The organism is Streptomyces sp. NBC_01549, from assembly GCF_026339955.1.
GTDB lineage: Bacteria > Actinomycetota > Actinomycetes > Streptomycetales > Streptomycetaceae > Streptomyces.
The window spans coordinates 1,495,110-1,552,780 of the sequence record NZ_JAPEPW010000001.1 but is presented as its reverse complement, the minus strand read 5'-3'; the positions used below and the strand labels follow the sequence as shown (position 1 = coordinate 1,552,780).

47 protein-coding genes and 1 pseudogene (1 of these 48 only partly in view) are annotated in these 57,671 nt (G+C 71.1%); 32 read left to right on the top strand and 16 right to left on the bottom strand.

Going from position 1 to position 57,671, the window contains the following annotated elements; all coding sequences use genetic code 11:
- A protein-coding gene (locus OG819_RS06585) for an MFS transporter (protein ID WP_266648431.1) crosses the window boundary here: on the bottom strand, positions 1-753 show its 5' portion. The gene continues 501 nt to the left of window position 1, outside the view; 753 of the gene's 1,254 nt are visible here — the first part of the coding sequence; its start codon is at positions 751-753; the stop codon falls past the left edge of the window.
- 191 nt (positions 754-944) lie between these two features.
- Here OG819_RS06585 and OG819_RS06580 point away from each other — a divergent pair, with 191 nt between their 5' ends.
- The 3 genes from OG819_RS06580 to OG819_RS06570 all read left to right on the top strand — a co-directional run bounded on the left by OG819_RS06580 (position 945) and on the right by OG819_RS06570 (position 3,449).
- On the top strand, positions 945-1,586 hold the full coding sequence (locus OG819_RS06580; protein ID WP_266628338.1) for a DUF6758 family protein: 642 nt from the start codon (positions 945-947) through the stop codon (positions 1,584-1,586).
- A gap of 254 nt (positions 1,587-1,840) precedes the next feature.
- Positions 1,841-2,698, top strand: coding sequence for a PHP domain-containing protein (locus OG819_RS06575; protein ID WP_266628340.1), 858 nt, complete (start codon positions 1,841-1,843; stop codon positions 2,696-2,698).
- A 145-nt stretch (positions 2,699-2,843) separates the two neighbouring features.
- Positions 2,844-3,449, top strand: a complete 606-nt coding sequence (locus tag OG819_RS06570; RefSeq protein ID WP_266628342.1) for a MarC family protein — start codon at positions 2,844-2,846, stop codon at positions 3,447-3,449.
- 121 nt (positions 3,450-3,570) lie between these two features.
- Here OG819_RS06570 and OG819_RS06565 read toward each other — a convergent pair whose 3' ends face one another.
- A complete protein-coding gene (locus OG819_RS06565) occupies positions 3,571-3,723 on the bottom strand; it encodes a hypothetical protein (RefSeq protein WP_266648429.1) in 153 nt (50 codons plus the stop codon).
- Positions 3,724-3,947: 224 nt separating this feature from the next.
- Here OG819_RS06565 and OG819_RS06560 point away from each other — a divergent pair, with 224 nt between their 5' ends.
- Positions 3,948-4,844 (top strand): NYN domain-containing protein, encoded by an 897-nt coding sequence (locus OG819_RS06560; RefSeq protein ID WP_266628344.1) that lies wholly within the window; start codon positions 3,948-3,950, stop codon positions 4,842-4,844.
- A 53-nt stretch (positions 4,845-4,897) separates the two neighbouring features.
- Here the strand turns inward: OG819_RS06560 and OG819_RS06555 are convergent, their stop codons facing one another.
- Positions 4,898-5,767, bottom strand: coding sequence for an alpha/beta fold hydrolase (locus OG819_RS06555; RefSeq protein WP_266628346.1), 870 nt, complete (start codon positions 5,765-5,767; stop codon positions 4,898-4,900).
- Positions 5,768-5,906: 139 nt separating this feature from the next.
- Positions 5,907-8,351 (bottom strand): DEAD/DEAH box helicase, encoded by a 2,445-nt coding sequence (locus tag OG819_RS06550; RefSeq protein WP_266648427.1) that lies wholly within the window; start codon positions 8,349-8,351, stop codon positions 5,907-5,909.
- A 472-nt stretch (positions 8,352-8,823) separates the two neighbouring features.
- On the opposite strand from OG819_RS06550, the gene OG819_RS06545 reads away from it, so the two are divergent.
- Positions 8,824-9,585: a ferritin-like fold-containing protein gene (locus OG819_RS06545; protein WP_266585573.1), complete on the top strand. Its 762-nt coding sequence runs from the start codon at positions 8,824-8,826 to the stop codon at positions 9,583-9,585.
- 109 nt (positions 9,586-9,694) lie between these two features.
- Here the strand turns inward: OG819_RS06545 and OG819_RS06540 are convergent, their stop codons facing one another.
- From OG819_RS06540 to OG819_RS06525, 4 genes are all read right to left on the bottom strand, one after another.
- Entirely contained in the window at positions 9,695-9,964 is a 270-nt protein-coding gene (locus tag OG819_RS06540) for a hypothetical protein (protein ID WP_266648425.1), read from the bottom strand.
- A gap of 232 nt (positions 9,965-10,196) precedes the next feature.
- Positions 10,197-10,424 carry a DUF3107 domain-containing protein gene (locus OG819_RS06535; RefSeq protein ID WP_266438040.1) on the bottom strand — a complete coding sequence of 76 codons (228 nt, stop codon included), beginning with the start codon at positions 10,422-10,424 and terminating at the stop codon, positions 10,197-10,199.
- Positions 10,425-10,570: 146 nt separating this feature from the next.
- Positions 10,571-11,212, bottom strand: a complete 642-nt coding sequence (locus tag OG819_RS06530) for a TetR/AcrR family transcriptional regulator (protein WP_148010337.1) — start codon at positions 11,210-11,212, stop codon at positions 10,571-10,573.
- A gap of 198 nt (positions 11,213-11,410) precedes the next feature.
- On the bottom strand, positions 11,411-11,632 hold the full coding sequence (locus tag OG819_RS06525; protein WP_266436216.1) for a hypothetical protein: 222 nt from the start codon (positions 11,630-11,632) through the stop codon (positions 11,411-11,413).
- 173 nt (positions 11,633-11,805) lie between these two features.
- Here OG819_RS06525 and OG819_RS06520 point away from each other — a divergent pair, with 173 nt between their 5' ends.
- The 12 genes and pseudogenes from OG819_RS06520 to moeZ all read left to right on the top strand — a co-directional run bounded on the left by OG819_RS06520 (position 11,806) and on the right by moeZ (position 26,534).
- Entirely contained in the window at positions 11,806-12,795 is a 990-nt protein-coding gene (locus tag OG819_RS06520) for an alpha/beta fold hydrolase (RefSeq protein ID WP_266648423.1), read from the top strand.
- A gap of 293 nt (positions 12,796-13,088) precedes the next feature.
- Positions 13,089-14,522 carry a DUF3152 domain-containing protein gene (locus OG819_RS06515; protein ID WP_266648422.1) on the top strand — a complete coding sequence of 478 codons (1,434 nt, stop codon included), beginning with the start codon at positions 13,089-13,091 and terminating at the stop codon, positions 14,520-14,522.
- A 67-nt stretch (positions 14,523-14,589) separates the two neighbouring features.
- Positions 14,590-14,682, top strand: coding sequence for an Ms4533A family Cys-rich leader peptide (locus OG819_RS58540; protein ID WP_312639156.1), 93 nt, complete (start codon positions 14,590-14,592; stop codon positions 14,680-14,682).
- Between the two features lie 178 nt (positions 14,683-14,860).
- Positions 14,861-16,579: an ABC transporter substrate-binding protein gene (locus OG819_RS06510; protein WP_266628357.1), complete on the top strand. Its 1,719-nt coding sequence runs from the start codon at positions 14,861-14,863 to the stop codon at positions 16,577-16,579.
- 4 nt (positions 16,580-16,583) lie between these two features.
- Complete coding sequence (locus OG819_RS06505; protein ID WP_266648421.1) at positions 16,584-17,690, top strand: ABC transporter permease; 1,107 nt, start codon at positions 16,584-16,586, stop codon at positions 17,688-17,690.
- Positions 17,687-18,685: an ABC transporter permease gene (locus tag OG819_RS06500; protein WP_266628361.1), complete on the top strand. Its 999-nt coding sequence runs from the start codon at positions 17,687-17,689 to the stop codon at positions 18,683-18,685. The genes OG819_RS06505 and OG819_RS06500 overlap by 4 nt, the downstream gene beginning before the upstream one ends.
- Entirely contained in the window at positions 18,682-20,322 is a 1,641-nt protein-coding gene (locus OG819_RS06495; protein ID WP_266628363.1) for an ABC transporter ATP-binding protein, read from the top strand. Before OG819_RS06500 ends, OG819_RS06495 begins: the two co-directional genes overlap by 4 nt.
- Positions 20,323-20,543: 221 nt before the next feature.
- Positions 20,544-22,259, top strand: a complete 1,716-nt coding sequence (locus tag OG819_RS06485; RefSeq protein WP_266648419.1) for a DUF3492 domain-containing protein — start codon at positions 20,544-20,546, stop codon at positions 22,257-22,259.
- Positions 22,259-23,439: pseudogene (locus OG819_RS06480) on the top strand (hypothetical protein). The gene OG819_RS06485 and the pseudogene OG819_RS06480 overlap by 1 nt, the downstream one beginning before the upstream one ends.
- Positions 23,440-23,595: 156 nt before the next feature.
- Entirely contained in the window at positions 23,596-24,555 is a 960-nt protein-coding gene (locus OG819_RS06475; protein ID WP_266436199.1) for an NAD(P)-dependent oxidoreductase, read from the top strand.
- A complete protein-coding gene (locus tag OG819_RS06470) occupies positions 24,543-25,292 on the top strand; it encodes a spherulation-specific family 4 protein (RefSeq protein ID WP_266648417.1) in 750 nt (249 codons plus the stop codon). The genes OG819_RS06475 and OG819_RS06470 overlap by 13 nt, the downstream gene beginning before the upstream one ends.
- A gap of 63 nt (positions 25,293-25,355) precedes the next feature.
- Complete coding sequence (gene moeZ, locus OG819_RS06465) at positions 25,356-26,534, top strand: adenylyltransferase/sulfurtransferase MoeZ (RefSeq protein WP_266628371.1); 1,179 nt, start codon at positions 25,356-25,358, stop codon at positions 26,532-26,534.
- Between the two features lie 209 nt (positions 26,535-26,743).
- Here the strand turns inward: moeZ and OG819_RS06460 are convergent, their stop codons facing one another.
- From OG819_RS06460 to OG819_RS06450, 3 genes are all read right to left on the bottom strand, one after another.
- Positions 26,744-28,288 (bottom strand): alpha/beta hydrolase, encoded by a 1,545-nt coding sequence (locus OG819_RS06460; RefSeq protein ID WP_266648415.1) that lies wholly within the window; start codon positions 28,286-28,288, stop codon positions 26,744-26,746.
- Between the two features lie 138 nt (positions 28,289-28,426).
- A complete protein-coding gene (locus tag OG819_RS06455) occupies positions 28,427-29,971 on the bottom strand; it encodes an alpha/beta hydrolase (protein WP_266648413.1) in 1,545 nt (514 codons plus the stop codon).
- A 97-nt stretch (positions 29,972-30,068) separates the two neighbouring features.
- Positions 30,069-32,867 carry a lysylphosphatidylglycerol synthase domain-containing protein gene (locus OG819_RS06450; protein WP_266648412.1) on the bottom strand — a complete coding sequence of 933 codons (2,799 nt, stop codon included), beginning with the start codon at positions 32,865-32,867 and terminating at the stop codon, positions 30,069-30,071.
- Between the two features lie 186 nt (positions 32,868-33,053).
- Between OG819_RS06450 and OG819_RS06445 the strand changes: the two genes are divergently transcribed.
- From OG819_RS06445 to nudC, 5 genes are all read left to right on the top strand, one after another.
- Positions 33,054-33,419, top strand: coding sequence for an MGMT family protein (locus OG819_RS06445; RefSeq protein ID WP_266648410.1), 366 nt, complete (start codon positions 33,054-33,056; stop codon positions 33,417-33,419).
- A 245-nt stretch (positions 33,420-33,664) separates the two neighbouring features.
- Entirely contained in the window at positions 33,665-37,006 is a 3,342-nt protein-coding gene (locus OG819_RS06440; RefSeq protein ID WP_266648408.1) for an ATP-dependent DNA helicase, read from the top strand.
- A 123-nt stretch (positions 37,007-37,129) separates the two neighbouring features.
- Positions 37,130-40,690, top strand: coding sequence for a UvrD-helicase domain-containing protein (locus OG819_RS06435; RefSeq protein ID WP_266648407.1), 3,561 nt, complete (start codon positions 37,130-37,132; stop codon positions 40,688-40,690).
- Positions 40,691-40,700: 10 nt separating this feature from the next.
- On the top strand, positions 40,701-42,113 hold the full coding sequence (locus OG819_RS06430) for a dipeptidase (protein WP_266648406.1): 1,413 nt from the start codon (positions 40,701-40,703) through the stop codon (positions 42,111-42,113).
- Between the two features lie 119 nt (positions 42,114-42,232).
- On the top strand, positions 42,233-43,183 hold the full coding sequence (gene nudC / locus OG819_RS06425; protein ID WP_266431671.1) for an NAD(+) diphosphatase: 951 nt from the start codon (positions 42,233-42,235) through the stop codon (positions 43,181-43,183).
- Between the two features lie 129 nt (positions 43,184-43,312).
- On the opposite strand, the gene OG819_RS06420 is transcribed toward nudC, so the two are convergent.
- Positions 43,313-43,555, bottom strand: a complete 243-nt coding sequence (locus OG819_RS06420) for a mycoredoxin (protein ID WP_054228181.1) — start codon at positions 43,553-43,555, stop codon at positions 43,313-43,315.
- 226 nt (positions 43,556-43,781) lie between these two features.
- On the opposite strand from OG819_RS06420, the gene OG819_RS06415 reads away from it, so the two are divergent.
- From OG819_RS06415 to OG819_RS06395, 5 genes are all read left to right on the top strand, one after another.
- Positions 43,782-45,977, top strand: coding sequence for an ATP-dependent DNA helicase UvrD2 (locus OG819_RS06415; RefSeq protein ID WP_266648405.1), 2,196 nt, complete (start codon positions 43,782-43,784; stop codon positions 45,975-45,977).
- A gap of 164 nt (positions 45,978-46,141) precedes the next feature.
- Complete coding sequence (locus OG819_RS06410; RefSeq protein WP_266628390.1) at positions 46,142-46,465, top strand: hypothetical protein; 324 nt, start codon at positions 46,142-46,144, stop codon at positions 46,463-46,465.
- A gap of 175 nt (positions 46,466-46,640) precedes the next feature.
- Positions 46,641-47,009: a WhiB family transcriptional regulator gene (locus OG819_RS06405; RefSeq protein ID WP_095852703.1), complete on the top strand. Its 369-nt coding sequence runs from the start codon at positions 46,641-46,643 to the stop codon at positions 47,007-47,009.
- Positions 47,006-47,329: a hypothetical protein gene (locus OG819_RS06400; RefSeq protein WP_266431668.1), complete on the top strand. Its 324-nt coding sequence runs from the start codon at positions 47,006-47,008 to the stop codon at positions 47,327-47,329. The genes OG819_RS06405 and OG819_RS06400 overlap by 4 nt, the downstream gene beginning before the upstream one ends.
- A 157-nt stretch (positions 47,330-47,486) precedes the next feature.
- Entirely contained in the window at positions 47,487-47,672 is a 186-nt protein-coding gene (locus OG819_RS06395) for a hypothetical protein (protein WP_266634651.1), read from the top strand.
- Between the two features lie 41 nt (positions 47,673-47,713).
- On the opposite strand, the gene OG819_RS06390 is transcribed toward OG819_RS06395, so the two are convergent.
- Positions 47,714-49,090: an AarF/ABC1/UbiB kinase family protein gene (locus OG819_RS06390; RefSeq protein WP_266628393.1), complete on the bottom strand. Its 1,377-nt coding sequence runs from the start codon at positions 49,088-49,090 to the stop codon at positions 47,714-47,716.
- Positions 49,083-50,264 (bottom strand): TOMM precursor leader peptide-binding protein, encoded by a 1,182-nt coding sequence (locus OG819_RS06385; protein ID WP_266648403.1) that lies wholly within the window; start codon positions 50,262-50,264, stop codon positions 49,083-49,085. The genes OG819_RS06390 and OG819_RS06385 overlap by 8 nt, the downstream gene beginning before the upstream one ends.
- Before the next feature lie 217 nt (positions 50,265-50,481).
- Between OG819_RS06385 and OG819_RS06380 the strand changes: the two genes are divergently transcribed.
- From OG819_RS06380 to OG819_RS06365, 4 genes are all read left to right on the top strand, one after another.
- The gene (locus tag OG819_RS06380; protein ID WP_266431665.1) at positions 50,482-51,078 is read left to right on the top strand and encodes a M48 family metallopeptidase; all 597 of its coding nucleotides are present in this window, start codon (positions 50,482-50,484) and stop codon (positions 51,076-51,078) included.
- Between the two features lie 135 nt (positions 51,079-51,213).
- The gene (locus OG819_RS06375) at positions 51,214-52,812 is read left to right on the top strand and encodes a TerD family protein (protein ID WP_266648401.1); all 1,599 of its coding nucleotides are present in this window, start codon (positions 51,214-51,216) and stop codon (positions 52,810-52,812) included.
- An 11-nt stretch (positions 52,813-52,823) separates the two neighbouring features.
- Complete coding sequence (locus OG819_RS06370; RefSeq protein WP_266431663.1) at positions 52,824-53,504, top strand: AIM24 family protein; 681 nt, start codon at positions 52,824-52,826, stop codon at positions 53,502-53,504.
- 16 nt (positions 53,505-53,520) lie between these two features.
- A complete protein-coding gene (locus OG819_RS06365; protein ID WP_060900241.1) occupies positions 53,521-54,276 on the top strand; it encodes an AIM24 family protein in 756 nt (251 codons plus the stop codon).
- Between the two features lie 104 nt (positions 54,277-54,380).
- Here OG819_RS06365 and OG819_RS06360 read toward each other — a convergent pair whose 3' ends face one another.
- Together OG819_RS06360 and OG819_RS06355 are read right to left on the bottom strand one after the other, a co-directional pair.
- Positions 54,381-54,908 (bottom strand): NUDIX hydrolase, encoded by a 528-nt coding sequence (locus tag OG819_RS06360; protein WP_266628401.1) that lies wholly within the window; start codon positions 54,906-54,908, stop codon positions 54,381-54,383.
- Complete coding sequence (locus OG819_RS06355; RefSeq protein ID WP_266648399.1) at positions 54,905-56,335, bottom strand: zinc-dependent metalloprotease; 1,431 nt, start codon at positions 56,333-56,335, stop codon at positions 54,905-54,907. The genes OG819_RS06360 and OG819_RS06355 overlap by 4 nt, the downstream gene beginning before the upstream one ends.
- A 191-nt stretch (positions 56,336-56,526) precedes the next feature.
- Between OG819_RS06355 and OG819_RS06350 the strand changes: the two genes are divergently transcribed.
- Complete coding sequence (locus OG819_RS06350) at positions 56,527-57,642, top strand: SDR family oxidoreductase (RefSeq protein WP_266628403.1); 1,116 nt, start codon at positions 56,527-56,529, stop codon at positions 57,640-57,642.
- Positions 57,643-57,671 lie beyond the last annotated feature (29 nt).

Below are 57,671 nucleotides of genomic sequence, written 5' to 3'. Positions count from 1 at the left end.
GGTCATGTTCAGCACGAACGGGGTGAAGGCCAGCAGGGTGAAGAACGTGTAGTTGTAGAAGAACGCCGACACGGCCGCCGAGGCGAGGCCGGGGTGGCCGAGCGCCTTGAGCGGGTCGAGCAGTGAGGTCTTCTTCGCGGGCTTCGGCTGCTCCTTCAGGAACGCCGTGATGCACAGGAAGCCGACCGCCATCAGGAACGCGGTGCCGAAGAACGGGTAGCGCCAGCTGGCGTTGCCGAGCAGCGCGCCCAGCAGCGGTCCGCACGCCATGCCGAGGCCGAGCGCGGACTCGTAGAGCAGGATCGCCGCGGCGCTGCCGCCCGCCGCCGCGCCGACGATGACGGCGAGGGCGGTGGACACGAACAGTGCGTTGCCCAGGCCCCAGCCGGCCCGGAAGCCGACGAGTTCGCCGACCGAGCCGGACGTGCCGGCGAGCCCCGCGAAGACCACGACGAGCGCCAGGCCGAGCAGAAGGGTCTTCTTGCCGCCGATGCGGCTGGAGACGAAGCCGGTCACCAGCATCGCGACCGCGGTGATCAGGAAGTACGAGGTGAAGAGCAGCGAGACCTGGCTCGGGGTGGCGTCCAGGCCCTTGGCGATGGACGGCAGGATCGGGTCGACGAGCCCGATGCCCATGAAGGCGACGACGGATGCGCCGGCGGTCGCCCAGACGGCCTTCGGCTGTCGCAGGATGCTGCCCGCACCGGCGTCGAATGTGTCCCCTTCGCCGGGGCCTCCCGTGCTGTTGATCATGCTCGCTCCTCGACTGCGTGTGGAGAGATCGGTGGCCGTGGATTGATGGCCAGATCGTTGGTGTATACACACATAATAAGTTAGAAGGGCTAATTAATGCAAGCTGCATCTAGTTCCATCGGGTGACCGGCACACTCCGGACGGGTGATCGTCCTTGACGCGGCGAAAGACGGGGAGGACCGTGGGGCTCTATGAGGGGCGAACCCAGTTGCCCGAAGTGTGGTGGCCGGGTCAGGGCTCCCGGCCTTTTTGCCGACTCCTGGCAGTGCGATGTGCACGGAACCGTGCATCCGCTGCAGCCCGTGATCCCGCCCAGCGTCGAGGCCCTCGGTGTGGTGGTGCACCGTGCCCAGGTGCCGGTGTGGATGCCGTGGCCGCTGCCGGTCGGCTGGCTGTTCACCGGCGCGGCATTCGCCGGTGACGATCGCAGCGGGGGGCGTGCGACGGCCGTGGCCTGCTCGGGCCCCGGACCGCTCGGCGGCATCGGGGAGCTGATCATCGTCGCCGAGGAGCTCGGCGTCGGCCTCGGCGCGCGCTACGCGGGCATCGAAGGACCCGACCCGGGGCCGTACATGAGCGTCGAGAAACCGCCGCAGGTGAAGGTCCTCGCCGCCGGCCGTCCGACCCCGCTCTGGCATGTGGCCGGCAGCCCCGACGACCGTGCCGTCTTCGCGGGCGAGGCGCTGGGGCTGTGGGTGTGGGCGGTGGTGTGGCCCGAGCAGTCGGGGCTGCTGATGTACGACGAGCTGGTGCTGACGGATCTGCGGGATGCGGGGGCGGAGATGGATCTGCTGCCGTGCGGGGCGTTGTCGCCGCGCATTTTGGAGCCGTAGCGCTCAGCCGTGGTGCGGGGTGCCTCGGATGGGTGGTTGTGTGCGGGTCGTTCTGGGCTGAGCGCGCAGTTCCCCGCGCCCCTGACGGAGTGCTCGCGTAGTTCTCCGCGCCCCTGACGGAGTGCTGGCATCACGGCGTGCTCACGGGGTGCGCGTAGGGGGTGCTCGCTAGGTGCGGGTGTGACGGCGGTGCTCCGGAATCCCGTTATCCTTGAGCGGTCCCGTCCACCCCGTCACCGCCTGGAGTCCGCGTCGTGCGTATCGATCTGCACACCCACTCCACCGCGTCCGACGGTACGGACACCCCCGCCGAACTGGTGCGCAACGCCGGCATCGCCGGTCTCGACGTCGTCGCGCTGACCGACCACGACACCAGCCGCGGGTACGCGGAGGCACTGGCCGCGCTGCCCGAGGGGCTGACCCTCGTCACGGGCGCCGAGCTCTCCTGCCGCCTCGACGGCGTCAGCATGCACATGCTGGCCTACCTCTTCGACCCCGAGGAGCCCGGGCTGCTCGCCGAGCGCGAGCTGGTGCGCGACGACCGCGTGCCGCGCGCCCGGGCCATGGTCGCCAAGCTCCAGGAGCTCGGCGTACCGGTCACCTGGGAGCAGGTCGCGCGCATCGCGGGGGAGGGATCCGTCGGGCGGCCGCACGTCGCCTCCGCGCTGGTCGAGCTGGGGGTCGTGGACAGCGTCTCCGACGCCTTCACCCAGGACTGGCTGGCCGACGGCGGGCGGGCCTACGTTCCCAAGCACGAGACCGACCCCTTCGAGGCGATCCGCCTCGTCAAGGCCGCGGGCGGGGTGACCGTCTTCGCGCACCCGGCCGCCGCCAAGCGCGGCCGGACCGTGCCGGAGTCCGCGATCGCGGACCTCGCCGCCGCCGGGCTCGACGGCATCGAGGTGGACCACATGGACCACGAGCCGGCCACCCGCGCCCGGCTGCGCGGCCTCGCCGCCGACCTGGGGCTGCTCGCCACCGGGTCCAGCGACTACCACGGCAGCCGCAAGACCTGCGTGCTCGGGGAGTTCACCACCGACCCCGAGGTGTACGGCGAGATCACCCGGCGGGCGACCGGGGCGTTCCCCGTGCCGGGCACCGGCGGAGCCTGAGGCTCGCCCGCGCACCCCGGTTCCTCTCGGCACCCGACGCCGTCCGTCGTGTGTCTCTGTTCCGCCCGGCGGAACACCCTTCCCCGGCGGCAACGGCCGACCTCGCCGTGCCGCCTTCCATACCTTCGCAAGGCCTGACTCACTCATGTTCGACGTCGCCGTCTTCGGCTCCCTCTTCCTCACCCTCTTCGTCATCATGGATCCCCCCGGGATCACCCCGATCTTCCTCGCGCTCACGGCGGGACGCCCCGCCAAGGTGCAGAAACGGATGGCCTTCCAGGCCGTCTGCGTGGCCGGCGGGGTGATCGTCGTCTTCGGTCTGCTCGGCCACCAGATCCTCGGCTACCTGCATGTGTCCGTGCCCGCGCTGATGATCGCGGGCGGGCTGCTGCTCCTGCTGATCGCCCTCGACCTGCTGACCGGCAAGACCGACGAGCCCCAGCAGACCAAGGACGTCAACGTCGCCCTCGTACCGCTCGGCATGCCGCTGCTCGCGGGCCCCGGGGCGATCGTGTCGGTGATCCTCGCGGTCCAGAAGGCCGACACCGTCGCCACCCAGGTGTCCGTGTGGACCGCGATCCTCGCCATCCATGTCGTCCTGTGGCTGGTCATGCGCTACTCGCTGCTGATCATCCGTGTCATCAAGGACGGCGGTGTCGTGCTGGTGACCCGGCTCGCGGGCATGATGCTGTCCGCGATCGCCGTGCAGCAGATCATCAACGGGGTCACCCAGGTGATCCGGGCGGGCTGACCGTGAGCCTGTGAGAACGCGCAAAGCCCCGTACGGCATCGTGCCGTACGGGGCTTTGAAATCTGAAGGCGTCCGCCCAGTGGTGAACTGCTCCAAGACCTGCCTGGACTGCTCCGAACTGTTATGAAGCGGACGATTCGGCCGGGCGGATCCACAGTCGCTGCCCGATGGCGGCGGCCTGCTGAACGATCCGGTTGACGGAGGTGGCGTCTACGACAGTGCTGTCCACGGGCGTGCCGTCGACATCGTCGAGTCGCATGATTTCGAAGCGCATGGGCTTCTCCCTTCGTCTGGTCATCCTCCTGAGGAGAACTACTTGTGTGGTGTGCGAGGCGTCGGTACCCCTGCTTCCGTTCGTATTCAACGGGGTGCGTGTTACAAACATTCCCTACGCTAAGGAAATTTTTCGAGAACCTAATTACTGTCGGGTAAGAAGTCTGAAGGAGACTGAACGGGACCGGTTGTATTCGCAGCGTGACCGCCGGGACAATGGAGGCGATGAACGACGACCACGCGGCGCTCGGCGCCCGCATCGACCGCACGAACGAGCTGCTCCAGCGCATGCTCGCCGAGGTGGCGAAGACGCCCTCGACCCACGCGATCTTCGTCGACGCCGGATATCTGTACGCGGCCGCGGGGCGGCTCGTCGCCGGGACCGAGGACCGCCGCGCCTTCGACCTCGACGCCGAAGGCCTCATCGAGGCGCTCATCGACAAGGCCCGCACGATCTTCGCCGACAGCAGGCTGCTGCGCGTCTACTGGTACGACGGCGCGCGCCGCCGCATCCACACCGCGGAACAGCAGTCGATCGCCGAACTCCCGGACGTGAAGGTCCGGTTGGGCAACCTCAACGCCAACAACCAGCAAAAGGGCGTCGATTCCCTCATCCGCTCCGACCTGGAGTCCCTCGCCCGGCACCGGGCCATCAGCGACGCCGCGCTGCTCGGCGGCGACGAGGACCTGGTGTCCGCGGTCGAAGCGGCGCAGGGGTACGGCGCGCGGGTCCACCTCTGGGGCATCGAGGCGCCCGAGGGCCGCAACCAGGCCGAGCCGCTGCTGTGGGAGGTCGACAGCCAGCGCACGTTCGACCTCGAATTCTTCAAGCCCTACGTGTCCCGCCGCACCTCCGCCACCTACGACCCGACGGCGGCGAGCCGGCCCACCCGCGAGGACGTGCGGTTCGTGGGCGCCCAGATCGCCGCGAAGTGGCTGGCCGCGCGGGGGCGCGAGGCGCTGGTGGAGCTGCTGCCCGGCCACCCCTACCTGCCCGGCTCGGTCGACCAGGATCTGCTGGTCGAGGCCGAGGGGCTGCTGCAGTACTCCCTGCGGGGCCAGGCGGACCTGCGCCGCGCGCTCCGGGACGGCTTCTGGGAGCACCTGCAGGCGCAGTACTAGTGCCGCGGTACTAGCTACCCGGCCCGGGCTTCCTGACTACTTTTCCGCCCGGATCACTGCTCCGTCTGATCCCAGAACTTGGCGAGGGCCAGAGCCGTCTGCTCGGGCTGGTCCGTGTTCGGGGAGTGTTCGGCTCCGCGTACGACCGTGCGCCGGGCCTTGAGCCGTACGGCCATGTCGTCCAGGAGCGGCACCGGCCAGGTGTCGTCGAACGCGCCGGACAGCACATGCTTGGGCAGGCGTACGGCGGCCAGCTCGGCGACGCGGTCGGGCTCCGTGCACAGCTGACGGCCCGTCGCGATCAGCTGGGCCGGTCGCGTGGCCAGCCAGCGGCGCCGCAGGTCATCACGGTCGTCGAGCCCCCCGTCGAGACTGCCGGTGTCGGTCTCCTCCGGCGGTTCCATCGCCTGGATGGCGTCCCACACCTCGGCCATGCCCATCACGGCAAGGGCGTCCCGGAGCAGTTTGACGCGTTGTTGCTGGGAGGTGGAGATCTGGGCGGGGCCCGAGGCCATGAGGGTGAGTGAGGCGAAGGGGGCCGGGTCGAGCAGGACGGCGGCACGGGCGACCAGTCCGCCGAGGGAGTGGCCGACGAGGTGTACGGGGGTGCCGACGGCCGCCGCCTGCGCGAGCACGTCCTTCGCCAACTCGGCCTGTGCGTAAGCCGTTTCGTCGTGCTCGGGTCCGTCGCTCTCGTACTGCCCGCGGCCGTCCACGGCGACGGTACGGTACCCGCGCGCCGCGAGCGGCTCGTGCAGCGCGATGAAGTCTTCCTTGCTGCCGGTGAACCCCGGCAGCAGCAGCACGGTTCCCTTCAGCTGCGCCTGCGGCGCGGCGTCGAGCGCGGCGAACTCGCCGCGGGCGGTGCGGAGACGGTAGGCACGGACACCGGCTGGCGGGGCGAAGGAGGGGGGCCTGCTCATACCCCGAGGCTATCGGGCGGGGCTTCGCCCCGTGCCCCAGGGGCGCGGGGAACTGCGCGCCCAGCCCTCACCCACCCGGTCCGGAAAACGCCAATGGCCCGGCCCCACTGCACGTGGGACCGGGCCATCGGGCTTGGGATCAGCTCTCCGCGGGCTCCGCGGCAGCCGCCGCCTTGCGCGTGCGGCGACGCGGTGTCGCCACCTCCGGCGACGCTTCCGTGGCGACCGCGGGCTCCGCGGCGACCGCGGCCTTGCGGGTGCGCCGACGGGGCTTGGCCTCGGGCTCGTCAACGGCGGCCGACTGGGCGGGAATCGTCGCCTCGGCGGTCTCGGCGACGGCCTTGCGCGTGCGGCGGCGGACGGGCTTGGCCGCCACCGCTTCCGCGCTGTCCACGGCCGCTTCGGCGGGTGCCTCGGCCGTGGCCTTGGTCCGCGTACGCCGCGGCTTGGTGACGGGGGCCTCCGGCGCGGCCTCGACGGTCGCCTCGACCGTGTCCACCGCGGCCACCGCCGCCTTACGCGTACGGCGCGGCTTGGTGACCGGCGCCTCGGCAACAGCCTCCGCCGTGGCGACCGCGACCTCCGCGGGCTCCGCGGCCTTGCGGGTACGGCGGCGCGGCTTGGCCTCCGGGGCCTCGACGACGGCGGCAGCGGTCTGCGCCGGAATCTCGGTCTCGGCGGTCTCGGCGACGGCCTTGCGCGTGCGGCGGCGGACGGGCTTGGCCGCCACCGCTTCCGCGCTGTCCACGGCCGCTTCGGCGGGTGCCTCGGCCGTGGCCTTGGCCCGCGTACGCCGCGGCTTGGTGACGGGGGCCTCCGGCGCGGCCTCGACCGTGCCCTCGGCCGTGTCGAGCACGGCCTCGGCGGCCTCCGCGGCCTTGCGGGTACGCCGGCGCGGCTTGGCCGGAGCCTCCGTGACGTCCTCGGCGACGGCTTCCACGACGGGCGCGGGTTCCGCGACGACGGCCACGGTCTCGGCCTCGGCAGGGGCGGCCTCCGCCGTCTTACGGGCCCGGCGGCGACGCGGCTTCGCGAGCGCCTCCGGCGCGGCCTCGACCGTGCCCTCGGCCGTGTCGACCACGGTCTCCGCGGTCTCCGGGGCCTCGCTCACGGTCGCCGACGGCTCGGTGACCGTGGCGGCAGCCGCCACCGTCTCCGCCGCTCCGGCGCGCGTACGGCGACGGCGGCGCGGGGTGCGGGGCTCGGTGGCCTCCGCGGCGGCGGGCTCGGTGGTCACCTCCGGAGTCGGCGTCGTGGACGTCTCCTCCAGCGCGGCTCCGTTGCGCGTACGGCGACGGCGGCGCGGGGTGCGCGCCGGGCGCTCACGCTCGTGCTCCACGGGCGCCGGCGCCGACGAACGGCCACCGCGGCCGCGCGGACCGCCGCGCCCGCCGGTCTCGCCGAGGTCCTCGACCTCTTCGGCCGCGAGTCCGGCGCGGGTGCGCTCGGAACGCGGCAGGACACCCTTGGTGCCGGCCGGGATGTTCAGTTCCTCGAAGAGGTGCGGGGACGTGGAGTACGTCTCCGGCGGGTTGTTGAAGCCGAGGTCCAGCGCCTTGTTGATGAGCTGCCAGCGCGGGATGTCGTCCCAGTCGACGAGCGTGATCGCGATGCCCTTGGCGCCCGCGCGGCCCGTACGGCCGATGCGGTGCAGGTACGTCTTCTCGTCCTCGGGGGACTGGTAGTTGATGACGTGGGTGACACCCTCGACGTCGATGCCGCGCGCGGCGACGTCGGTGCAGACGAGGACGTCGACCTTGCCGTTGCGGAACGCGCGCAGTGCCTGCTCGCGGGCGCCCTGGCCGAGGTCGCCGTGGACCGCGCCGGAGGCGAAGCCGCGCTGCTGCAGCTGGTCGGCGAGGTCCGCCGCCGTCCGCTTGGTGCGGCAGAACACCATCGCGAGCCCGCGACCGTCGGCCTGCAGTATGCGTGCGACCAGCTCGGGCTTGTCCATGTTGTGTGCGCGGTAGATGAACTGCGCGGTGTTGCGGACCGTCGCGCCCTCGTCGTCCGGCGCCGTGGCGCGGATGTGCGTGGGCTGCGACATGTAGCGGCGCGCGAGACCGATGACCGCACCCGGCATGGTCGCCGAGAACAGCATGGTCTGACGGCGGGCCGGCAGCATGTTCATGATCTTCTCGACGTCGGGCAGGAAGCCCAGGTCGAGCATCTCGTCGGCCTCGTCGAGGACGAGCGCCTTGATGTGCTTGAGGTTGAGCTTCTTCTGGCCCGCGAGGTCCAGCAGTCGGCCCGGGGTGCCGACGATGACGTCGACGCCCTTCTTGAGGGCCTCGACCTGCGGCTCGTACGCCCGGCCGCCGTAGATGGCGAGAACGCGTACGTTGCGGACCTTGCCGGCGGTCAGCAGGTCGTTGGTCACCTGGGTGCACAGCTCGCGCGTCGGGACGACGACGAGGGCCTGCGGGGCGTCGGTGAGCTGCTCGGGCTGGGCCCGGCCCGCCTCGACGTCCGCGGGGACGGTGACACGCTCGAGGAGCGGGAGGCCGAAGCCCAGCGTCTTGCCGGTACCGGTCTTGGCCTGGCCGATGACGTCGGAGCCCGAAAGGGCTACGGGGAGCGTCATCTCCTGGATGGGGAAGGGGGTGATGATGCCGACGGCTTCAAGGGCTTCGGCCGTCTCGGGAAGGATTCCGAGCTCTCGGAAAGTCGTAGTCAGGGTGCTGCCTCTTCTGTGTACGCGGTGCGAGGCGAGCGCGGGGGTCGTGTCGGGGACCGTGCCGGGGACGTCGACCGCTCTTGACGGGCGGGCCGAGTGGCATGGGACCACTGCCGACGCTCGAGCTCTCGTGCCGCTGAGGGTTCCCTCCGGATGTCGTACGCAATGTGCCGTACGGACGAGGAGGGCTGTCGGGTCGGAGCCGATCGGGCCACCGACCGGGCATCCTCATTCGTGCGGCCCGTCGAATACTCGCCGGGCGCATTACCACCATACCCCGGAATCGCGCATATGCGATGGCCGGTTTGGTCACGTAGTCGTCGTCACACTGATTGATCAGGGACTTCCCTGTTGCGTCGAGCGGGCTATTGTGCGCTTCATGACGACGCCTGACAACGCCGCTGACCCGTCCGCCGAGGCCACCGACAAGACCACCCCCGCGGCCACCGGAGTCGCCGCGCAGAACTGGGACACGGCCGCCGCCGACCCCCAGTACCGCGCCGCGGTCGTGGACCTGCTCGGAGCGCTCGCGTACGGCGAGTTGGCGGCGTTCGAGCGGCTCGCGGAGGACGCCAAGCTGGCGCCGACGCTCAGTGACAAGGCAGAGCTGGCGAAGATGGCGTCGGCCGAGTTCCACCACTTCGAGCGGTTGCGGGACCGGCTCGCCGCGGTCGGCGCGGAGCCGACGCAGGCGATGGAGCCGTTCGTCGCCGCGCTCGACGGTTTCCACCGGCAGACGGCTCCCTCGGACTGGCTGGAAGGCCTCGTCAAGGCGTTCGTCGGCGACTCGATCGCCAGTGACTTCTACCGGGAGGTCGCCGCGCGCCTCGACGCCGACACGCGCGGGCTCGTACTCAGCGTTCTCGACGACACCGGGCACGCGAGCTTCGCCGTCGAGAAGGTGCGCGCCGCCATCGACGCGGACCCGCGCGTGGGCGGTCGGCTCGCGCTGTGGGCGCGTCGGCTGATGGGCGAGGCGCTGTCGCAGTCGCAGCGGGTCGTCGCGGACCGCGACGCGCTGTCGACGATGCTCGTGGGCGGTGTGGCGGACGGGTTCGACCTCGCGGAGGTCGGCCGGATGTTCTCGCGGATCACCGAGGCCCACACGAAGCGGATGGCGGCACTGGGCCTGGCGGCCTAGACCCGGTCTCCCCGGTCTCCCCGGTCTCCCTGGTTTCCTCCGTCTCCCCGGTTTCCTCGATCGTCTCGGGGCTTGTCGGCCTCAGGGGTTTCGCCGTCGCCCGCTTCGGTCACGCCGTCGCCGAGCGGCGGCGGAATCTTTCCGCGGGGCGCAGCAGGAGCGACAGCAGCGCGGCGGAGACGATCGCGGCGCCGGCGAGGATGACCAGGAAGTGGCCGGAGCCCAGCGCCGTGTGCGTCAGGAAGGCCCCGAACAGGGCTCCGGCGACACCGGTCGACAGGACCAGGCCGCGGCTCGGCAGGCGGTGCGGCAGTCGGTACGCGGCCCCCCATGCCAGCGCGAGACCGAGCATCGCGGCGCCGAGCGCTTCCAAGAACATGGTGGGGGTCCCTCCCGCACGGCCGGTGCAAATCGGTCGTAGCGGGTTTACCCCTGAGGTGCGGAACGCAATCCTCCCCTGTGGATGTTCTGTGCTCCATCCGTGGTGGTGAGACCACGTGTACGGGCCCGACACGACGTGCGCGGAGGGCTGCCCGAAGGGCGCGGTTCCGTACGTGCGAAGGGGCCCGGTGACAGTGTCACCGGGCCCCTTCTGCTTCCGCTCGCCTGAACTACAGCGCGCTGAACCCCACCTTGCGCTGCGTGGGCTCGCCGAGCTCCACGTACGCGAGGCGGTCGGCCGGAACCAGGACCTTGCGGCCGTGGTCGTCCACGAGGCTCAGCAGCGGCGACTTGCCGGCCAGAGCCTCGGACACCGCGCGCTCGACCTCTTCCGGGGTCTCACCGCTCTCCAGAACGATCTCGCGGGGCGCGTGCTGCACGCCGATCTTGACCTCCACGGCTTTGTCCCTCCGACGGTCAGTCATGTGCGCGTCTGTCCGCGCCGTACGCTGCACACATTAGCCCGGTGAGGGGACGTGCACGTTCCGGCCGAGAACGCCAAGAGCGAACAGCGGACGGGAACAAAGCGGCGGTCCGGTGTGCGTCAGTGGTGATCGGTGCCGTGCAGCGGGAAACCCGCGATGCCCCGCCAGGCCAGTGACGTCAGCAGTTGCACCGCCTGGTCGCGCGGGACGCTGCGGTCGCTGTGCAGCCAAGAACGGGCCACCACCTGGGCGAGGCCGCCCAGGCCCGAGGCGAGGAGCATCGACTCGGCGCGCGAGAGACCGGTGTCCTCCGCGATGACGTCGCAGATCGCCTCCGCGCACTCGTGCGTGACCTTGTCGACGCGCTCGCGGACCGCGGGCTCGTTCGTCAGGTCGGACTCGAAGACGAGCCGGAAGGCGCCGCCGTCGTCCTCGACGTACGCGAAGTAGGCGTCCATCGTGGCGCGGACGCGCAGCGAGTTGTCCGTGGTGGACGCGAGCGCCGTCCGTACCGCCTGCAGCAGGGACTCGCAGTGCTGGTCCAGCAGTGCGAGGTACAGGTCGAGCTTGCCCGGGAAGTGCTGGTAGAGAACCGGCTTGCTGACGCCCGCGCGCTCGGCGATGTCGTCCATGGCGGCCGAGTGATACCCCTGCGCAACGAACACTTCCTGGGCGGCGCCGAGGAGCTGGTTGCGTCGGGCACGGCGCGGCAGGCGAGTGCCCCGCGGGCGTGCCGCCTCTGTCTGCTCGATGGCTGTCACGCCGCCTCCCAAAATTGTCCACATGCGGTGTGCGCCGCGCCGCCATCGTACTTTTCGGTAACCCCGCTGTGCGCGGTGCGAGCGCAGAATTTCACGGACCGGACGCGTTCGATAACGACACAGAGGGTGACGAACGGGGTGAGAAGGGCGCAACGTTGCGCCGGATACCGCTGGTCAGCGGGGTCCGGTCACATGTGGTCATCCCCTGTAGTCGTCCTCGTTGAGCCGGACGACCCTGGCCTGCTCGGCGAGGTCGGCCTCATTGGCGTTGAGGGGGTCACCGGGGGGTTCCGGGTCGAAGTCGTCCGCCGGATCCAGTTCGCTGAGCTGCTCGGCGAGGTCCGCCTCGGGGGCTTCCGGGTCAGGGATCTCCTGGAACCGGTCGTTGAAGGTCTCGGGGTCTGTCGGGTCGACTGTCATGGTTCCTCTTCCCGAGCGGTGCGAGTGCGCTCCTGATGTACGGATCTTGATGTACGTACGAGTGCCCTCGATCGAAGCCTAGGAGACACCCGATCGAGGCGCTAGACGATCCGCGTACGATCTGTGACAGCGAACACATGAACCACTGCGTGATCGTCTCGTAACATTGCCGCATGTCTTCGACCGAGCTGCCCGCCGCGCTGGCCACCACCGTCACGCCGAGGGTCGGGACCGTCCGGGTCGCGGAGGGGGAGCGCCTGCGATCGGTCGGTCTGCCGGGGATCACCCTGACGGTGCGTGCGCGACCGCCCGCGCGCGAGGGACTGCCGCCCGCGCTGTACGTCCATGGGCTGGGCGGTTCCTCGCAGAACTGGTCGGCGCTGATGCCGCTGCTCGACGGGCTCGTGGACAGCGAGGCCCTCGATCTGCCCGGCTTCGGGGACTCGCCGCCGCCGGACGACGGCAACTACTCGGTCACCGGGCACGCCCGCGCGGTCATCCGTTATCTCGACGCGGCCGAGCGCGGCCCCGTGCACCTCTTCGGGAACTCGCTCGGCGGAGCGGTCGCGACGCGTGTCGCCGCCGTACGTCCCGATCTGGTCGAGACGCTCACCCTGATCTCGCCCGCGTTCCCGGAGATCCGCGCGCAGCGCAGCGCGTGGCCGACCGCGCTGCTCTCGGTGCCGGGTGTGGCGCGGCTGTTCACCAGGTTCACCAAGGACTGGAGCGCCGAGCAGCGCGTCCGCGGGGTCATGGCGCTCTGTTACGGCGATCCCGGCATGGTGACGCCCGAGGGGTTCCGCCACGCGGTCGAGGAGATGGAGCGGCGGCTCGCCCTGCCTTATTTCTGGGACGCCATGACACGCTCGACGCGTGGCCTCGTGAACGCGTACACGCTGGGCGGCCAGCACGGGCTGTGGCGCCAGGCGGAGCGGGTGCTCGCGCCGACGTTGCTCGTCTACGGCGGCCGGGACCAGCTCGTCGCGTACCGTATGGCCCAGCGCGCGGCGCGCGCCTTCCGTGACTCCCGGCTGCTGTCCCTGCCGGACGCGGGGCATGTGGCGATGATGGAGTACCCGGAGACGGTGGCCTCGGCGTTCCGCGAACTCCTCGTGGAAACGGGCGGGTTGACCTCCCCGGCCGGCACCGACGCGGGGAGCTGAGGCGGGGCGTGGGACGTCACAGTCGCCGGGGGCGGGCAGGTAAGAGCGACACGGGGGAGATGCCGAGGATTCCGGCACCCGGTGCCGCACCGGGCACGGCTCAAGGGGCGGTGCCGGGTACGGGGCAAGGGGCGGTGCCAGGTACGGGTCCGGCGGCGACCTCGCCGCAGGGGGCCACGCGCGGCCCCCTCGGCCCACAACCACCGGGACCTCGACGCCCCGCGCCGGGCGGCACTGCGATCCCCGGTGCTGCCCGTCCTCAGGACGGCACGCCGGCCCATGGCATCCCGCGCATGGCGAACGGGACTCCGGCGCAGGGTGTGCCGCGTTTCCAGGACGGTACTCCGGCGCAGGGTGTTCCCCGTTTTCAGGACGGGACTCCGGCCCGCGGTGTCCCGCGCTACCCGGACGGGACTCCCGCGCACGGTGTCCCGCGCTACCCGGACGGGACTCCCGCGCACGGTGTCCCGCGCTACCCGGACGGGACTCCCGCGCACGGTGTCCCGCGCTACCCGGACGGGACTCCGGCGCACGGCATACCCCGTATGTCCGGCGACGCGCCTGTTCGTGATGTGCCTCGGCTGCCGGACGGCACCCCCGCCCGTGGTGTGCCCCAGGCGCGTGCGGGACACCCCGAGCAGCGTGAACCCGGCGGGGGCTGGGGCGAGTTCAGGGGCGGCCCGCGGGCGGCGGGGGCCGCGTACGGCGGGCCTCAGGTCCTGCCGCAGGGTGCGCCCCAGGTCGGGCCGCAGGGGGAGCCTCAGGGGGGACCCGGGCCGCGCATCCCCCGGCAGCGGCAGGAGGCCGACGCCGGACTCGGGCCCGGCCCGGGGCCCCGGCAGGCCTATGTCGACGCCTTCGACGAGAGCGGGGGCAGGTCCGGGAGCCAGGAGCCGGGGGTCGAGGAGGCGGGCAGCGGCAAGGGCGTCAAGGGGCGGGCGTTCACCGGAATCGCCGCGGCCGCCGTCACCACCGTGCTCGCCGTCGTGGTGGCCGGGCAGGTGGCCACCGGCCGTCACGACGCCACCGCACAGACGCAGTCCGCCGGCGGCGGAGTGGACGCCCGCGCGTCCGCCTCGCCCGGGGGCGCCGGGTCGGCCCCGTCCGTGACGCCGAGCGCGACACCGCTGACGTACGACCAGAAGATGGGTGTGAAGTACGCGCTCGGCGCCACCCTCAAGGCCTCGGGGAAGTTCGAAGCCGTCCCCGGGTTCGCCAAGGCGCCCGGCAAGGGGCAGAAGTACACCTACCGGGTGGACGTGGAGCGGGGTCTCGGCCTCGATGCCGCCCTCTTCGCCCAGGCTGTGCAGAAGACGCTGAACGACAAACGGAGTTGGGCCCACAACGGCGCCCGTACCTTCGAGCGGATCTCCTCCGGCAAGCCCGACTTCGTGATCACCCTGGCCAGCCCCGGCACCACCGCCGAGTGGTGCGCCAAGTCCGGGCTGGACACGACCGAGGACAACGTGTCGTGCGACTCGGCCTCCACCGAGCGCGTGATGATCAACGCGTACCGCTGGGCGCAGGGCTCCAAGACCTATGGTGACGCGATTCACCCCTATCGGCAGATGCTCATCAACCACGAGGTCGGCCACCGTCTCGGATACGGCCATGTCACCTGCGACAAGGACGGCGAGCTCGCGCCCGTCATGCAGCAGCAGACCAAGTTCCTCGACCATGACGGAATCCACTGTCGGGCCAACCCCTGGCCCTACCCGGGGAGTTGACGGAGGGGTCGCGGGGGCCACTGGGGCCACGTTGACATGCTCCGAAAGTTCGTTCATATTTTTGCGCATGTGGTCTAGTCATGCCGTCCGTCGCGCCGCCATCGAGCTGGCGCTGATCGGCGTGACCGCGCTCTGCGTCGCAGACATCCACTGTCGCTGACGCCCGCCTCTGGCGTGTGCGTCGTGCTTCCGCTTCCGTCGTGAAGGTAAATGACCGTATTGGTCACCTGTTTTACGACTTTGCGACCTTTTTGACGACCTGACGCCGGGGCAGACGTCCGTTCACTTCCGTCTCACTCCTCGTCAATCTGTCTCATCATTCGAGAGGTCGTCTTCCGATGCGTCAACCGTCCGTCATAGCTCGCCGCGTGGCCGCGGCATCCGTCACCCTGGTCGTGGCAGCGGGCGCGGCCGCCTGCGGGCCGAAGGACAACGATGCCAAGGGCGCCGGTGGCGACTCCAAGCCGCAGAAGGGAGGCACGCTCACCGTCCTCAACGCGGGCCCGCAGGAGGACTTCGATCCGGCGCGCCTCTACACCTCCGGCGGCGGCAACGTCCCCTCCCTCGTCTTCCGTACGCTGACCACGCGCAACCGCGAGAGCGGCGCCGCCGGCGCCGAGGTCGTCCCCGACCTCGCCACCGACACCGGACGCCCGAGCAAGAACGCGACCGTGTGGACGTACACCCTGAAGAAGGGCCTCAAGTACGAGGACGGCACGCCGATCACCTCCGCCGACATCAAGTACGGCATCGAGCGCTCCTTCGCGGCCGAGCTCTCCGGTGGCGCGCCCTACCTGCGGGACTGGCTCATCGGTGGCGCCGACTACCAGGGGCCGTACAAGGACAAGAAGGGCCTCGCCTCGATCGAGACCCCGGACGACCTGACCATCGTCTTCCACCTGAACAAGCCCGAGGGCGAGTTCCCCTACCTCGCCACGCAGACCCAGTTCACGCCGGTCCCGAAGGCCAAGGACAAGGGCACGAAGTACGAGGAGCACCCGATCTCCTCCGGCCCGTACAAGGTCGTCAAGAACGAGAACGACGGCGAGCGGATCACCCTGGCGCGCAACACGTACTGGTCCGCGGCGACCGACGCCGAGCGCAAGGCCTACCCGGACAAGATCGACGTACGGTCGGGTCTGGACTCCTCCGTGATCAACCAGCGGCTGTCCGCGTCGCAGGGCGCGGACGCCGCGGCCGTCACCACGGACACCAACCTCGGCCCGGCCGAGCTCGCCAAGGTGACGGGTGACAAGGCGCTGGCGGCGCGCGTCGGCACCGGGCACTTCGGCTACACCAACTACATCGCCTTCAACCCGAAGGTGAAGCCGTTCGACGACCCGAAGGTGCGCCAGGCGATCGCGTACGCCGTCGACCGTTCGTCGGTGATCAACGCGGCGGGCGGTTCGTCGCTGGCCGAGGCCGCGACGACCTACCTGCCGAACCAGAAGTCCTTCGGCTACACGCCCTACGACCACTTCCCGGCGGGTGCGTCGGGCAACCCGGCCAAGGCCAAGGAACTGCTGAAGGAGGCCGGTCACCCGAACGGGATCACCATCACCCTCACGCACTCCAATGACAAGGACTTCGAGACCAGCCCGGAGATCGCGACCGCCCTCCAGGACGCCCTCAAGAAGGCCGGGATCACGGTCAAGCTCCAGGGCCTGGAGATCAACGACTACAAGGACAAGATCCACAGCGTCAAGAGTGAGCCGGGCTTCTTCCTCGCCCACTGGGGTGCCGACTGGCCCTCCGGCGGCCCCTTCCTGGCCCCGATCTTCGACGGCCGTCAGATCGTCAAGGACGGCGCGAACTTCAACACCGGCTTCCTCGACGACAAGTCCGTCAACGACGAGATCGACGCGATCAACAAGTTGACGAATCTCGACGAGGCCGCCGAGCGCTGGGGCGCACTGGACAAGAAGATCGGCGAGCAGGCCCTGACCGTGCCGCTGTTCCACCCCGTCTACAAGCGTCTGTACGGCAGCGCGGTCAAGAACATCGTGATCAGCGACTGGACCGGCGTACTGGACATCTCCCAGGTCGCGGTGAAGTAGCGCCGTGAGCGAGGCAATCGTCGCCTCTCAGGCCCCCGGGACGGACCTCGCGTCCGTCCCGGGGGCCTCGGGGGCTCGTCAGTTCTGGCGGCGGCTGCGCACGCAGCGCGCCGCCCTCGTCGCGGCGGCCGTCGTCGCGCTGCTCGTCCTGCTCGCGCTCGCCGCGCCGCTGCTCACGGCGATCGAGGGCCAGGACCCGACCACCTACCATCCGTCGCTGATCGACTCCGCGCGCGGCGGTGTACCCGTGGGCTCGTTCGGCGGCGTCAGCGGCGACCACTGGCTCGGCGTCGAACCGCAGACCGGCCGCGACCTCTTCGCCCGGCTCGTGTACGGCGCCCGGGTCTCGCTGGGAGTCGCGCTGGGGGCGACCGTTGTACAGGTCCTCGTCGGCGTCGTGGTGGGCGTCGCGGCCGCACTCGGCAACCGATGGATCGATCAACTGTTGAGCCGGATCACCGACATCTTCGTCGCGATGCCGTTGATGATCATGTCGCTGGCCCTGCTGGCGATCGTGCCCAGCAGCTTCCCGCGGCCCTTGCTGGTCGCGCTCGTCATCGGCCTGATCGCCTGGGGCAACACCGCGAAGATCGTGCGCGCCCAGACCCTCACCCTCAAGGGGCTGGACTACGTCTCCGCCGCGCGGCTCAGCGGCTGGAACACCTGGCGCATCGCCCGCCGCGAACTCCTGCCCGGACTGGCCGCCCCCGTCATCACCTATGCCGCGCTCCTCGTGCCGATGAACATATCCGCCGAGGCCGCGCTGTCCTTCCTCGGCGTCGGAGTGAAGCCCCCGACGCCGTCCTGGGGGCAGATGCTCACGGCCGCCGACGTCTGGTACCAGGCGGCCCCGCAGTACCTGCTGCTGCCCGCCGGGGCGCTGCTGGTGACCGTGCTGTCCCTGACCGTCCTGGGCGACGGCGTCCGTACGGCCCTCGACCCGCGCGCGGCCTCGCGCCTGCGCGTGGGCACGGGCCGCAAGCGGGAGGCCAAGGCGGACACGAACGCCCAGAAGGCCACGGCGGACGCGAACGCCAGCAGAGCCACGGCAGATGCGAGTACCAAGCAGGCCGCGGCGGACGCGAACGCCGATAAGGAGGCCAAGGCATGAGCGGCTTCGGAGGATTCGTCCTGCGCCGCGCCGTCGGCACCGTGATCACCCTGCTCGCCATCTCGGTGATCGTCTACGTCGTCTTCTACGCCACTCCCGGCAACGTCGCCCAGATCACCTGCGGCCCGCGCTGCTCTCCGGAACAAGTGCACCAGGTCGCCCAGCAGTTGAGGCTCGACGACCCGCTGTACGTGCGCTACTGGCACTTCCTGCAGGGCATCCTCGTCGGCCAGGACTACTCCACCGGCACCTCGGTGGAGCACTGCTCGGCGCCCTGTCTCGGGCTGTCGTACCAGGGCGACACCCAGGTCACCCAGCTGATCCTGGCGAAGCTGCCGGTCAGCCTGTCCCTCGTGTTCGGCGCGATGGTGCTGTGGCTGGTCCTCGGCGTCGGCACCGGCATCCTCTCCGCGTGGCGGCGCGGCCGGCTCACCGAGCGTGTGCTGACCGGCATCACCCTCGCGGGCGTCGCCACACCGGTCTTCGTGATCGGCCTGGTGCTCATGATCGTCGTCTGCGGCCAGCTGCAACTGCTGCCCTTCCCGCAGTACGTCAGCCTCACCGACGACCCCGAACAGTGGGCCTGGAACCTGCTGCTGCCCTGGCTCTCCCTCGCCCTCATCGAGGCCGCCGCGTTCGCCCGGCTGACCAGGGCCGCGATGCTGGAGACCCTCGCCGAGGACCACATCCGGACCTTCCGGGCGTACGGCGTCGGCGAGCGGTCGATCATCGGGCGGCACGCGCTGCGCGGGGCGTTCGCGCCGATCATCGCGCTGAACGCCAACAACGTCGGCTCGGCGGTCGGCGGCGCGGTGCTCACCGAGACGCTCTTCGGACTGCCCGGCATCGGACAGGCGCTGGTGCACGCGGTGAACGTCGTGGACCTGCCGGTGGTCGTCGGCATGGTCCTGGTCATCGGCTTCTTCGTAGTCATCGCCAACGCCGTCGCGGACGTGCTGTACGCGGTGGCCGACCGACGGGTGGTGCTGTCATGAGCGACTCCTCGACGACCTCGACCCCTCTGGTCGAAGTAACCGACCTCTCCGTCGAGTTCGGCGATCTGCGCGCCGTCGACGGGCTCTCCCTCACCCTGGAGAAGGGCGCCGCGCTCGGACTGGTCGGCGAGTCCGGCTCCGGCAAGTCCACGGTGGCGTCCGCCCTGCTGGCGCTGCACCGGGGCACGGGGGCGCGTGTGAGCGGTGCGGTGCGCGTGGCCGGCGTGGACGTACAGGCGGCCTCCGATGACGAACTGCGGCGGCTGCGTGGCGGGAAGGCCGCCATGGTCTTCCAGGACCCCCTGTCGTCCCTCGACCCGTACTACGCGGTCGGCGACCAGATCGCCGAGGTGTACCGGGTACACGTGAAGGCCTCCCGGCGCGCCGCACGCGCGCGTGCCGTAGAGGTGCTCGACCGCGTCGGCATCCCGGACGCCGCGCGCCGGGCGCGCTCGCGCCCGCACGAGTTCAGCGGCGGCATGCGCCAGCGTGCGCTGATCGCGATGGCGTTGGCCTGCGAACCCGATCTGCTGATCGCCGACGAGCCGACCACGGCCCTCGACGTGACCGTCCAGGCCCAGATCCTCGACCTGCTGCACACCCTGCGGGAGGAGACCGGCATGGGCCTGCTCCTCGTCACGCACGACGTGGGCGTCGCCGCCGAGAGCGTCGACGAGATCCTGGTCATGCGGCACGGACGAGCGGTCGAGCACGGCCTCGTCGGCACCGTCCTGGGGGCGCCCGCGCAGGCGTACACCCAGGAACTCCTCGGTGCGGTGCCTCGCGTGGACGCGCCGCGCACCGCCTCCGAGGCGACGGAGGAGGTCGTTCTCGAGGCGAGCGGCCTGCGGCGCGAATTCGGGCGCGGGAAGCGGGCGTTCGCGGCCGTCGACGACGTCTCGCTGACGATCCACCGGGGCGAGACCCTCGGGATCGTGGGCGAGAGCGGCAGCGGCAAGACCACCCTGGGACGGATGCTCGTGGGGCTGCTGGAGCCGACGGCGGGGGAGATCAAGCCTGGCGGAGGTGTGCGCCCGGACGTCCAGATGGTCTTCCAGGACCCCGCCTCCTCCCTCAACCCGCGTCGCAGCGTGGGCGAGTCGATCGCCGATCCGCTGCGCGCGCGGGGGATGGGGGTCCCCCCGCTCGAGCGAAGCCGAGAGTGGGGGAGGGACGAGGGGCGCATCCGGGGGCGCGTCCGGGAACTGCTGGAGCGCGTGGGGCTCGAAGCGGCGCACTACGACCGCTACCCGCACGAGTTCAGCGGCGGACAGCGCCAGCGCGTCGGCATCGCCCGGGCGCTCGCCGCCGACCCACGCGTCATCGTCTGCGACGAGCCGGTCTCCGCGCTCGACGTGACCACCCAGGCGCAGGTGGTCGCCCTGCTCGCCGAACTGCAGCGCGAACTCGGGCTCGCGCTGGTGTTCGTGGCGCACGACCTCGCGGTCGTCCGCCAGGTGAGCGACCGGGTCGCGGTGATGCGACGCGGCCGGATCGTCGAGTACGGGCCCGCCGACGAGGTCTACGAGTCGCCGCGCGACCCGTACACCAAGCAGCTGCTGGCCGCGGTTCCGGCGCTGGATCCGGAGGTCGCGGCACGGCGACGGACGGCCCGGAGGCAGCTGACGGCGGTGTGACGACTGTCCGGCGGACATGGGCGCACGCGTGACGAGACGTGACTGCTTGATCTCGTAGCGCGACTGAACGCGACCCGCACGGGAAAGTTACGACCGTTCACCCCTTTTGGTGGCGCGATGGACAACCGTCCGTCGCGCCACCGTCATGTCCGCATACGTTCTTCCCGCTGCGAGCCGCCGGGTCAACGGCGGCTCCCCATAGGGAGATCGGGGGTGCACTGGTGCGCATCGGACTGCTTACGGAGGGTGGCTATCCGTATGTGAGCGGTGACGCCGGACTCTGGTGCGACCGGCTCGTGCGCGGGCTCGGGCAGCACGAGTTCGACATCTACGCGCTCAGCCGCAGCGAGCGGCAGGAGGACGAGGGCTGGGTGCGGCTGCCACCGCAGGTCAGCCGGGTGCGGACGGCTCCGCTGTGGATGGCCGAGGATGACGGCGTGGTACTCGGGCGCCGGGCGCGCCGACGGTTCGCCGAGTGCTTCGGGGAGTTGGCGGCGGCGGTGTGCGCCGCACCGGCGGTCCTCGACGGCTCGGAGCCCTCTGGCGGCGTGGAGGCGGACCGTTTCGGCAGTGCGCTGTACGGGCTCGCGGAACTGGCCCGCGACGAGGGCGGGCTGGTCGGGGCGCTGCGCTCCGAGGGGGCGGTGCGCGCCTTGGAGCGCGCCTGTCGTGCGCCCGGCGCACTGCGCGCCGCGCGTACCGCGCGCGTGCCCGACCTGCTGTCCGTCGCCGCTCACATCGAACGGGCCCTGCGCCCCCTCTCGCTGGACTGGTACGAGGCCGACGGGCTCGGTTCGGTCGACCTCTGCCACGCGGCGGCCGGCGGCGAGGCCGCCCTGCCCGGCCTGCTCGCCCTGCACTTCGCCGGAGTGCCGCTGCTGGTCACGGAGTACGGCGTGCAGCTGCGGGCGCACTACCTCGCCTCCTCCACCGTCGAGGAGTCCCCCGCGGTACGGGCGCTGCTCGCCGCCTTCCACGGCGCGCTGGCCGCCGAGGTCTACCGCCGGGCCGCGCTCATCACACCCGGCAACACCCACGCGCGCCGCTGGCAGGAGCGCTGTGGCGCCGACCGCGCCAAACTGCGCACCGTCTACCCCGGCATGGAGGCCGCCCGCTTCGCCGAGGTGGGCGAGCGGGCCGATGGCTCCGGCTGCGCGGACCCGGACACCCTGGTCTGGGTCGGCCGCATCGAACCCGCCAAGGACCTGATCTCACTGCTGCACTCCTTCGCCGAGATCCGCAAGGACGCGCCGAAGACCCGGCTGCGGATCGTCGGGGCGCCCGCCGACGGGCCGGAGGGCGCGCTGTACCTGGCCCACTGCAAAGCGCTGGCCGCCCAGCTCTTCCCCGACGAGGCGGAGGGCCTGCACGCGGTCGGCGACAACCCGGTGTCCTTCGAGGAGACCGGCGGGCCGGAGGTCCCGAGCCTCGCGGAGGCGTACGCGTCGGGCGCCGTGGTCGTCCTCTCCAGCGTCGTCGAGGGCTTCCCGATCAGCCTGGTCGAGGCCATGTTCTGCGGCCGCGCCACCGTGTCCACGGACGTCGGCGCGGTCGTCGAAGTCATCGGCGGTACGGGGCTGGTGGTGCCGCCGCGCAATCCGCGGGCGCTCACCGAGGCGTGCGTGGCGCTGCTGCGCGACCCCGAACGGCGCGCACGCCTGGGCGCGGCGGCCCGCGCGCGAGCCCTCGAACTCTTCACGGTCGAGCAGAACATCGCGGCATTTCACGGCATCTACCTGGAGATCGTCTCGCGCTCCCCGGTCCGGCGATTCGTCGTGGACGACGCGGGGGACCCCCTGCCGTTCGGCGTGCCGGCCGAGGCCCATGTACTCGGCCGCTGGACCGAGGCCCGCCTCATGGCCACAGGCCGCCCGCGCTGGGCGGCGGGGGCCCCGGTGCGCGCCACGGCTCCGCTGCCCGCGGGGGAGGGCGCGTGATGAGCGAACTCGTACGGGACGGCTCGGGCGGTGCGCGCGGCGGCTCGGGGGATGCCTCGGAGGGCGCCTCGGGGAGTGCGCGCAAGGCCGTCGGCGGCGGGGGCCGCGGTGCCGTGGACCCCGTGAGGGCGCTGATGCACCGGCACCGTGAACTCTGCGAGCGCGCCGTCGACCCCCTGGAGATCGCGGCGGGCCTCGAGGCGCACGGCGTGACCGATCGCACCGCGGCACGGTTCCGGCACCGGGACGTGTTCTCGCTCGCCGAGGAGATGTACGCGCGCGTGGCCCGCGACGCGGACCCGGCGCCGCGGCCGGCGGCCCGGAACACCCCGGCGCGCGCGCCGGCTGGGCCGCGCTCGCCCTGCTGCCCGGCACCCTGTGCGCGGCGACCGTGACCGGGCTGCGGCTCACCGAAGGGCAGCCGCGCCTCGCGGTCGCCGCGGCCGGCACCCTCGCCGTGACACTCGGCCTGCGCGGTGCCCTCCGCCGGGGCCCCCTCAGCACCGCGTACCGCACGACGAGCGGCACGCGCGCCTGGACCTGCTGGCTGATCGCGTACGCCCTGCTCGGCGACGGACTGCTGAGCGCCGGTGTGGAAGGCGGCCCCGACGGCCCCTGGCCCCCGACCACCGCACCCGTGTTGGCCCTCGCCCTGGCATGTGCGCCCGCGGCCTGGTGCGCGCACCTCTTCACCGTGCGCGCCCGCCGCAAACTGACCGCGAGCCGAGGCCTGGAGGAGTTCGCCGCCTCCGTGCGGCCCCTGCTCCTGGGGGTGTTCGCCTTGTTCCTCTTCGCCCTCGGCACGCTGCTCGCGCTGTGCAGGCAGGTACCGAGCGCGCCAGGCGTGTACGACGGACCCGACGCGTACGCCGGAGCGGGTGCCCTCGGTGCGCTGCTCCTGCTCGCGCGCCTGCTCACGACGCGCGGCTTCACCCACGCCCCGGCCGTCGTCCTCGGTGTCGCGGGCACGGCGGAAGTGACCGCCCTCGCCACGGTCTTCGCGGCCCGCCTCCCCGGCTGCTCGTTCGTGGCCACCCCTGTCGAGACCGTCGCCGACGCCTGGGGTCCGGGTGCCGTCCCGACCCTGGTGTGCGGCGCGGCCGCCCTCCTCCTCCTGATCCACGCGACCCGCACCCTCACCCGGGCCTCGGCCCACGCCGCACCGGGCGGGACGCCATGAGCCGCGACCGGCGCCCGAGGGTCCAGCCCTCGCGCCGGGCGCACCTTCCCGCGGGGCCGACACCGCGGGCGCTCCGTCCGACCCACGGCACCACCCCGAAGGAGAACGCCAGATGATCACCTCCCGAACCGGAGAATCCGCCCCGGGAGCCGCCCGATGAGAGTCCTGCTGATCGGAGCCAACGGGTACCTGGGCCGTTTCGTCGCCGACAGGCTGCTCGCCGACCCGGCCGTGCAGCTCACCGCGCTCGGCCGGGGCGACGACGCCGACGTACGGTTCGACCTCGCCTCGGGCAGCCCCGGCGCCCTCACCCGCTTCCTGGACGCGGTGCATCCCGGGGTCGTCATCAACTGCGCGGGCGCCACCCGCGGCGGCGCCCGCGAACTGACCCGGCACAACACCGTCGCCGTCGCCACCGTCTGCGAGGCCCTGCGCCGCAGTGGTTGCGGCGCCCGCCTGGTGCAGCTCGGCTGCGGCGCCGAGTACGGGCCGAGCCAGCCCGGCTCCTCCACGGCCGAGGACGCGGTGCCGCGCCCCGGCGGCCCGTACGGCGTCAGCAAGCTCGCCGCCACCGAACTGGTCCTCGGCGCCGGCCTCGACGCCGTCGTCCTGCGCGTCTTCTCTCCCGCGGGCCCCGGCACGCCCGCCGGATCCCCGCTCGGTCGCCTCGCCGAGGCCCTGCGCCGCGCCATGCAGTCCGGCGACGGCGAACTCAAGCTCGGCGGACTCGGCGTCCAGCGGGACTTCATCGATGTCCGCGATGTCGCCCGTGCCGTGCACGCCGCCTCGCTCTCCGCCGCGCAGGGCGTCATCAACATCGGCTCGGGCCGCGCCGTCCGCCTGCGTGACGCCGCCGCCGTCCTCGCCCGCGTGGCCGGCTACGGAGGCACGCTGCACGAACTCGACGGCCCGCCCGGACCCATGAGGCCGTCCATCGGCCACCCCCGCGCCGAACCGGATCACGGGGCCCCGGTTGCGTACCCCTACCCGGACGGCTGCGGCAGCTGGCAGCAGGCCGATGTGCGCACCGCACGCGACCGGCTCGGCTGGCGGCCCAGGATCAACCTCGAGGAATCCCTCGCCGACATCTGGATGGAGGCGGCATGCCGCATCTGACCAGCGCCGCGGCGGGCACCGCGGGCACGGACTTACAGGTCGGCCTCGGCGTCCCCGGCTATGCGCACCCCCTCGTCGCTCCGGCGCAATGGGGCGAACTCACCCGCCCCGGCGCCCCCGTGCACTGGGCGGTCCTGAACGTGGCGGGCGGTCCCGGCATCCGCCTCGACCCGCACTGCCTGGAGGCGGCCGGCCGACTCCGCAACGCGGGCGTGCGTGTCCTGGGGCACCTGGATGTGACGTACGGCGCACGCCCTTTCGCCGAGGTGATCTCCGACGCACAACGGTATGTCGACTGGTACCGGGTCGGCGGGTTCCTCCTGCACCGCTGCCCCACCGAGCGCGCCGCGCTGCCCGAGGTCCGCCGGGCGGCCACCACGCTCCGCGCGCTCCTCGACGACGCCCACCTCGTCTTCGGCCACGGCACCCACCCCTGCCCCGGCTATGCCGAAAGCGCCGACCAGCTGGTGACCTTCTCCGGCGCCTGGAGCGACTACCGCTGGTCGCAGGTCGCCGAGTGGACCGCCGACTATCCGCCCGAGCGCTTCTGCCACTTCGTGCACGGGGTACCGCGCGGTCATCTCGACGAGGCGTTGCGCATCGCCCGCTGGCAGGGCGCCGGCACGATCTACTTCACCGACAGCACGGATCGCGGCGGACGGGCCGACCCCTGGGAGACGATGCCCGGCTACTGGGACGACATCGTCTCGCGGATCGGAACGGGTGTCTCGGAATGAAGAAGGGCGTGGCAGTGTTACAGCGAGAACAACCGTAGTGATTGACCGACCAACGGAGTCCCCGTGTCGCTGCCACCCCTGGTTGAGCCAGCTGCTGAGCTCACCGTAGACGAGGTCCGCAGGTACTCCCGCCACCTGATCATCCCCGACGTGGGCATGGACGGGCAGAAGCGGCTGAAGAACGCCAAGGTGCTGTGTGTGGGCGCCGGCGGCCTCGGATCGCCGGCGCTGATGTACCTGGCCGCCGCGGGCGTGGGCACGCTCGGCATCGTGGAGTTCGACGAGGTCGACGAGTCGAACCTGCAGCGCCAGATCATCCACAGCCAGGCGGACATCGGCCGCTCCAAGGCCGAATCGGCCCGTGACTCCGTGCTGGGCATCAACCCGTACGTAAACGTGGTCCTTCACGAAGAGCGGCTCGAGGCCGAGAACGTGATGGACATCTTCAGCCAGTACGACCTGATCGTCGACGGCACGGACAACTTCGCGACCCGCTACCTGGTCAACGACGCATGCGTGCTGCTCAACAAGCCGTACGTGTGGGGCTCGATCTACCGCTTCGACGGTCAGGCCTCCGTCTTCTGGTCCGAGCACGGTCCCTGCTACCGCTGCCTCTACCCGGAGCCCCCGCCGCCGGGCATGGTCCCCTCCTGCGCCGAGGGCGGCGTCCTGGGTGTGCTGTGCGCGTCCATCGGCTCCATCCAGGTCAACGAGGCGATCAAGCTCCTCGCGGGCATCGGTGAGCCGCTCGTCGGCCGCCTGATGATCTACGACGCCCTCGAGATGCAGTACCGCCAGGTCAAGGTCCGCAAGGACCCGAACTGCGCGGTCTGCGGCGAGAACCCCACCGTCACCGAGCTCATCGACTACGAGGCCTTCTGCGGTGTCGTGTCCGAGGAGGCCCAGGAGGCGGCGGCCGGCTCGACGATCACTCCCAAGCAGCTCAAGGAGTGGATCGACGACGGCGAGAACATCGAGATCATCGACGTCCGCGAGATCAACGAGTACGAGATCGTCTCGATCCCCGGCGCCAAGCTGATCCCGAAGGACGAGTTCCTCATGGGCACCGCCCTGGAGACCCTTCCGCAGGACAAGAAGATCGTTCTGCACTGCAAGACGGGTGTCCGCAGTGCGGAGGTCCTCGCGGTGCTGAAGTCCGCGGGCTTCTCGGACGCGGTGCACGTCGGCGGCGGCGTGATCGGCTGGGTCAACCAGATCGAGCCGGAGAAGCCGGTGTACTAGGCGCCGGTGTACCAGGCGTACGGCTTTTCGGGAGGGGCCCGGCACCGCGTGTGCCGGGCCCCTTTCTGCTGACCTCTCACTCGCGGGCCGGGCGTTCATCGGCCGGGAGTCCGTTGCCCGGGTGTCCGTCGGGTGGGCGGCCGTTGGGCGGTCGTCCGCTCGTCGGGTGGGCCCGGGCACAGGCCCGCGCCCCTCCGCCGCACCCGCCATTACGAGGCGCAGACCTTCCCGTCCTTCGGCGCCGTCCCGTCCAGCAGATAGCTGTTGACCGTGGAGTCGACACAGTCGCTCCCACTCGCGTAGGCCCCATGGCCCTCGCCCTTCCAGGTGAGCTCCACTCCGACGGCCTTGCCCAGCTCGTCGGCCATCCTGCGGGCACCCTCGTACGGAGTCGCGGGGTCCCCGGTGTTGCCGACGATCAGGATGGGGGCGGCTCCAGGCGCGCTGACCTCCGGGTTGTCGTACTGGCCGGCCACCGGCCAGTCGTGGCACCAACCCGCCGTGTCCCAGCCCATGAAGTCCCCGAAGACGGGCGAGATCTTCTCGAACTCGGGCAGCAGCTTCTTCGTCTCCGCGGGAGTCGGACGCTGCTTGTCGTCCAAGCACGATATGACCCGTTGGGAATGGGTCGTCGTGCCGTAGTGCCCCGAGGAGTCGCGATCGTTGTAGCTGTCGGCGAGGGCCAGCAGCTCCGAACCGTCACCGTCCTCGGCGCCCTTGAGCGCGCTGGTCAGGCGGGGCCAGCCCTCCTTGCTGTACAGGGGCAGGACGATGCCGGTGAGCGCCAGTGACTGGGTGAGCTTGCGGCCGTCGGCCGTCGGCAGGGGGTTCGCGTCGATCCGGTTCAACAGGTCCACGATGTTCTGGGAGCCCTGCTTGGGGCCCTGGCCGGTGGACTTGAGGTAGTCGTCCAGGGCGCGCTGGAAGCCCAGGGTCTGGTTCTTGGCGTGGCCGACCGTGTCGGCGCTTGGGTCGACGACGGCGTCCAGCACCAGACGGCCCACGTTCTTGGGGAACAAATGGGCGTACACGCCGCCGAGTTCGGTCCCGTACGAAAAGCCGAGGTAGTGCATCGTCCCGTCGCCGAGGACCTGGCGCATCAGGTCCATGTCTCGGGCTGTGTCGGTCGTGGAGACGTGCGACAGCAGCTTCCCGGCGGCCTTCGCGCAGCCCTTGCCGAAGTCGGCGGCGTCCTTGAAGTACGCGGTCTCCTCGGCCGCGTCGTCCGGGGTGGCGTCCACCGACTCGGCTGCCTGGATCGCCTTGTCGCTGCGACAGCGCACGCCCTCGCTGGCGGCGACGCCGCGCGGGTCCCAGCTCACCAGGTCGTAGCGCTCGTGGAGCGGGCCGACGGCACTCTCGTACGACGGCATCGTGGAGACACCGGAGCCGCCGGGACCGCCGAAGTTGAACAGGAGCGAGCCGATGCGCTTGCTCTGGCCGCCGGTCGCCTTCGAGCGGATCAGCGCCAGGCCGATCGTCTCGCCGTCCGGCTTCGCGTAGTCCAGCGGCACCTTGAGCGTTGCGCATTGCCAGCCGCTGCCCGGCGCGGAGGAGCCCTTGCAGCGGCCCCAGTCGAGCTTCTGCGAGGTGAGCGAGGCGGGCAGCCCCGAGGCGGTGCCGGAGGAAGGCGCCCCGGCTGAGGGCCGGCCGCTGTTCTTCCCCTCGTCCTTACCGCCCCCGGACGAGCCGCCGCAGCCCGCCACCAGCAACGCGGCGGCCGCCGCAGCCGTCCACCGTGCGAAACGCGTCATGAACTTCCCCCCTCGCCCGTGGTCCGCCGGATGCCGCGGATCACATGCAGGCCATGGTAGGCGCCCGCGGCCGACGCCGTGGAGGCCTGTGGATAACCCCTTGACCTGCAACTTTATGAGTACGGATGGGGGTTGGTGCTAGGCGCAGACGGTTCCGGCGGGCGGTACGGTCCCGTTCAGCAGATAGCCGTTCACCGCGTCGTGCACGCACTTGTTCCCGCTGTCGTACGCGCCGTGGCCCTGGCCCTTGTAGGTCAATTCGACGCCGACGCCCTTGCCGAGCGCGTCCACCATCTCCTTCGCGCCCTGGTACGGCGTGGCCGGGTCGCCGGTGTTGCCGACCACGAGGATCGGCGCCGCGCCGGCGGCACTGACGTCCGGGTGGTCGGCGGCGCCCGGGACGGCCCAGTCGGTGCAGCTGAGCATGCCCCAGGCCAGGAAGTCGCCGAACAGCGGTGAGGCGGCCCGGAACGCCGGCAGTCCGGCTTGCACGTCGGAGACCGTGTACCGCGGTTTTTCGTCGACGCAGTTGATGGAGATGTTGGCCGCGACGAGGTTGCTGTACTGGCCGTTCTTGTTGCGCCCGTTCATCGAGTCGGACAGCAGCATCAGTACCTTGCCGTCTCCGCTGTACGCCTGGTCGAGGCCCTCCGTCAGGTACTCCCAGAAGTCCTTGGAGTACAGCGCCTGGGCGATGCCGTTGGTGGCCTCGGTCTGGGTGAGCTGGCGCGGGAAGACACCGGGGATGGGCTTGCTGTCCAGGTCTTTCAGGAGGTTGGCGATGCGGTCCTTGACGTCCTGCGGGGTGTCGCCGATCGGGCAGGGCTCGGTCTTCGAGGTGCAGTCGGCCGCGAAGTTGTCGAGCGCGAGCTGGAAGCCCCTGGCCTGCCCGAGCGCACTCTGCTCCGGGTTCTGCGTCGGGTCGACGACCGCGTCGAAGACGGCGCGCCCCACGTGCTTGGGGAACAAGTGGGCGTAGACCCCGCCGAGTTCGGTGCCGTACGAGATGCCGAAGTAGTGCAGCTTGGCGTCGCCGAGCACTTGGCGCATGAGGTCCATGTCGCGGGCCGCGTCGGTGGTGGGCACATGGGGGAGGGTCCGGCCCGAGTTCTTCTCGCAGGCCGCGTTGAACGCCCTGGTGTTGTTGAGGAGGTTCTTCTGCTCGGCTGGGTCGTCGGGGGTGGCGTCCTGCTGGAAGAACACGTCGAGTTGGCTGTCGTCCTCGCACTTCACCCCCGCGCTGCGACCGACTCCGCGTGGGTCGAAGCTCACCAGGTCGTAGCGGGTGCGCAGCTTCGTGTAGTCCTCGCCGAAGGCGGGCAGCGTGGTGACGCCGGAGCCGCCGGGGCCGCCGAAGTTGAAGATGAGGGAGCCGATGCGCTTGCTCTGGTCGCCGCTCGTCCGTGCCCGGATCAGCGCGATGCCGACGGTGGCGCCTTTGGGGTCGGCCCAGTCGAGGGGGGCTTTCATGGTGGCGCACTGCCACTGTGTGCCACCCGGCAGGGGAGAGGGGGCGTTGCCGCCGCCCTCGGACTCGGAGGGGGCCGGGCAGTCCTTCCAGCTCAGCTTCTGGGCCGTCAGGTCCTCGCTCTTCGAGTTGTCGCTGCAGCCCGTCAGCACGGCGGACAGCACAGTGATGGAGAGGGCCAGGGCAGCGGCGCGCGGCGGAGACGGGTTCGGCATGCTCCCATCCTGCGGTCGTGCGGGGCGGGGCGCTCGGGGCGCGGGCCGTGCGGGTGAGGACGTGCGGGGGCTCGTACGGGAGGGCCCGCACGGGGCTCTAGAGAGCGCCCTTGCGGGTCAGGTGGTTGAAGAACAGCCAGCCCGGGAGCACCGGAAGCCACAGTGTCAGCAGCCGGTACAGCAGCACCGCGGGGGCGGCGACCTCCTTGGGGAGCCCCACGGCGATCAGACCGACCGTGAGCGTGGCCTCGACCGCGCCGACACCGCCGGGGGTCGGCGCCGCGGAGCCGAGCGCGTTACCGGCGAGGAAGACGACGGCGACGCTGGCGAGGCTGAGTGTGGTGGGCTGCTCGTGGCCGAAGGCGCGGATCGACGCGTCCAGACACATCACGAAGCAGGCGGTCAGCAGCAGCATGCCGCCGATGCCGGTGATCAGCTTCTGGGGTCGCTGCAGTACGTCGAGCATGCGCGGTACGACGCCCGCGAACAGCGACCTCACGCGCGTGCTGACGAATTTGCGCAGGAACGGCACCGACGTCACGACCAGCACCAGTACGGCGACCGTCAGCAGACCGGCGATGACCGTGCGGGAGGGCGACAGGGAGGGAGTCTTCTCGGTGCCGGTCAGATAGCCGAAGGAGAGCAGCATCAGGATGTGGCAGCCGAGCCCGAACAGCTGGGACGCGCCGACGCTCGCCACCGCGAGCCCCGGCCGCACTCCGGCACGCTGCAGGAAGCGCGTGTTGAGGGCGACACCGCCGACCGCGGCGGGCGCCACGATCTTCACGAACGAGCCGGCGACCTGCGCCGCGACGGCCCGCATGAACGGCACCCGCTCAGGGACGAAGCCGAGCAGGGCCATCGCCGCCGCGAAGTAGCTCAGCGCGGAGAACAGCACGGCCGCGGCGACCCAGCCCCACTGGGCGTTGTCGAAGAGGGTCACGAACTCGATGTGGGTGAGCTGTGTCAGCAGGAAGTACCCGCCGATGGCACCGGCGATGAAACTGATCAGCGTGCGCGGCCGTACCCGCTCCAGGCGGGCCGGTTCGACCGGCGCCTGTGGGCGGATCAGCAGCACCTGGTGGCGGATCTGGGTGAGGAGATCCTCCTCACGCGCTTCGTCCAGTGCCTCGTCGATCGCTCGCTTCTCGGCGCGCTGTTCCGCGCGTACGGCCTTCTTGTCAGGCTTCTCCACCGCGGCCTCGGTGTGCTGGACCTGCTCTGCACGGGCGAGCTTGTTCTGGCGGGAGGCCTCCAGGACCGCGTCGCGCTCGCGCTGTGCGCGTTCCCGGGCCAGTTTTCGCAGCGTCGCGCGCGTGGAGCGGGTCAGCGCGATGGGCTGCAGCAGTGGCAGACAGTCGGCGATCGCGTCCGGGCCGAGCACGCCCACGGCCGACGCCACCGTGCGCTTGGCGCCGACGCGCAGTCCCAGCGTGGTCAGCAACTGGGCGATGTCCATGCGCAGCAGCAGATCGCCGGCCGCGATCTCACCGCCGCGCAGATCGGTGAGGATCACCAAGCCGGAACGATCCACCAAGATCGCGTCACCCGCGAGCCTGCGGTGTGCGATGCGTCGCGACTGCAGAGCCTGCACCTGGTGCCAGGTGTCGCGCAGGAGATCGTCGGTGATGAGTTCGTCGGGCAGCGAGTCCAGCGTGCGGCCGCCGGTGTGCTCGTAGACGAGCATCACGGCGTCCGGGCCGAGCTCGGAGGTCGCGATCAGCTTCGGGGCGTTGGCCCCGGCCGCGATGGCCGCGTACGCGAGGAGCGCCTCCTGCTCCAGGGCCTGGCGCAGCGACTGGAGACTGCGGCGGGTGGCGAGGCCGCGCAGCGTCAGGTTGCGCCACACGCGGTAGAAGAATCCCTGCGCCTGCTGCTCACGGTCGACCACCGTGACGTCCAGGGGCGGGCCGTCCTCCAGGGTGACGAAGTAGCGCCGGCCGCGGTCGCCGTTCTCCGAGGTGTCCGGTGTGTCCTCGCGGGCCGCGCTGACGGGGTGGAAGCCGACGTGCCGCAGGCCCGCCATCAGCGTCCGCCCGGTCGGACGCACATTCGGTGAGCCGACCGCGTACAGCGTCCCGTAGGCGACGCTCCAGCCGATCAGCACCGTCAGGATGATCGAGAACGGCGTGGTGTAACCGGTGACCAGCATGGAGAAGGCGTCGAGGAGCAGCACCACCCACAGCACCGCACGCCAGCGCGGTCTGCGGGACATCCCGACGGCCGTCATGTACGCGATGACCGGCGCCAAATAGCCGTGCACAGGGTCGGTCAGGGCATGGATGTCACCCGGCGAGGGCTGGGTGAGCGCCTCCTGGATGGAGCTCGGGGCGGCCTTGGCGACCCACAGGTCCGTGGCGAGTGTCACTCCGTGCGCGAGGACCGCGGCCAGGACGCCGTCGGCGATGCGCAGCCCGTCCCGCTTGATCAGCCGCTCGATCGCGAAGGCGACCGGCACCAGGAGGATCGCGATGCTCGATGCCAGACCCGCGATCTTGATCAGCAGATCGGGTGCCTGGCCGGTGCCCTTGTTGATGTCCTGTTCGAGCCCCGAGGTGGTGCCGTGTGCGAACCCGGCGATGGCCAGCAGCACGGCGATGGCGAGGACGCCGACCATGAGCCGCATCAGATCGGACGGACGGTGCACGCGCGCGGGCAGCAGCGGTTCGTCGCCCTCGACCTCGTCGTTGTGGACGTCGTCGCCGCAGCCGTCCTCCGGATCGAGCCGCTGCTGGGCGCTTCCGTGAGTGTCAGGAACGGGTTCTTCGTCCACTGCCGTGGTGGGCTCGTCCGCCGCCTCGCCCGGGTCCTTCGGGTCGGTGTCGCCGGCGTCCGGGCGCGACGAGGCCGCGGAGGTGCTCTCCGCGTCTTCGGGGTGCACGCCCTGCTGCCTCATCGTCTCTTCTTGATCTCGTATCACCAGTCACCGCCCGCACGATGGTGGCATGCCCCACCGACACACGGGGGCATCAGGGTGCAAATACGGGGGCGCACAGTCTGCCCGAAGTGCGCCTTCGTGGCGAGGGATACCCACAGTCACCGCACCGTCGCACTGTCGGTGGGATGGGGCAAGATGGGACGGATGAGCGAGGAGAGCCTTCCGACGGATGCCCTGCCGGAGTACGCGGAGCGGGTCCTTGAGGCCGCCGACTCGATCCCGTCCGGGCACGTCATGACGTACGGGGACGTCGCCGAGTGGCTGGAGGAGGGCGGCCCGCGTCAGGTGGGCCGGGTGATGGCCCTCTACGGAGGAGCGGTCCCGTGGTGGCGGGTCGTCCGCGCGGACGGCGCGCTGCTCCCGGGCCATGAACTCGAGGCGCTGGGCCGCTACCGCGACGAGGGCACACCCCTGAAGGAGGCGAGCCGAGCCTCCGAGGGACATCTGCCGCGCATCGACATGAGACGGGCGCGATGGGACGGCGGCGAACGCGCGCAGGGTCACACCTGACAGCTTCCGCCATCGGACGGGCGGAGGGGGAACCTGTGGCCCGTACGGGGGAAACGGGGCACGTCCGTGACATGCCGTACGTTCGAGGGCCGGGGGACGCACGTGGTGTGAGGGAAGAAGGGGAAGCCCTCCTTCCCTGGTGCTCACCGGCGTAGCGTCGACGGCACGCATCCCCCTCACCCCGCGGCCACCGCCCTGAACACGCGGTGCCCCTCCCACCAGCACAACCAGGACCGGCGAACCACGTGAGCTCCTCTTCTTCCACCAGGCGCCTGCCGCACCCACAGGTGCGGCAGGGGGCCCGCGGCGCGTACCGACTGGTGCGCAGCGCGCCGGTTCGAGTGGGTCCCCCTCGTCTGGACGCAGAGCAGCACGCGGTGGTTGACCATGGTGCGGGCCCGCTGCTCGTGCTGGCGGGCCCCGGCACCGGCAAGACGACCACGCTCGTCGAGTCCGTCGCGGCCCGGGTCGTGCGGGGCGGCGACCCGGAACGCATCCTGGTGCTGACGTTCAGCCGCAAGGCGGCCGTCGAGCTGCGCGACCGCATGGCGCTGCGCATAGGGGCCGCCCGCGCGCCCCGGGCCACCACCTTCCACTCGTTCTGCTACGCCCTGGTCCGCGCCCACCAGAACAGCGACCTGTTCGTGGAGCCCCTGCGGCTGCTGTCCGGACCCGAACAGGACGTGGCGGTGCGCGAGCTGCTGGCGGGCCAGCCCGACCTGGAGCGGCTCGGCCTCGCCCACGTCCGCTGGCCGGACGAACTGCGCGCCTGCCTGACCACGCGAGGCTTCGCCGACGAGGTCCGCGCGATACTGGCCCGCAGCCGCGAACTGGGCCTGAGCCCCGACGCCCTGACCGCGTTCGCCCGGCGCATCGGCCGCCCCGACTGGGGCGCGGCGGCCGCCTTCCTCGCCGAGTACCTGGACGTTCTCGACCTCCAAGGAGTGCTCGACTACGCGGAGCTCGTCCACCGTGCGGTGCTGCTCGCCGGGCGTCCGGGCGTCGCCGAACGCCTCGCCGCGCAGTACGACGCCGTCTACGTGGACGAGTACCAGGACACCGACCCCGCGCAGGTCCGGCTGCTCCAGGCCCTCGCCGGCGGCGGCCGCACCCTGGTCGCCTTCGGCGATCCCGACCAGTCGATCTACACCTTCCGGGGCGCGGATGTGAACGGCATCCTGGACTTCCCCGACGCCTTCCCACACGTGGACGGCCGCCCCGCGCCGGTCGAGGTGCTGCGCACCTCCCGCCGCTCGGGCGCCGCCCTGCTCAACGCCACCCGTCTGATCACCCAGCGCATGCCGCTGACCCGCCTTCCGACGGAGAAGGTACGCGCCCACCGCGAGCTGTCGCCGGTACGGGACGGCGGCGCTGTCGAGGTCTGCACGTACCCGACAGCGGGCACGGAGCTGGACAACATCGCGGACATCCTGCGTCGAGCCCATCTGGAGGACGGCGTCCCCTGGGGCGACATGGCCGTCCTGGTGCGCGCCGGCTCACGCACGATCCCGACGATCCGGCGGGCCCTCACCGCGGCGGGCGTGCCGCTCGACATCGACGGCGACGACCTGCCACTGCGGCACGAACCGGCGGTGACGCCTTTGCTGACGGCACTGCGGGCGGTGGCGCGCGCCGAGTCGGGGACGACCTTGCCCCCGGGCGCCGAGAGCGACGTACCTGAGGATGCCGACGCGCAGGCCGCGCCCTGGCTGGACACCGAAACCGCGCTCACCCTGCTCGCCTCGCCCCTCGCGAGCATGGACGCGGCCGATCTGCGGCGCCTGGGCCGCGCGCTGCGCGAGGAGGAGCGCGCCGCGGGCAACCACGTACCGCCGCCGTCCGACGAACTGCTCGCCCGCGCACTGGCCGAGCCGGAGCGGCTCGTCGCGCACGACCCGGCGTACGCCCGGGGAGCCCAGCGCCTCGGTGCGCTGCTGCGCAAGGCGCGAGAGCGCCTGGCGGGCGGCGGGACGGCCGAGGAGGCGCTCTGGGACCTCTGGGAGGGGACACCCTGGCCGCAGCGCCTGGAGCGGGCCGCCCGACGCGGCGGCGCGGCCGGGCGCAACGCCGACCGCGACCTCGACGCCGTCTGCGCGCTGTTCGCGACCGCGGCCCGCGCCGAGGAACGCACCGGCGGGCGCGGCGCCCTCAACTTCCTCGAGGAGATCGAGGCCCAGGACATCGCCGCCGACACACTCACCCGCAGGGCGCTGCGCCCCGCCGCCGTACGCCTGATGACCGCGCACCGCTCCAAGGGCCTGGAGTGGCGCCTCGTCGTCGTCGCGGGTGTCCAGGAAGGCCTGTGGCCGGACCTGCGCCGCCGCGGCTCCCTGCTGGAGGCCGACCGGATCGGACGCGACGGCCTCGCCGAACCCCTCACCCCCGGAGCGCTCCTCTCCGAAGAGCGCCGTCTGTTCTACGTGGCCGCCACACGCGCGCGTGAACGCCTGATCGTCACCGCCGTGAAGGCCCCCGCCGACGACGGCGACCAGCCCTCCCGCTTCCTCACCGAACTCGGCGTCGAGCCCAGGGACGTCACCGGCCGTCCCCGCCGCCCACTGTCCGTCGCTGCCCTGGTCGCCGAACTGCGCGCCACCACGGTCGACCCACGCGTCTCGGACACCCTCCGGCAGGCCGCGGCCCACCGCCTGGCCAAGCTCGCCGCCCTCGGCGACGAGGACGGCCGCCCCCTCGTGCCGTCCGCGCACCCCTACCGCTGGTGGGGCATGTACGAGCCGACCGAGAGCAAGGTGCCGCTGCGCGACCGCGACCAGCCCGTCGTGCTCTCCGGAAGCGCCCTCGACCAGCTCGCCAACACCTGCGCCCTGCAGTGGTTCCTGGGCCGTGAGGTGAAGGCGGACGCGCCCGCGACCGCCGCCCAGGGCTTCGGCAACGTGGTGCACGTCCTCGCCGACGAGGTCGCCTCCGGACGCACCCCCGCCGACCTCGCCGTCCTCATGGAACGCCTGGACTCCGTGTGGAACGCGCTCGCCTTCGACGCGCCCTGGAAGTCCGCGCAGGAGAAGGAGCACGCGCGCGTGGCGCTCGAACGCTTCCTGAAATGGCACGTCGACTCCAACGGCGTCCGCGCGGGACGCGTGCCGGTGGCCAGCGAGCACGACTTCGACGTGACCCTGGGGGCAGGCGACTACGAAGTGCGCATCCGCGGCTCCATGGACCGCGTGGAGACGGACACCGAGGGCCGCGCCTACGTGGTCGACTTCAAGACCGGCAAACACGCGCCCAGCGCCGCCGAGGTGGCGCACCACCCGCAGCTCGCCGTCTATCAGCTCGCCGTCCGCGAGGGCGCCGTCGACGACGCCTTCGACGGCGTACGTCCCGAGCCCGGCGGCGCGGAACTCGTGCAGCTGCGCCAGGGAGCCGCCAAGAAGAACGGCGGCGAGACACTCCCCAAGGTGCAGGCCCAGGAGCCCCTGGAAGGCGAGTGGGTCGGCGACCTGCTGGCCACCGCGGCCGGCAAGGTCCTCGACGAACGGTTCTCGCCGGCCACGGGACAACACTGCACACACTGCGCTTTCCGGGCATCGTGCAGCGCTCGGCCCGAGGGACGCCACGTGGTCGAGTGAGGGGTCCAAGAGGACGCGACGTCAGCGAGTGATGTACGGCACCACACGTGTTGACCAGCGCTTTTTCCGTCCCGGCGGCAGATGTGGCCTCCGCTGTCAGTGGGCGCCGCTAGCCTCTCAGACATGCCCGCCCGTATCACCGACCCCGAGCAGCTCAAGGAGCTCCTCGGCATCCCGTTCACCCCGGAGCAGACGGTCTGCATCACCGCACCGCCCGCCCCGCAGGTGATCGTGGCCGGAGCCGGATCGGGCAAGACCACGGTGATGGCGGCACGGGTGGTGTGGCTCGTCGGCACCGGACAGGTCGCCCCCGAGCAGGTCCTCGGCCTGACGTTCACCAACAAGGCGGCGGGCGAACTGGCCGAGCGCGTCCGCAAGGCGCTGATCAAGGCCGGAGTCACCGACCCGGACGTGATCGACCCCGACAACCCGCCGGGCGAGCCGGTGATCTCCACCTACCACGCGTTCGCGGGCCGCCTGCTGACCGACCACGGCCTGCGCATCGGACTTGAACCCACCTCCCGCCTGCTCGCCGACGCCACCCGCTACCAGCTCGCCGCCCGCGTACTGCGCGAGGCCCCGGGCCCGTACCCGGCGCTGACCCGCTCCTTCCCCGACCTCGTCGGCGACCTCCTCACCCTCGACTCCGAGCTCGCCGAACACCTCGTACGACCCGAGGACCTGCGCGCCTACGACGCCGAGCTGCTGCGCTCCCTGGAGGGCGCCAAACTCACCAACGCCGATCTGCGGAAGGTCCCCGAGGCCGCCGCGGCCCGGCGCGAACTCGCCGAGCTGGTGGGCCGCTACCGCGCGGCCAAGCGCGAGCGCGACCTCCTCGACTTCGGCGACCAGATCGCCCTCTCCGCCACTCTGGCCCGCACCCGCCCCGAGGTCGGGGAAATCCTCCGCGACGAGTTCCGGGTGGTGCTGCTGGACGAGTACCAGGACACCTCGGTGGCCCAGCGCATCCTGCTCGCCGGCCTCTTCGGCGGCGGCACCGGCCACCCGGTGACCGCGGTCGGCGACCCCTGCCAGGCCATCTACGGCTGGCGCGGCGCCTCTGTCGCCAACCTCGACGACTTCCCCGAACACTTCGCACATGCCGACGGCCGCCCCGCGGCCCGCCAGGCGCTCAGCGAGAACCGCCGCAGTGGCGGCCGCCTCCTCGACCTCGCCAACGGCCTCGCGGAGCCCCTGCGCGCCATGCACGCGGGCGTGGAGGCCCTCCGCCCGGCCCCCGGAGCCGAGCACGACGGGCAGGTCCACTGCGCACTGCTACGCACCCACGCTGAGGAGATCGACTGGCTCGCCGACTCGATCGCCCACCTCGTACGCACCGGAACGGCACCCGGCGAGATCGCCGTCCTGTGCCGCACGGCGGGCGACTTCGCCGAGATCCAGGGCGCGCTCGTCGCCCGCGACATCCCGGTCGAGGTGGTGGGCCTGTCCGGGCTGCTGCACCTGCCCGAGGTCGCCGACCTCGTCGCCGTCTGCGAAGTCCTCCAGGATCCCGGGGCGAACGCCTCCCTCGTCCGCCTGCTCACCGGCCCGCGCTGGCGTATTGGCCCGCGCGACCTCGCCCTCCTGGGGCGCCGCGCCCGCCTGCTCGTGTCCCACGCGCGTGTGGGCGCCGACGAGGACCCGGACCGCCGGCTCGCGGCGGCCGTGGAGGGGGTCGACCCGGCCGAGGTGATATCGCTCGCCGACGCCCTCGACACGTTCCTGGAGATGCCCATCGAGGCCGACGGGGACGACGACGGTCTGCCCTTCTCGCCGGACGCCCGGGTGCGGTTCGCACGGCTCGCCGCCGAACTGCGCGACCTGCGCCGCTCGCTCGCCGACCCCCTGATGGACGTCCTGCACCGGGTGCTCGCCGTCACCGGCCTCGAGGTCGAGCTCTCCGCGTCCCCGCACGCGCTGGCGGCCCGCCGCCGCGAGACCCTGTCGAACTTCCTCGACGTCGCCGCGTCCTTCGCCGCGGGCGACGGCGAGGCCACTTTGCTGGCCTTCCTCGGCTTCCTGCGCACCGCCGCCCAGTACGAGAAGGGCCTCGACAACGCCCTGCCGGGCGGCGAGAACACCGTCAAGGTGCTCACCGCGCACAAGTCCAAGGGCTTGGAGTGGGACGTCGTCGCGGTCCCCGGCCTTGTCGCCGGCACCTTCCCCAGCAGCCAGGGCCGCGAGAAATGGACCGCCCAGGGCAAGGTCCTGCCGCACGAGCTGCGCGGTGACGCCGACACCCTCCCCGACATCGAGAGCTGGGACGCGAAGGGCATCAAGGCCTTCCACGGGGCCATGAAGGACCACCAGCACACCGAAGAGCTCCGCCTCGGCTACGTCACCTTCACCCGCCCCCGCTCACTCCTCCTCGGCTCCGGCCACTGGTGGGGACCCTCCCAGAAGAAGCCGCGCGGCCCCTCGGACTTCCTGGACGCCCTCTACGAGCACTGCGCCGCCGGACACGGCGAGATCGAGGTCTGGGCCGAGGAGCCCGCCGAGGACGAGGAGAACCCCGCCCTGCGCCAGGCGGCCGCCGACCACGCCTGGCCGCTCCCGCTCGACGACGCGGCACTGGCCCGGCGCCGCGCCGCCGCCGAGACCGTACTGGCTTACCTGGAGCGTGTGGCGTCCCACGAAGAGCCCCATCCCGGGGCGGAGGGAGCCCGGCACGCGACCGACCACGACCCCACCCGGTACGACGATCCGGACTGGCCACCCCCGCCCGAGGACGACGACTCCGCCTACGGAGAGATGCCCTACGGAGAGATGCCCTACGGGGACGACGACTTCCCCGACGGCGACGAATCCGACTGGGACTCCTGGTCCACCGACCGTCCTGAGGACCGGCCGACGGAACCCTCGCAGGAGCGCCCGACGGTCCCGCACCAGGCACCGGCTCCGGGGGCTCGTTCGCATCCCGAAGAACCCGCGCGTCTCACCCCGGCGGAGGCCCGCACACTCGCCTCCTGGGACCGTGACCTCGACGCCCTGACCGGCGAGCTCCTGCGCGCCCGTGCGAGCGTCACCGACGTACCCCTGCCGGCCTCGCTCACCGTGACGCAGCTCGTGCGGCTGGCCGCCGACCCGGACGGCTTCGCTCAGGAGCTCGCGCGCCCGATGCCGCGCCCCCCACAGCCCGCCGCGCGCCGAGGAACGCGCTTCCACGCCTGGCTGGAGTCACGCTTCGAAGAACTGCGGCTGCCGATGCTGGACCCGGAGGAGCTCCCCGGCAGCGATGCCGAGATCGCCGACGAACGCGACCTGGAGGAGCTCAAGGACGCCTTCGAACGCACTGCCTACGCGCACCGCACTCCCCACCGCGTCGAGGCGCCGTTCCAGCTGGCCATCGCGGGACGTGTCGTACGGGGCCGGATCGACGCCGTCTACCGGGCGGAGGACGGCGCCGGCACGACGTACGAGATCGTCGACTGGAAGACCAGCCGCACCGGCACCGCCGACCCCCTCCAGCTCGCCCTGTACCGCCTCGCCTGGGCCGAACAGCAAGGCGTGCCCCTGGACTCCGTCAAGGCCGCGTTCCTCTACGTCCGCAGTGGTGAGGTGGTCCACCCGGACGAGCTGCCGGACCGCGCCGCACTGGAACGCCTGCTCACACAGGCCCCAGCGGACCCACAGGAAGCGTCTCCCGGAGAACCACCGGACGAAGATGTCTTTGTGGGCGGATAGGCTCGTGAGCATGAGCAAGCCCGTTGACAACGCCGTCAGCACCGTCCGCACGTACATCCAGAACCACCGCACGGCCTTCCTCGACGACCTCGCCGAGTGGCTGCGCATCCCCTCGGTGTCGGCCCAGCCCGACCACGCCGCGGACGTGGCACGCAGCGCCGACTGGCTCGCCGCCAAGCTTCAGGAGACCGGCTTCCCGACCACGGAGGTCTGGGCGACCGAGGGCGCCCCCGCCGTCTTCGCCGAATGGCCCGCCGAGGACCCCGGGGCCCCCACGGTCCTCGTCTACGGACACCACGACGTACAGCCCGCCGCCCGCGAGGACGGCTGGGACACCGCCCCCTTCGAGCCGGTGATCCGCGGAAACCGCCTCCACGCGCGCGGTGCCGCCGACGACAAGGGCCAAGTGTTCTTCCACACACTCGGCGTCCGTGCCCACCTCGCCGCCACCGGACGCAGCGCCCCGGCCGTAAACCTCAAGCTCCTGATCGAGGGCGAGGAGGAGTCCGGCTCCCCGCACTTTCGCGACCTCGTCGAAAGCCACGCCGACCGGCTCGCCGCCGACGCGGTGATCGTCTCCGACACCGGCATGTGGTCGGAGGACACCCCCACCGTGTGCACCGGTATGCGGGGCCTCGCCGAGTGTGAGATCGAGCTGCACGGCCCGCAGCAGGACATCCACTCCGGCTCCTTCGGCGGCGCCGTGCCTAACCCGGCCACCGCCGCCGCCCGCCTCGTCGCGGCCCTCCACGACGAGTACGCGCGCGTGGCCGTCCCCGGCTTCTACGAAGGCATCACCGAACTCACCGAACGCGAGCGTGAGCTCTTCGCCGAGCTGCCCTTCGACGAGGAGCGCTGGCTGAGCACGGCCAAGTCGACGGCCACGTATGGAGAGGCCGGTCACACCACCCTGGAGCGCATCTGGGCCCGCCCGACCGCCGAAGTCAACGGCATCGGCGGCGGCTACCAAGGCCCTGGCAGCAAGACGATCATCCCGTCCTCGGCCACCGTGAAGCTCTCCTTCCGACTGGTCGCCGGCCAGGACCCGGACCACATCGAGAAGGCCGTCCGCGCCTGGGCCGCCGACCAGGTGCCCGCCGGCATCCGGCACGAGATCACGTTCGGGGCCGCCACCCGCCCCTGTCTCACACCGCTGGACCACCCCGCCCTGCAGTCCGTCGTCCGCGCCATGGGCCGCGCCTTCGAACAGCCGATCCGCTTCACCCGCGAGGGCGGCTCGGGACCCGCGGCCGACCTCCAGGAAGTCCTCGGCGCCCCCGTGCTCTTCCTCGGCATTTCCGTCCCCTCCGACGGCTGGCACGCCCCCAACGAGAAGGTCGAACTCGACCTCCTCCTGAAGGGCGTCGAAACCAGCGCCTACCTCTGGGGCGACCTGGCCGAGAACTGGCGCGAGGCACACTGAAAAGGCTCGTCTCCGCCCTTCCTGAAAGGCCCGCCGTCACCCCGAACAGCGCCCTTCGCACCCGCCCTGCTGAACCGCCCGCCGAAATAACCGTTCCACCGGGGGAGTTGGAAGCACCCGTGACCACCTGGACCGACCGAACCGCCGACCGTCCCATCTCGCTCACCGCCCCGAGCGGCATCGACCGGGCCGCCCACCACCGGCTCGACGAGGCCTGGCTCGCGGCGGCCTGGAGCCACCCCACCACCCGCGTCTTCGTGGTCTCCGGCGGCCAGGTGCTCATCGACGAGACGGCGGACGGCACCACCGAACTCGTCATGACCCCCTCCTTCGAGGCCCCGCTCACCGAGGCACACCGCTACTTCCTCGGCACGGACGACGACGGTGTGAGCTATTTCGCGCTCCAGAAGGACGCACTGCCCGGCCGCATCGACCAGTCCGCCCGCTCGGCAGGCCTGCGTGAGGCGGGACTCCTGCTCTCCCCCCGCGACGCGGGCCTGATGGTGCACGCCGTCGCCCTGGAGAACTGGCAGCGGCTGCACCGCTTCTGCTCACGCTGCGGCGAGCGCACCGTGATCGCGGCGGCCGGACACATCCGTCGCTGCCCCGCCTGTGGCGCCGAGCACTACCCGCGCACCGACCCGGCCGTGATCATGGCGGTGACGGACGACGAGGACCGCATCCTGCTCGGCCGCCAGGTGCACTGGCCCGAAGGGCGCTTCTCCACGCTCGCCGGCTTCGTCGAACCCGGCGAGTCCATCGAGCAGTCCGTGCGCCGCGAGGTCTTCGAGGAGGCGGGCGTCACGGTCGGCGAGGTCGAGTACGTCGCCAGCCAGCCCTGGCCCTTCCCCTCCAGCCTCATGCTCGGCTTCATGGCCCGCGCCACCTCGTCCGAGATCAACGTCGACGGCGAGGAGATCCACGAGGCCCGCTGGTTCTCCCGCGAGGACCTGCGCAGCGCCTTCGAGTCCGGCGAGGTGCTGCCTCCGTTCGGCATCTCCATCGCCGCCCGCCTGATCGAACTCTGGTACGGCAAGCCCCTGCCGCGCCCGGGATCGGCAGCCGCCTGACCGACGCACGCCACACCACTCACGCGAGTGGCGCAAGTCACACAACAGGGGCGGTCCTTGAGTCAGACTCAAGGACCGCCCCTGTCATTGCCCCCGGAAACCGCCGGGGCCGCACCGATGGTGAACCGCTTACGCGCCGATCTTCTGCTTGACCTGCGCCAGCGAAGGGTTGGTGAGCGTCGAGCCATCCGCGAACAGCACGGTCGGAACCGTCTGGTTTCCGCCATTCGCCTTCTCCACGAAGGCCGCGGACTCCGGGTCCTGCTCGATGTTGATCTCGTTGTACGCGATGCCCGCGCGGTCCATCTGGCCCTTCAGTCGCGTGCAGTAGCCGCACCACGTGGTGCTGTACATCGTCACAGTGCCCGGCATGTCTCTCGCGCTCCTTTGTTGCTGGGGGTGCGTCGTCGCAGAGGTGGAACGTACGCGAGCGGGCCACCATTCCCGCTCCCGGGTACCCCGGCCCGGTACACGAGTGCGCCTGGCGGCCGCCGCGTGAGCAAGAGCACCCTCCGCGCCTGCCGCATTAGTACGACTGCAGAGGCCTCCCTGTGGACAACCGGCTCATCCGTCCCCGCCGACCTGGCAGCATGGCGGGGTGACAGCAGCAACGCACTCCACCCTCTTCCCGCAGGTACCGGACACGGCCGACGCGGTGCTCGACGGGCTCGACCCCGAGCAGCGCGAGGTCGCCACCGCCCTGCACGGTCCGGTGTGCGTGCTGGCAGGTGCCGGCACGGGCAAGACGCGAGCGATCACCCACCGCATCGCATACGGGGTGCGTGCCGGGATCCTCCAGCCCTCCAGCGTGCTCGCCGTCACCTTCACCAACCGGGCCGCCGGTGAGATGCGCGGCCGGCTCCGCCAGCTCGGCGCCGGTGGCGTCCAGGCCCGCACCTTCCACTCCGCCGCGCTGCGCCAACTCCAGTACTTCTGGCCGAAAGCAGTCGGTGGCAGCCTGCCCAGGCTCATCGACCGCAAGATCCAGCTCGTCGCTGACGCGGCTGCCGCCTGCCGCATCCGCCTCGACCGGGGAGAGCTGCGCGATGTCACCGCCGAGATCGAATGGTCCAAGGTCACCCAGACCGTCCCCGCCGACTACGCGGCCGTCGCGGCCAAGACAGGCCGTCAGTCCCCCCGTGACCCGGCCGAGATCGCCCAGCTCTACGCCACGTACGAGGACCTCAAGCGCGACCGCGCCGTCATCGACTTCGAGGACGTCCTGCTGCTGACCGTCGCGATCCTCCAGGATCGGCACGACATCGCCGAACAGGTCCGCTCCCAGTACCAGCACTTCGTGGTCGACGAGTACCAGGACGTCAGCCCCCTCCAGCAGCGACTTCTGGAACTGTGGCTCGGCGAGCGCGACAGCCTCTGCGTCGTCGGCGATGCCAGCCAGACGATCTATTCGTTCACCGGTGCAACTCCCGACCACCTTCTCGATTTCCGCACCCGCCACCCCGGAGCCACCGTCGTCAAGCTCGTCCGCGACTACCGCTCCTCACCCCAGGTGGTACACCTCGCCAACGGCCTTCTTTCCCAGGCCCGCGGCCGGGCCGCCGACCACCGCCTGGAACTGATCTCCCAACGCGCCCCGGGTCCCGAGCCCGTCTACGCCGAATACACGGACGAACCCGCCGAGGCCGAGGGCGCCGCCCGCCGCATCCGCGACCTCATCGCCTCCGGTATCCCCGCGGGCGAGATCGCCGTCCTCTTCCGCACGAACTCCCAGTCCGAGATCTACGAACAGGCCCTCGCCGACGCCGGAGTGCCCTATCAGCTGCGCGGCGCCGAGCGGTTCTTCGACCGCCCTGAGGTGCGCAAAGCAGGCGCCGCCCTGCGTGCGGCCGCCCGCTTCGGCGCCAATGACTCACTCCTCGACGACGTCGTCGACCTGCCCTCCCAGGTCCGCGCGGTGCTCTCCGGTGAGGGCTGGACCAGCCAACCGCCGGCCGGATCCGGCGCCGTCAGAGAGCGCTGGGAATCGCTGGCCGCCCTCGTCCATCTCGCGCAGGACTTCGCCGCCGCCAAACAGGGCGCCACCCTCGGCGACCTGGTGGCCGAGCTCGACGAGCGCGCGAGCGCCCAGCACGCCCCGACGGTCCAGGGCGTCACCCTCGCATCCCTGCACTCCGCCAAGGGACTGGAGTGGGACGTCGTCTTCCTCGTCGGTGTCGCCGAGGGCATGATGCCGATCACCTACGCAAAGACCGACGAGCAGATCGAGGAAGAGCGCCGCCTCCTCTATGTCGGAGTCACCCGCGCCAGAGAACACCTCCTGGTCTCCTGGGCCCTGTCCCGCTCACCCGGCGGCAGACCCAACCGCCGACCCAGCCGCTTCCTCGACGGACTGCGCCCCGGCTCCGTCGCCACCGCGGGCCGCAGCGTCGGCGGCGGTTCAGGAGGCATCGAGCGCGGCATCGGAAGCAGTGGAGGCACGGTCGTACGGCGGACGAGCCGGACCCCGGCCCGCTGCCGGGTCTGCGGCCGCACGCTGACCGACGCCGGCGAGATGAAACTGATGCGGTGTGAGGACTGCCCCTCCGACATGGACGAAGGCCTCTACGAGCGGCTGCGCGAGTGGCGGGCGGTACAGGCACAGCGCAGTGGGCAGCCCGCGTTCTGTGTCTTCACCGACAAGACACTCATGGCGATCGCCGAGGCCGCGCCGGACGACGAGGGTGAGTTGGCGCGGATCCCCGGGGTCGGCGTGCGCAAGTTCAACCGGTTCGGGGCCGATGTTCTGGCCATCTGCGCTGGTCAAGAGCCTGCAGACAGTGGCGAGGGCGACTGATGCAAACTCGTCGAAAAAATAGTTTGCGCATGCCCCAGCAATCCCCATAGGTTCTTAACCACGGCAGCAGCGGCCTTCTCCGAGGCCCTGGTTCCGTGCTGTACTTAATAGCCGTCGGACTGGCTCACCCCAGTCCCCCAAGACGCCGAGAGGAGGCGATTCCAGTGATCAGCATCAACACCAGCTCCATCAGCACCGCCAAAATGACCGATCGCTCGGTCGTCTCCACGTGCCTGCTCGGCGTCTCGAACCTGGGCACCGGACTGTCCGGCATCACTGCCGTCCGGCCGGCCTCCCCTCTGTCTCTCGCGGTTCTTCCCATCCGTGAGCGCAATGAGCGACCGATGAAGGCACTGGAAGCGGCAGTAGTGGCAGAGGCCCAGGCCTATGCCTTTGCGGCAACCGGTGCCGGATCCCTGAAGCAGACGAAGCAGCACCACACGATGTGGGCCTTCCGTGGGCCTGAACCCTGGAGTGATCCAGCCTGATTCTCCATCAGGCCGGCGCCTTCAGGGCCGCGGAACCCCACCCGGGATCCGCGGCCCTTCTGTTTGTCCCCGACCGGGGACGGCAGAGCGAAGGGGCCTCGGGACAAGAAAAGAACCCGGTACCAGCCGCCAACCGGCCAACCCGGCCGGCACGACCAGACGAGGAAGACGAACCGTGCAACTCGAAGCGCACGCCCCGTCCGTACCGCCTTCCGAAACGATCCCCCCGCCCGGCCTCACGGAGGACCCCACCTTGATCCCGCTCACTGCGCTCACCGCGCTCGACGACGCCATCGAGAACCTCGGCGTACCCGTCCCCTGCCGCTCTTACGACCCGGAGGTCTTCTTCGCCGAGTCGCCGGCCGATGTCGAGTACGCCAAGTCCCTCTGCCGCACCTGCCCGCTGATCGAGGCCTGCCTCGCCGGCGCCAAGGAGCGGCGCGAGCCCTGGGGTGTCTGGGGCGGCGAGCTCTTCGTCCAGGGTGTTGTTGTGGCCCGGAAGCGGCCGCGTGGCCGCCCGCGCAAGAACCCGGTCGCGGCATGAACACCGCAGGAACGATCGATCGCCCCCTGACGCACGACCCCAAGAAACAGGCCCCGATGAAGCCGTCCACCAGCGAGCCCGCAGGCTCCGCCATCCCAGACTTCACCACCACCGGCGCGAACGACTCGCGTCAGAACAGGACCCGCGAGATGCAACTCATCCCAGAAGCCCTGGCTCGTGCGCATATGCACGAGCGACTGCACGAGGCCGACCGGGAACGCCTGGCCGCGCGCCTGGCCTCCGCCCGTCGGATGCAGCGTCGGGCCGAGCGCGCTTCCCTGCGCGCCCGGCGCGCGCTGGCCATGGCGGTCATGCACTAGCCGAAGGCAGTCGCGGCAGTATCAGTGAGCAGATCCTCGCGGGGGTCGGTCCGAACGGACCGGCCCCCGCGGTGCGTTGTGCCGGGCGAACCCACGACCACGGCGTTATCGTCGCCGAGTGACGAGTCTTCCCGGGGACAGTGACAGCACCGGCTCCATGCCGCGGCACGACACGACCGAGGCCCCGCGCATCGTGTGCGCCCGCTGTGGCGCCCCCGCCGACGGCCCCCCGCTGACGTGGACCTGCTCCAAGGAGAACGGCACCCGCCACTACTTCTGCGACAACTGCGCCCGCAGCAACCTCAGGGCGATCGAGGGACGGCTGGACTCGGCCTGGTGGTAGGCCACGCCCGCGCCACCCCCGCCGCTCGAAGGCAGCCCGAGTCATGCTTCGGCCGCTGATCCCTCCTCGTCCAGCAGCTCATCCGTCGGGTCCTCTCCCGGTACGAAACCCGGCAGCCATTCCTCCAGTTCGTCACGGAGCCGGACCGTCGCACCGAGCTGGCACAGGACTCCGATGGTGCTCAGGGTCACACGGTGTATCAGGAGGTACGACGGTGGCAGGTTGAGGAGCCTGCCCAACTGGTGGGCGGGGGAGCGGGGGTCGGCGATGCGGGCGGCCTGACTGCGCATCCAGCCGCGGGTGAAGGTGAACTCGTCGGCCTGGGCCGGTTCGATGATCGGGAGGAGGTAGTCCATGACCGCGTCGGGTTCGAGCTCTATGGACTCCTTGACGAAGCCCTCCTCACGCAGCAGCTGGTAGACCGCTTCGGCCTCGCCCTCGAGAGTCATCCGGAGGGAGTAGCCGATCGTCGAGGGCAGACCGCCGCGAAGACGGTCGACCGTGCCGAAATCCAGGACGCCCAACCGCCAGCCGCTCTTCTCGTCCGGCAGGAGACGGAAGTTGCCCGGGTGCGGATCGGCGTGCAGCAGTCCGGTGCGGGCGGGGCCCGAGAAGAGGAACCGGGCCAGCAGCTGGCCCGCACGGTCCCGCTGCTCCTGGGTGCCCTCGGTGATCACCTCCGACAGCGGTATCCCGTCGATCCACTCGGTCACCAGGACCTGGTCGCACTGGTGGACCACCGCCGGGACGAGCACGTCCGGATCTCCCGTGAACTCCGTGGCATGCGTCTGCTGGGCCTCTGCCTCCAGTGCGTAGTCGAGTTCCTCGGACACCCGGTCGCGCAGTTCCGTGATGAGCGGCTTGATGTCCATGCCGGGGATCAGCGGACCCAGGAGCCTGGCGAATCGGCTGAGCTGGGTCAGATCGGACAGCAGGGCCTCGCCCGCCCCCGGGTACTGCACCTTGACGGCGACCTCGCGTCCGTCGTGCCACACCGCCCGGTGCACCTGGCCGATCGAGGCCGCCGCGGACGGCTTGTCCTCGAACTCCAGGAACAGCTCGGACCAGTCCTCACCGAGGCGCTCCCGCAGAACGGAGTGCACCGTGCGCGTCGGCATCGGAGGCGCCGCCTCCTGGAGCTTCGTCAGCGCCGCGCGATAGGGCCCCGCGACCTCCTCGGGCAGTGCCGACTCGAAGACGGAGAGTGCCTGCCCGAACTTCATGGCACCCCCCTTCAATTCGCCGAGGACCTTGAAGAGCTGCTCCGCCGTGCGCTGCTGCAGCTCGCGGCCGACGATCTCCGCGGACTTCCCGCCGATCCTCTTGCCCAGCCCCCAGGTCGCTCGCCCGGCGAAGCCGAGCGGTAGCGCGGCGAGTTTGGCAGTACGGGTGACTGCCTTCCGGGGAAGATCAGACATGCGCCCTCCAAGTCCCAGACAGCCGTGCCGCATGCGGCTGTTGCCCCGCCATTGTCTCGTGCGGCTGCCCGTCCTCGGCGGCGCGCTCCCCCTTCTTACTTTTCTCCGCGGAGCCGCACGGGCATGCGGGATGCGGCCACACCGGCTTCGCGTGCCAGTCGAAGCCCGGCGCGGAGGACTCCCAGCGTGCCCCGGCGCTGGAGGGGAGCCGTCCGTCGAGGAAGGCGAGCGCGTGTCCCGCCGCGAGTCCCGCGACGCCGGTCGCCAGAGCGAGGTCGCACGCCGGGACCTGGTGCGAGGTGCCGGAGCGCCACTGGGCGATCAGGCGTGGCCAGGTCGGATCCCGGTCGACGCGCTCCTGGTCCAGACAGCCCGCGCAGCCGGTCTCACCGGGCAGCACCAAGGGGCCGACGACCCCCGTTCCCTCCACGACTCCCGCGTACAGATGGGGTGTGCCGGAGGCGATCAGGGGTTCGGCGGCGGCGGGATCGGGGGCGTGCACCGCCAGGCCGTCGCGGGGCGCGAGGATCACCAGGGAGAAACCGAGCTCCTCACCTTCGGCGGCGGGCCGTGGTGGGCGATCCGGTGCCGCTCGGCGCACCGCCCGCCGGGCGGCTTCCTCCCGGCGCTCGCCGATGGACGCCGGAGGCAGTCCACCCGGTGCCACGTCCCAGGGTTCGACGCTGCCGACGTCGCGGACCTCGACCTGGCCCACACCCGCGCCGGCCAGTAGGGAGGCCAGGACGACTCCCACCCGGCCGGCGCCCCGCACCTGCACGCGCAGGGAGTGGCGGGCGGCCAGATGCTTCATCGCGTCGCCCGGCGCGCGGGTGGCGAGGGACAAGGACGCGAGGTCGGGACGGAGCCGGTCCAGGACTGCCTTCTTCCCGCGCAGGGCGTCCGCGGCCGGGCCGCCGCCGGTCGCGTCGTCCAGCAGACCGGAGCGGGCCAGCCGCTCCACAAGTGCGTCGACGTGACCGTCGGGCAGGCCCATCGCGCGTCCCAGGTCGCGAAGGAGCGGCAGCCCGCGCGTTCCGTTGAGGAGGTCGAGGAAGCTGCCTGTCGCCGTGTCCACCGGGCCCAGCACCATCGCGTGCGCGGGTGCCATACCGAACTGCACGGTGTTGAGATCTCGCCAGCCGCGCCGCAGCGCGGGCTTCACCATCGGATGCATGACCGACCCCCGTACCCATAGAGCATCCCCGTGTATCGGCGGGGTCCGTCCCGGGCCCGCCGATCGAATGCCAGCATGCCCGGCGCGGCCGAACCGTGCCGAAAGTTGTCCACAGGCGGTGGTGTTCGTCGTATGAATCAAGCGCACGGAGTGCGGATCGGCATCGAACCGTCCGGGGGACGGGACTTCCCCCATGTGCAGCGGGTAACGTCGGGGCGTGCCCGCCGACCCACTGCACCGCGCCGGAAAACCACAGCGCAGCACGACGAGCCCGCCGCCAAGCGGCTCGGGGGCGAGCCCGATCGAGGTTCGCAGGAGCGCGCGCCGGCGCAGAACGGTCTCCGCGTACCGCGAGGGCGACCGCACCGTCGTGCTCATCCCCGCCCGTATGTCCGAGGCGGAGGAACAGCGCTGGGTCAGCGTCATGCTCGACAAGCTGGCCGCCCAGGAGAGCAAACGGGTGCTCGGCGACGCCGAGCTGACCGAGCGCGCCGCGCGGCTGTCGGAGCAGTACTTCGACGGCCGGGCCCGCCCCGCCTCGGTCCGCTGGGTCACCAATCAGAACACGCGCTGGGGTTCGTGCACCCCGGCGGAGGGCAGTATCCGTCTTTCGCACCGCCTGCAGGGCATGCCGGAGTACGTCGTCGACTACGTCCTCGTCCACGAACTCGCACACCTTCTGGTGCCCGGTCACGGGCCCCGCTTCTGGCGGCTGCTGGAGGCGTATCCGCGTACGGAGCGTGCCCGCGGCTATCTCGAAGGGGTGGTCGCGGCCGAACGGCTGCCCCATCTGCCCGTGGCGAGCGACGAGTAGCGGGCGGGCGGCGGCGCACCGTCCCCGCCGAGGGGCGATTGTGTACCGGGTCTGTACCGGCGGCGTTCACTCCCAGAGTTTCCCGTTAGCCTGACGCGACGCAATCGCACTCGGGATGGGGGACGGTCGTTACGCATGGCCAGGGAATTCCAACGCGGCCACAAGGCCAGGATCAGTGACCTCACCGCGGGCACGGATCTGTACGTAGGTGTGCAGATCACCGGTCCCGGACTGACCTTCGACATCAGCTGCTTCGGTCTGGACGCCGACGAAAGGCTTTCGGACGACCGGTACTTCGTCTTCTTCAACCAGCCGAAGACCCCCGAAGAATCCATCCAGCTCCTTGGCGCCCAGTCGGGTGACACGGAGTCCTTCCGCGTCACGCTCGACCGGATCCCGGCGCAGATCCAGAAGCTGTCGTTCACGGCGACGATCGACGGCGCCGGGCAGATGTCGCAGATCGCCCCCGGATACCTCCGTGTTGTCGCGGGCGGCGAGGAGGTGGCCCGGTATTCGTTCAGCGGCGCGGAGTTCTCCACCGAGCGTGCCGTGATGCTGGGCGACTTCTACCTGAAGGACGTCTGGCGGTTCGCCGCCGTGGGGCAGGGCTTCGACGGCGGCCTCGACGCGCTGCTCAAGAACTTCGGTGGTGAGGTCGCCGAGGAGCAGCCCGCAGCGCAGGAGCCGCAGGCCACAGCCGCACCGTCCTTCGCTCCGCCCGCTCAGGCCACCGCGCCCCCCGCGTTCGGCGCCCCAGCTCCGGCTCCCGTCCCCGCGCCACAGCCCGCCGCACAGGGGTTCACGCCGCAGCCCACCACACCCTCGGTGCACGCCGCGCCGACCATCATCGCCCCGCTGCACACCCCACCGGGCGGCTCCGTGCCGCCGCCGGGCCCCGCGCCGTACGTCCAGCCGCCCGGTCCGCCCGGTCCGCCTGGTCCGCCTGGTCTGCCGCCGGGCTACGGCCAGCAGCAGCCGTACGGCCAGGTTCCGGGCCAGGCGCCCGGTCAGTACCCGGGTCAGGCCGGCGCGCCCTCCCCGTACGGTGTTCCGCAGGCCGCCCCGCAGGGTGGTGCCGGTGTGGCCGCCGCGCTGGGGGCCTACAAGGAGACGCCCACCGGTCAGCGGTGGACCCAGCAGAACAAGAAGCTCATCCGCGTGGACCTCGGTATCGGCGGCCAGCCCGTGCTGGCCCGCCAGGGCAGCATGGTGCTCTACCAGGGCAAGGTCGACTTCAGCTACAAGGGCGCCGGCTTCGCCGGGCGGATCGTGGGCAACGCGACCGGCCAGGAGATGCAGCTCATGCGCTGTACCGGCCAGGGGCAGGTGTTCCTCGCCGAGAACGCCACCCACGTGCACCCCATCGAACTCCAGGGCGACGCGATCTGTGTCTCCGCGGAGAGCGTCCTCGCCTTCGACGAGTCCCTCCAGCACGAGGTCCGGCGTATCGAGGGGCACGGCATCCCCGGAGGCGCGCTGTTCACCATGCAGTTCCAGGGGACCGGGACCATCGTCGTGAAGACGCACGGCGCTCCCGTCGTGCTGCCCGTGACGCCGACGACCTTCGCCGACTGCAACGCCGTCGTCGCCTGGTCCGCGGCCTCCCAGGTGATCGTGTCCAGCCAGGTGCGGATGCGCCGCAACGCCTACCCCGGCGACACCGGGGAGAGCGTGAACCTCCAGTTCCGCGGCGCGCCCGGCAATTTCATCGTCGTCCAGCCGTACGAGGTCTGAGGGAGCCCGTCATGAACCAGCCACTCGCGGGCTTTGCCCCGGCACCCGTCACCGCCCGTATGGAAAACCACGGCAACCACATGCTGAAGGTCGCCATGCAGACCGGAAGCGACCTCTTCGCGCGCGTGGGCTCGATGGTCGCCTACGAGGGGTTCGTCCAGTACGAGCCCAACCCGCCCGCGGTACGCCAGATCGCGCGGGACTGGATGACCGGTGAGGGCGCGCCCCTCATGAAGTGCACCGGCGACGGCCTGCTCTACCTGGCCGACTACGGGGCGAACGTCGTCGTGATCAACCTCAACGGGGACGCGATCTCCGTCAACGCCACCAATCTGCTCGCCTTCGACGCGCACCTCACCTGGGGCGTCGAGCGGGTGAAGGGGCTCGCCAAGTTCGCCGGACAGGGCCTGTGGAACACCAAGATCTCCGGCCAGGGCTGGGTCGCACTGACCTCCCGCGGCACGCCGATCGTGGTCGACTGCGGCGGCGGCGAGGACGAGACGTACGTCGACCCGGACGCGCTCGTCGCCTGGTCCCCGAACCTCAAGGTGAAGGGCAAGCGCAGCTTCAAGGCGCAGTCGCTGATCGGACGCGGCAGCGGCGAGGCGTACCAGATGGCGTTCTCCGGGCAGGGCATCGTCGTCGTCCAGCCCAGCGAGGACAGCACCGACCGCCTCCGGATCCGGGGCTGAGGGGGAGCACGACATCATGCAGAGCCCGCTTTTCGGCTACAACGAGCAGCAGACCCAGGAGCGCTACAGCCTGCAGAACTCGCAGATGCTGCGGGTCGTCATGGAGGGCCACGACGACATCCTCGCTCGCAAGGGGACCATGGTCGCGTACCAGGGGCTCGTGGAGTTCGACGCCGAGTACCAGAACAACAGCCAGCACCGTGCGCGTGCGTACACCGGTGAGGGCCTCGACCTGATGCGGTGCCACGGGCAGGGGACGGTCTATCTGGCCAATCTCGCCCAGCACGTGCACGTGGTCGACGTGGAGCAGGACGGTCTGACCGTCGACAGCAGCTACGTCCTGGCGATGGACTCCTCGCTGCACCACGAGGTCATCGCCGTGGACAGCCAGTACGGCATCTCCGGCTCCGGCAAGTACCAGCTCAACATCACCGGCCGTGGCAAGGTCGCCCTGATGACCTCGGGGATGCCGCTGATGATGCAGGTCACGCCGGACAAGTACGTCAACTGTGACGCCGACGCGATCGTCGCCTGGTCCACCGGCCTGCGCGTCCAGATGCAGGCCCAGACGCACTCCTCCGGGGTGTGGCGGCGCCGCGGCAACACCGGTGAGGGGTGGGAGCTCAGTTTCCTGGGCCAGGGCTTCGCGCTCGTCCAGCCCAGCGAGCTGCTGCCGCCGCAGAACGCGGTGATCGGCCAGGGGCTGCGTGCCCAGTACGGCATGGGGCAGCAGGGGGCCCGGGCGCAGAACCAGGGCAACGTCTGGAGCTGACCGGCCTACGGTCAGTCGGTCGTGCGACGGTCAGGTGACCGGGTGACGGTCCGGGAAACAAACGTAAGGGGCGATCGCAATGGCGGTCGCCCCTTACGCATGCCTCAGGCCGAGAGCCGTGCGCGGGTTGCTTCCAGGAGCCGTACGACCGAGGCGTCCGCCACGTCCGCCACCTCCTCGTAGGGGAACCAGCGCAGGTCCAGGGACTCCTCGCTGATCGCCGCCAGGGCCTCGGCCGGGGCGAGCGCGGCGTACTGGACGTCCAGGTGCCAGTTGCAGGGCGCCGGGATGGCATGCCGGTCCAGCGTCACGGGGCCGCCCGGCAGCAGGGTCAGACCCTCGATCCCCGACTCCTCGGTCGCCTCCCGCAGGGCGGCCGCCTCCAGCGTCGGATCGCCCGGCTCACAGTGCCCGCCCATCTGCAGCCACATCCGCAGTTTGCGGTGCAGTGTCAGCAGGACGCGGCCGCGAGCGGGGTCGATGACCAGCGCGCTCGCCGTGACGTGCCCCGCCGTACAGGACTTCCACATGCCGTCGGAGTGCTCGGACAGATGGTCCAGGTAGACCTGGCGCAGCTCTTCCTGGTCCTCGTACTTCTTCAGTACGAGGACCACGTCGTCGTGGAGGGTCACTCGGTGCCGTCGCCCTTGTCGTCGTCCTTGGGAGCGTCGTCCTTCTTCAGGTTCGGCTTGTCGGCGGAGCCGCTCGCCGCCTCGCCGAGCATCTTGTCGAGCTCGGAGAAGTCCAGCTGCTCACGGTGCACGAAGCCGTCCGGGTCGTCGAGGTCGGACGCGGTCGGCAGCATGTCCGGGTGGGCCCACAGGCCGTCGCGGCCGTCGACACCGCGCGCGTCGGTGAGCGAGGCCCACAGGCGCGAGGCGTCCCGCAGCCGACGCGGGCGCAGCTCCAGTCCGATCAGTGTGGCGAACGTCTGCTCGGCGGGTCCGCCCGTGGCACGGCGGCGGCGCAGCGTCTCGCGCAGCGCGTCCGCGGAGGACAGACGCGGCTTCGCGGCCGCGTGCACGACCGCGTCCACCCAGCCCTCGACGAGCGCGAGCGCCGTCTCCAGACGGGCCAGCGCGACCTTCTGCTCCGGCGTGTCCTCCGGCTGGAACATGCCCTGCTGGAGGGCGTCCTGCAGCTGCTCCGGGTTCTGAGGGTCGAGCTGGCCGACCACGTCCTCCAGCTTGGCCGTGTCGACCTTGATCCCGCGCGCGTAGCCCTCGACCGCGCCGAACAGGTGCGAGCGCAGCCACGGTACGTGCGAGAAGAGACGCTGGTGGGCGGCCTCACGCAGGGCGAGGTAGAGCCGCACCTCCTCCAGGGGGATGCCCAGGTCCTTGCCGAACGACGCGATGTTCAGCGGCAGCAGCGCGGCCTTGCCAGCCGGGCCGAGCGGCAGCCCGATGTCGGTCGAGCCAACGACCTCGCCCGCGAGTACGCCGACGGCCTGCCCGATCTGTGTACCGAACATGGCGCCGCCCATGGAGCGCATCATGCCGATGAGCGGGCCCGCCATGGCCTGCATCTCCTCCGGCAGGACATCGCCCATGGCCGCGCCGACCCGCTCGGCGACCGGGTCGACGAGCTCCTTCCACACGGGAAGGGTCGCCTCGACCCACTCCGCTCGGCTCCAGGCCACGGCGGAGGCGGCGCCGGACGGCAGGGACGTCGCGTCGTCCAGCCACAGGTCGGCCAGGCGTACGGCATCCTGAACCGCGGTGCGCTCGGCGGGGCCGACGCTCGCGTCCTTGGTGCCGTCAGAAGTGCCCTGGGAGACCGTCTGGCGGGCGATCTGCTTGGCCATGTCCCAGTTCACCGGGCCGCCCTCGTACGAGAGCATCTGGCCCAGCTGCTGGAACGCGGCCCCCAGGTCGTTGGGGTTCATGGAACCGAACATCGCTGCGAGCGGATTGTCGGCGCCGGGGCCTCCGGCTCCGGGCAGTCCGAAACCGAACGGTCCCTGACCACCGCCGCTCTGCTGGTCCTTCTCCTTGCCCTCGTCGCCGTTCTCCGGCTCCTCCGGCGGAAGGCCGAATCCGAATGGGGTGTCACTCACGGGATTCCTCGGCTGGTAAGGCCGCCGGTTCGTTCCGACGGCGGCTGCCCGACAACACCACCCAGCGTAGACACCCGAGCCCGATCGGGCCTCGGTGCTTCGCCGACTCTCGGCCTGCGGCAGGATGGATGCCACCTGGTACGGACGCGTCACGCGCGTCCGTTACTGAAGACAACCGCTGGAGACGCCCGGTGAGTTCCCCAGATCCACAGGTTCGCGCAGCGCGAAACCACTCAACCAGCTCGCCCTTGCGCGGGCCCGTCGTCGCGGTCACCGGCGCCGCGTCCGGCGTGGGCGCGATGCTGACCGAGCGGCTTGCCGCCAGCGAGGAGATCAAGCAGGTCATCGCCATCGACGAGCGTCGTGGCGAGTGCGAGGGTGCCCAGTGGCAGATTCTTGACGTCCGGGACCCCGCGATCGCCGAGAAGCTGCGCGGGGCGGACGTCGTGGTGCATCTCGCGCTCGACCTCGACCTGGAGACGGACGCGGCGGCGCGCACGGCGTACAACGTCCGGGGGACGCAGACCGTGCTGACGGCCGCCGCCGCGGCCGGGGTGCACCGGGTCGTGCTGTGCACCTCCGCGATGGTCTACGGGGCGCTGCCGGACAACGAACTGCCGCTCTCCGAAGACGCCGAACTGCGGGCGACCGCCGAGGCCACGGGGGTCGGGGACCTGCTGGAGATCGAGCGGCTCGCCCGGCGGGCGCCGCGCGCGCATCCGGGGCTCAATGTCACCGTCGTACGGCCGGGGGTCCTGGTCGGTGGTGGTACCGACACCGCGCTGACCAGGTACTTCGAGTCTCCTCGGCTGCTTGTCGTGGCGGGGTCACGGCCTGCCTGGCAGTTCTGCCACGTCGAGGATCTGTGCAGTGCTCTGGAGTACGCCGTCCTGGAGAAGGTGGAGGGCGAGCTGGCCGTCGGGTGTGACGGGTGGCTGGAGCAGGAGGAGGTCGAGGAGCTCAGCGGGATCCGGCGGATGGAACTGCCGTCCGCCGTCGCGTTGGGGGCCGCCGCGCGACTTCACCGGATTGGGCTCACTCCTTCGCCCGCCGGGGATCTTGCGTACACGATGTACCCCTGGGTGGTGAGTGGGAGCCAGATGCATGACGCCGGGTGGCGGCCGCAGTGGACCAATGAGGAGGTTCTCGCGGAGCTGCTGGAGGAGGTTGCCGGGCGGCACACGGTGGCTGGGCGGCGGCTGGGGCGGAAGGACGCGACGGCGGCGGGGGCCGCGGGGGCGACGGTCGCTCTTCTGGGTACGGCTGCGTTGGTTCGGCGGGCTCGGAAGGCGCGGCGGCGGATCTGAGTTTTCAGCGGGTACGTGCGGGTGCGGGT

Bases quoted from the DNA above. Each gene is read 5' to 3' on its own strand.
- OG819_RS06450 (WP_266648412.1), bottom strand. From the start codon at position 32,867: ATGAGGCAGCAGGGCGTGCACCCCGAAGACGCGGAGAGCACCTCCGCG.
- OG819_RS06540 (WP_266648425.1), bottom strand. From the start codon at position 9,964: ATGTTCTTGGAAGCGCTCGGCGCCGCGATGCTCGGTCTCGCGCTGGCA.
- OG819_RS06510 (WP_266628357.1), top strand. From the start codon at position 14,861: ATGCGTCAACCGTCCGTCATAGCTCGCCGCGTGGCCGCGGCATCCGTC.
- OG819_RS06375 (WP_266648401.1), top strand. From the start codon at position 51,214: ATGGCCAGGGAATTCCAACGCGGCCACAAGGCCAGGATCAGTGACCTC.
- OG819_RS06520 (WP_266648423.1), top strand. From the start codon at position 11,806: ATGTCTTCGACCGAGCTGCCCGCCGCGCTGGCCACCACCGTCACGCCG.
- OG819_RS06420 (WP_054228181.1), bottom strand. From the start codon at position 43,555: ATGCCGGGCACTGTGACGATGTACAGCACCACGTGGTGCGGCTACTGC.
- OG819_RS06560 (WP_266628344.1), top strand. From the start codon at position 3,948: ATGAACGACGACCACGCGGCGCTCGGCGCCCGCATCGACCGCACGAAC.
- OG819_RS06500 (WP_266628361.1), top strand. From the start codon at position 17,687: ATGAGCGGCTTCGGAGGATTCGTCCTGCGCCGCGCCGTCGGCACCGTG.
- OG819_RS06515 (WP_266648422.1), top strand. From the start codon at position 13,089: ATGGCGAACGGGACTCCGGCGCAGGGTGTGCCGCGTTTCCAGGACGGT.
- OG819_RS06395 (WP_266634651.1), top strand. From the start codon at position 47,487: ATGCCGCGGCACGACACGACCGAGGCCCCGCGCATCGTGTGCGCCCGC.
- OG819_RS06430 (WP_266648406.1), top strand. From the start codon at position 40,701: ATGAGCAAGCCCGTTGACAACGCCGTCAGCACCGTCCGCACGTACATC.
- OG819_RS06365 (WP_060900241.1), top strand. From the start codon at position 53,521: ATGCAGAGCCCGCTTTTCGGCTACAACGAGCAGCAGACCCAGGAGCGC.
- OG819_RS06370 (WP_266431663.1), top strand. From the start codon at position 52,824: ATGAACCAGCCACTCGCGGGCTTTGCCCCGGCACCCGTCACCGCCCGT.
- OG819_RS06385 (WP_266648403.1), bottom strand. From the start codon at position 50,264: ATGCATCCGATGGTGAAGCCCGCGCTGCGGCGCGGCTGGCGAGATCTC.
- OG819_RS06475 (WP_266436199.1), top strand. From the start codon at position 23,596: ATGAGAGTCCTGCTGATCGGAGCCAACGGGTACCTGGGCCGTTTCGTC.
- OG819_RS06525 (WP_266436216.1), bottom strand. From the start codon at position 11,632: ATGACAGTCGACCCGACAGACCCCGAGACCTTCAACGACCGGTTCCAG.
- OG819_RS58540 (WP_312639156.1), top strand. From the start codon at position 14,590: ATGTGGTCTAGTCATGCCGTCCGTCGCGCCGCCATCGAGCTGGCGCTG.
- OG819_RS06495 (WP_266628363.1), top strand. From the start codon at position 18,682: ATGAGCGACTCCTCGACGACCTCGACCCCTCTGGTCGAAGTAACCGAC.
- OG819_RS06555 (WP_266628346.1), bottom strand. From the start codon at position 5,767: ATGAGCAGGCCCCCCTCCTTCGCCCCGCCAGCCGGTGTCCGTGCCTAC.
- OG819_RS06390 (WP_266628393.1), bottom strand. From the start codon at position 49,090: ATGTCTGATCTTCCCCGGAAGGCAGTCACCCGTACTGCCAAACTCGCC.
- OG819_RS06455 (WP_266648413.1), bottom strand. From the start codon at position 29,971: ATGCCGAACCCGTCTCCGCCGCGCGCCGCTGCCCTGGCCCTCTCCATC.
- OG819_RS06550 (WP_266648427.1), bottom strand. From the start codon at position 8,351: ATGACGCTCCCCGTAGCCCTTTCGGGCTCCGACGTCATCGGCCAGGCC.
- OG819_RS06435 (WP_266648407.1), top strand. From the start codon at position 37,130: ATGCCCGCCCGTATCACCGACCCCGAGCAGCTCAAGGAGCTCCTCGGC.
- OG819_RS06445 (WP_266648410.1), top strand. From the start codon at position 33,054: ATGAGCGAGGAGAGCCTTCCGACGGATGCCCTGCCGGAGTACGCGGAG.
- OG819_RS06460 (WP_266648415.1), bottom strand. From the start codon at position 28,288: ATGACGCGTTTCGCACGGTGGACGGCTGCGGCGGCCGCCGCGTTGCTG.
- OG819_RS06400 (WP_266431668.1), top strand. From the start codon at position 47,006: ATGAACACCGCAGGAACGATCGATCGCCCCCTGACGCACGACCCCAAG.
- OG819_RS06470 (WP_266648417.1), top strand. From the start codon at position 24,543: ATGCCGCATCTGACCAGCGCCGCGGCGGGCACCGCGGGCACGGACTTA.
- OG819_RS06565 (WP_266648429.1), bottom strand. From the start codon at position 3,723: ATGCGCTTCGAAATCATGCGACTCGACGATGTCGACGGCACGCCCGTG.
- OG819_RS06545 (WP_266585573.1), top strand. From the start codon at position 8,824: ATGACGACGCCTGACAACGCCGCTGACCCGTCCGCCGAGGCCACCGAC.
- OG819_RS06570 (WP_266628342.1), top strand. From the start codon at position 2,844: ATGTTCGACGTCGCCGTCTTCGGCTCCCTCTTCCTCACCCTCTTCGTC.
- OG819_RS06580 (WP_266628338.1), top strand. From the start codon at position 945: ATGAGGGGCGAACCCAGTTGCCCGAAGTGTGGTGGCCGGGTCAGGGCT.